The 40,661-nt window shown below is 46.1% G+C and carries 37 protein-coding genes; 7 read left to right on the top strand and 30 right to left on the bottom strand.

All coding sequences use genetic code 11. The features are described from left to right. Positions 1–148: 148 nt before the first annotated feature. Positions 149–1,021 carry a fibrobacter succinogenes major paralogous domain-containing protein gene (locus B0H50_RS09935; protein WP_109587643.1) on the top strand — a complete coding sequence of 291 codons (873 nt, stop codon included), beginning with the start codon at positions 149–151 and terminating at the stop codon, positions 1,019–1,021. 130 nt (positions 1,022–1,151) lie between these two features. On the opposite strand, the gene B0H50_RS09930 is transcribed toward B0H50_RS09935, so the two are convergent. The 9 genes from B0H50_RS09930 to B0H50_RS09890 form a co-directional block, all read right to left on the bottom strand. Further along, entirely contained in the window at positions 1,152–2,102 is a 951-nt protein-coding gene (locus B0H50_RS09930; protein ID WP_106199465.1) for a cyclic nucleotide-binding domain-containing protein, read from the bottom strand. Then, complete coding sequence (locus tag B0H50_RS09925) at positions 2,099–3,019, bottom strand: Crp/Fnr family transcriptional regulator (RefSeq protein WP_106199463.1); 921 nt, start codon at positions 3,017–3,019, stop codon at positions 2,099–2,101. Before B0H50_RS09925 ends, B0H50_RS09930 begins: the two co-directional genes overlap by 4 nt. A gap of 18 nt (positions 3,020–3,037) precedes the next feature. Then, positions 3,038–3,385 (bottom strand): 50S ribosomal protein L19, encoded by a 348-nt coding sequence (gene rplS / locus B0H50_RS09920; RefSeq protein WP_106199461.1) that lies wholly within the window; start codon positions 3,383–3,385, stop codon positions 3,038–3,040. 15 nt (positions 3,386–3,400) lie between these two features. Further along, positions 3,401–4,105 carry a tRNA (guanosine(37)-N1)-methyltransferase TrmD gene (gene trmD / locus B0H50_RS09915; RefSeq protein WP_106199459.1) on the bottom strand — a complete coding sequence of 235 codons (705 nt, stop codon included), beginning with the start codon at positions 4,103–4,105 and terminating at the stop codon, positions 3,401–3,403. Continuing rightward, on the bottom strand, positions 4,102–4,641 hold the full coding sequence (rimM, locus tag B0H50_RS09910) for a ribosome maturation factor RimM (RefSeq protein ID WP_106199457.1): 540 nt from the start codon (positions 4,639–4,641) through the stop codon (positions 4,102–4,104). The genes trmD and rimM overlap by 4 nt, the downstream gene beginning before the upstream one ends. Before the next feature lie 61 nt (positions 4,642–4,702). After that, positions 4,703–5,116 carry a 30S ribosomal protein S16 gene (rpsP, locus tag B0H50_RS09905; protein ID WP_106199455.1) on the bottom strand — a complete coding sequence of 138 codons (414 nt, stop codon included), beginning with the start codon at positions 5,114–5,116 and terminating at the stop codon, positions 4,703–4,705. Between the two features lie 94 nt (positions 5,117–5,210). Then, a complete protein-coding gene (locus B0H50_RS09900; RefSeq protein WP_106199452.1) occupies positions 5,211–6,053 on the bottom strand; it encodes a S26 family signal peptidase in 843 nt (280 codons plus the stop codon). Position 6,054: 1 nt separating this feature from the next. Next, on the bottom strand, positions 6,055–7,878 hold the full coding sequence (gene lepA / locus B0H50_RS09895) for a translation elongation factor 4 (RefSeq protein ID WP_106199449.1): 1,824 nt from the start codon (positions 7,876–7,878) through the stop codon (positions 6,055–6,057). Between the two features lie 57 nt (positions 7,879–7,935). Further along, positions 7,936–8,418 (bottom strand): hypothetical protein, encoded by a 483-nt coding sequence (locus B0H50_RS09890; protein WP_109587642.1) that lies wholly within the window; start codon positions 8,416–8,418, stop codon positions 7,936–7,938. Between the two features lie 67 nt (positions 8,419–8,485). On the opposite strand from B0H50_RS09890, the gene B0H50_RS09885 reads away from it, so the two are divergent. After that, on the top strand, positions 8,486–9,085 hold the full coding sequence (locus B0H50_RS09885) for a hypothetical protein (protein WP_109587641.1): 600 nt from the start codon (positions 8,486–8,488) through the stop codon (positions 9,083–9,085). Positions 9,086–9,167: 82 nt separating this feature from the next. Here B0H50_RS09885 and lexA read toward each other — a convergent pair whose 3' ends face one another. Further along, the gene (gene lexA / locus B0H50_RS09880; RefSeq protein WP_158256514.1) at positions 9,168–9,821 is read right to left on the bottom strand and encodes a transcriptional repressor LexA; all 654 of its coding nucleotides are present in this window, start codon (positions 9,819–9,821) and stop codon (positions 9,168–9,170) included. A gap of 317 nt (positions 9,822–10,138) precedes the next feature. Between lexA and B0H50_RS09870 the strand changes: the two genes are divergently transcribed. Then, positions 10,139–10,834, top strand: coding sequence for a hypothetical protein (locus B0H50_RS09870; protein ID WP_109587640.1), 696 nt, complete (start codon positions 10,139–10,141; stop codon positions 10,832–10,834). A 63-nt stretch (positions 10,835–10,897) separates the two neighbouring features. Here B0H50_RS09870 and B0H50_RS09865 read toward each other — a convergent pair whose 3' ends face one another. The 12 genes from B0H50_RS09865 to B0H50_RS09810 form a co-directional block, all read right to left on the bottom strand. Further along, complete coding sequence (locus B0H50_RS09865; RefSeq protein ID WP_106199434.1) at positions 10,898–11,749, bottom strand: TIGR02147 family protein; 852 nt, start codon at positions 11,747–11,749, stop codon at positions 10,898–10,900. Between the two features lie 302 nt (positions 11,750–12,051). Beyond that, the gene (locus tag B0H50_RS09860) at positions 12,052–13,617 is read right to left on the bottom strand and encodes a GNAT family N-acetyltransferase (protein WP_109587639.1); all 1,566 of its coding nucleotides are present in this window, start codon (positions 13,615–13,617) and stop codon (positions 12,052–12,054) included. A 41-nt stretch (positions 13,618–13,658) separates the two neighbouring features. Then, a complete protein-coding gene (locus B0H50_RS09855) occupies positions 13,659–15,236 on the bottom strand; it encodes a hypothetical protein (RefSeq protein ID WP_106199429.1) in 1,578 nt (525 codons plus the stop codon). Between the two features lie 79 nt (positions 15,237–15,315). Further along, complete coding sequence (locus tag B0H50_RS09850) at positions 15,316–16,908, bottom strand: peptidase associated/transthyretin-like domain-containing protein (RefSeq protein ID WP_109587638.1); 1,593 nt, start codon at positions 16,906–16,908, stop codon at positions 15,316–15,318. A gap of 9 nt (positions 16,909–16,917) precedes the next feature. Beyond that, positions 16,918–17,544, bottom strand: a complete 627-nt coding sequence (locus B0H50_RS09845; protein WP_106199423.1) for a hypothetical protein — start codon at positions 17,542–17,544, stop codon at positions 16,918–16,920. Next, positions 17,541–18,896 (bottom strand): hypothetical protein, encoded by a 1,356-nt coding sequence (locus B0H50_RS09840; protein WP_106199420.1) that lies wholly within the window; start codon positions 18,894–18,896, stop codon positions 17,541–17,543. Before B0H50_RS09840 ends, B0H50_RS09845 begins: the two co-directional genes overlap by 4 nt. Next, complete coding sequence (locus B0H50_RS09835; protein ID WP_109587637.1) at positions 18,893–20,425, bottom strand: hypothetical protein; 1,533 nt, start codon at positions 20,423–20,425, stop codon at positions 18,893–18,895. The genes B0H50_RS09840 and B0H50_RS09835 overlap by 4 nt, the downstream gene beginning before the upstream one ends. Then, positions 20,422–21,069 carry a hypothetical protein gene (locus B0H50_RS09830; protein ID WP_106199414.1) on the bottom strand — a complete coding sequence of 216 codons (648 nt, stop codon included), beginning with the start codon at positions 21,067–21,069 and terminating at the stop codon, positions 20,422–20,424. Before B0H50_RS09830 ends, B0H50_RS09835 begins: the two co-directional genes overlap by 4 nt. Positions 21,070–21,086: 17 nt before the next feature. Continuing rightward, on the bottom strand, positions 21,087–21,719 hold the full coding sequence (nth, locus tag B0H50_RS09825; RefSeq protein WP_106199411.1) for an endonuclease III: 633 nt from the start codon (positions 21,717–21,719) through the stop codon (positions 21,087–21,089). Next, positions 21,716–22,540, bottom strand: coding sequence for a serine O-acetyltransferase (gene cysE / locus B0H50_RS13810; RefSeq protein WP_109587636.1), 825 nt, complete (start codon positions 22,538–22,540; stop codon positions 21,716–21,718). The genes nth and cysE overlap by 4 nt, the downstream gene beginning before the upstream one ends. 111 nt (positions 22,541–22,651) lie before the next feature. Next, positions 22,652–23,005: a hypothetical protein gene (locus B0H50_RS09815; protein WP_106199406.1), complete on the bottom strand. Its 354-nt coding sequence runs from the start codon at positions 23,003–23,005 to the stop codon at positions 22,652–22,654. Between the two features lie 2 nt (positions 23,006–23,007). After that, positions 23,008–23,766: a nitrilase-related carbon-nitrogen hydrolase gene (locus B0H50_RS09810; protein ID WP_106199403.1), complete on the bottom strand. Its 759-nt coding sequence runs from the start codon at positions 23,764–23,766 to the stop codon at positions 23,008–23,010. A gap of 39 nt (positions 23,767–23,805) precedes the next feature. Between B0H50_RS09810 and B0H50_RS09805 the strand changes: the two genes are divergently transcribed. Both B0H50_RS09805 and B0H50_RS09800 read left to right on the top strand, forming a co-directional pair. Further along, a complete protein-coding gene (locus B0H50_RS09805; RefSeq protein ID WP_106199401.1) occupies positions 23,806–26,163 on the top strand; it encodes a peptidase associated/transthyretin-like domain-containing protein in 2,358 nt (785 codons plus the stop codon). Then, entirely contained in the window at positions 26,153–26,884 is a 732-nt protein-coding gene (locus B0H50_RS09800; protein ID WP_233244718.1) for a M15 family metallopeptidase, read from the top strand. The genes B0H50_RS09805 and B0H50_RS09800 overlap by 11 nt, the downstream gene beginning before the upstream one ends. On the opposite strand, the gene B0H50_RS09795 is transcribed toward B0H50_RS09800, so the two are convergent. Beyond that, positions 26,844–27,815, bottom strand: a complete 972-nt coding sequence (locus B0H50_RS09795) for an L-threonylcarbamoyladenylate synthase (RefSeq protein WP_106199469.1) — start codon at positions 27,813–27,815, stop codon at positions 26,844–26,846. The two genes, B0H50_RS09800 and B0H50_RS09795, sit on opposite strands and share 41 nt — an antisense overlap. A 1-nt stretch (position 27,816) precedes the next feature. Beyond that, positions 27,817–30,702: a DUF349 domain-containing protein gene (locus B0H50_RS09790; protein ID WP_109587634.1), complete on the bottom strand. Its 2,886-nt coding sequence runs from the start codon at positions 30,700–30,702 to the stop codon at positions 27,817–27,819. A 123-nt stretch (positions 30,703–30,825) separates the two neighbouring features. Between B0H50_RS09790 and priA the strand changes: the two genes are divergently transcribed. Beyond that, positions 30,826–32,844 carry a replication restart helicase PriA gene (gene priA / locus B0H50_RS09785; RefSeq protein ID WP_106199392.1) on the top strand — a complete coding sequence of 673 codons (2,019 nt, stop codon included), beginning with the start codon at positions 30,826–30,828 and terminating at the stop codon, positions 32,842–32,844. An 86-nt stretch (positions 32,845–32,930) separates the two neighbouring features. Here the strand turns inward: priA and B0H50_RS09780 are convergent, their stop codons facing one another. The 5 genes from B0H50_RS09780 to der form a co-directional block, all read right to left on the bottom strand. Further along, positions 32,931–33,686, bottom strand: a complete 756-nt coding sequence (locus B0H50_RS09780) for a transporter (protein ID WP_106199389.1) — start codon at positions 33,684–33,686, stop codon at positions 32,931–32,933. 302 nt (positions 33,687–33,988) lie between these two features. Beyond that, complete coding sequence (locus B0H50_RS09775; RefSeq protein ID WP_106199387.1) at positions 33,989–34,345, bottom strand: hypothetical protein; 357 nt, start codon at positions 34,343–34,345, stop codon at positions 33,989–33,991. A 38-nt stretch (positions 34,346–34,383) separates the two neighbouring features. Further along, complete coding sequence (locus B0H50_RS09770) at positions 34,384–35,391, bottom strand: NAD(P)H-dependent glycerol-3-phosphate dehydrogenase (RefSeq protein ID WP_106199385.1); 1,008 nt, start codon at positions 35,389–35,391, stop codon at positions 34,384–34,386. Positions 35,392–35,421: 30 nt separating this feature from the next. After that, positions 35,422–36,084: a glycerol-3-phosphate 1-O-acyltransferase PlsY gene (plsY, locus tag B0H50_RS09765; RefSeq protein ID WP_106199382.1), complete on the bottom strand. Its 663-nt coding sequence runs from the start codon at positions 36,082–36,084 to the stop codon at positions 35,422–35,424. Next, complete coding sequence (gene der / locus B0H50_RS09760; protein ID WP_106199380.1) at positions 35,999–37,432, bottom strand: ribosome biogenesis GTPase Der; 1,434 nt, start codon at positions 37,430–37,432, stop codon at positions 35,999–36,001. Before der ends, plsY begins: the two co-directional genes overlap by 86 nt. Before the next feature lie 193 nt (positions 37,433–37,625). Here der and alaS point away from each other — a divergent pair, with 193 nt between their 5' ends. After that, complete coding sequence (gene alaS, locus B0H50_RS09755) at positions 37,626–40,268, top strand: alanine--tRNA ligase (protein ID WP_233244716.1); 2,643 nt, start codon at positions 37,626–37,628, stop codon at positions 40,266–40,268. Between the two features lie 41 nt (positions 40,269–40,309). On the opposite strand, the gene B0H50_RS09750 is transcribed toward alaS, so the two are convergent. Continuing rightward, on the bottom strand, positions 40,310–40,513 hold the full coding sequence (locus B0H50_RS09750) for a hypothetical protein (RefSeq protein ID WP_109587633.1): 204 nt from the start codon (positions 40,511–40,513) through the stop codon (positions 40,310–40,312). Positions 40,514–40,661: the final 148 nt, after the last annotated feature.

Genomic DNA, 40,661 nt, shown 5'->3' with positions numbered 1-40,661 from the left:
ATGCTCCGTCTTTGCCAAAAATTGGCTTTCCTGTTTTGAACTGAGATGCTGCTTTTTTGATCATCTCTTTATATTCTTCGTGTGTCATCATAGTTCCTCAATTTACATCATTTTTCAAATGATGCTTGGTGGTGAATGACACAGTTTTATGGATAGAGTCCAAGTATCTGCTGAAAGTGATCTTGTACCTTGTTCATTTGACAATAACGGTGTTAGTGTTTATGTGATAAACAGTGATGCTGTTTACACTTGTTTAAATGGCGATTGGATAAATCAAAATACCGGACTTGTTTCCGGAGGCAATCTTATTCAAGTATCTGCTGAAAGTGATCTTGTACCTTGTTCATTTGATAATAACGGTGTTAGTGTTTATGTGATAAACAGTAATGCTGTTTACACTTGTTTAAATGGCGGTTGGATAAATCAAAATTCTGGACTTGCTTATTCGAGTTCTAGTTCAAGTGCGTTATTTGAAATTTCATCGAGCAGCTTTTTAGACACCGCTGTTGATTTAAGACTCCCAAGTGGCACTAAATGGGCGAACATAAATGTGGGTGCAAAAAAACCAGAAGATTCTGGCGATTACTTTGCTTGGGGTGAAATAGAACCAAAAGCAGAATACACCACAGAAAATTGCCAAACTTGTGGAAATAGTAATTTAGGCGACATTGCAGGCAATGCAAATTACGATGCAGCCACTGCCAACTGGGGCGTCAAATGGAAAATGCCGACATACGAACAAATGGATGAATTGGGATCAAAATGCACATGGGAATGGACAACCAAAAATGGTGTTGATGGTGCTATGGTAACAGATCCAAATGGTAACAGCATATTCCTCCCTGCAGCAGGGAACCGTGGCGATAGCTTGTTGGATGTAGGCAGTCGCGGCTACTACTGGAGCTCTACTCCGGCCACCAGCAATTACGCTTACATCTTTAACTTCCTTTCGGGTTACAGCACCATGAAGGACATACACCGCCGCATAGGTCGCTCTGTTCGCCCTGTCTTAGCAGAATAGCGTAGCGCATTCGATTTATTTGTCGCGGGCGTTACCTGCCCGCGACCGCAAAAGAAGAATGGTCAAATTGAACGAGTTCGCTTCCCCTTGCGTGCCTATACGGTGCGCCATCATCTCCTTCCTCATTAAATTACAGATTTTCAACAAGTTGTTTGTCGAGGAGCGGGTAAACGCGATTGAGTTCTACCAAATCTTTGATGGCTTCTTTGTCTGCGTAAAATTCTTCGATATTTTTGAAATCCAAATTCGGCGAAAATTCGGGAACGGTAAACAGATAACCGCATTGCACAAGATTTTCGAATGAACGATGCGTCAATTTTATGCCGGGGAAAAGTTCTTTGTATTTTACCAAAAAGTCTTTTTGCCGAATAAAAGTGCTGCCTTGTTTTTCTAAACCTTTCGTCTTTGCGACTGCGATAAATGCGGTGAGAATGGTCTGATCGTTTGCCGAAAGAAGTGAAATCGGAAGTTGCTTACTGTGCTTGCGTTTTAAAAGGGTGCGGTATAAAAGCTGCGGTAAATTCTTCCGATAAAAGTGAATTTGGATGTATTCGCCCGGGATAATTTCTGCGATACCGAGATTGCAAAGCGCACGGAGAAGTTCAAAAGTTTCATTGTAACCGAGCCCGTTGATGACATGCAAATCATCGGTCAAAGGCTCCACTTTGAATTTTCCATCTTCGCTTTTTCTCAAATATTTTGCGCAAAGAAAAAGGAGAGTGGGCAGCGCGTGAATTTTGTCAATCGTCTTGCGATTTTCTTCGAGACGATGTGTGTGCTTCGCTAAAAAATGCAAAAGCGGCGGGAACCAAGCGGGCAATTTTTCGCAGACGTTTTTTAAATCTTCGCGGGAAATTTCTTCGACTTCTACGGAATCCGTCGCGCGGAGAGTAAACGGATGCGGGGCGTTAAATAAAAGCGATTCTTCGCCGATGATGGAATTGGGTCCGAGAGTTTTAAAACTTTTAATGCGCGAACCTTCTTTCTTTTGAATTAACAGTTCGCCTTTGCGGACGATATACAATTTACCGTCTTGAGCACCTTCTTGAAAGAGAATGTCGCGGGGCAAAAGTTTTTTCATAAAAGCCCTCGGATATTGCGTTCGCCGTGAATTGCGCTCAGATATTTATCCAAGACGACGGTTTCCAAAAAGAGTTTTTGCGTATTCGGAATTTCGGAAAAAATGCCGAGCTCCAAAAATTTAATGATGACGATAATGTCGGCGTCGGGAGTCGCAATTTTCAAATACTTAAGCCATTCATCGCGGGAGCGTGTAAAGAGAGAATTTTCGAGCCCTAAAAATTCAAGGCACGCGCGTTCGCGCTTCGAAAGTCCGTAAGCGGGATACGTTTCGTTTTTGCGCTCAGCCTGCAAATATTCCACGAGAATGCGGAAAAGTTTTGGCTTGACCAAAAGCATTTTAGCGTTTTGTTCGCCGTTTTCGCCGGCTTCTAATTTCACAAATTTGCGGCGGATAAGTTCTTTTAATGCGATGGTAACTTCTTCTTTTTCGGTGCGCGTTTGCCACATGTATTCGCGGATAACCGCAGCGGTATCGAGAGGCTTGTTAACGGCACGCGTCGCTAAGAATAACGCAAAACTTTCGAGAACGCTCGCATAAATGGGCTTCGATAATGCAGCCTTTCCGTCTTTTGCTTTTTGCGAGAGAACTTTCATCGTCAAAAGCATCCACGGAGGCACTTGCTTGAGCACTTGCTCCATCGCTTTTTGCCCAATGCGGATAAGTACTGCGGGCTTTCCTGCGCGGACAGAATACACAAAAGGAGTTCCATCCATTACCGATGAAACCCCGATCAAAGATCCTTGCGGGATATTGTAAAGCATCTTTTCATCGTCAAAGGCTTCGAGTTCGCCTTCTTCGACGTAGACCATTTCAGAAGCTTTTTGGCCTTTTTTAAAAACAACAAAACCCGCTTGAACGGAAAACCGCTCAAGTGGTAAATTTGTTGCTTTCTTTTCGGGATCGCCCGGGTTCACGGGAAACCGCCGGAAAAATTAAGCTTCGCGCTTTTCGATACGGGCAGCCTTACCAGCGAGGTTGCGCATGTAGTAAATGCGAGCCTTGCGAACCTTACCCTTGCGGTTCACTTCGAAAGAAGCGATACGCGGGCTGTGCACCGGGAAAATACGTTCGATAGCAACGCCATCGGTCATCTTGCGGACGGTAACAGTTTCGCAAATGCCAGTGTTCTTCTGCTGGATGACGACACCCTTGAACGGCTGAATGCGTTCCTTGGTGCCTTCGATCACCTTCACGTTGACCGTGACGGTATCGCCGGTACGGATTTCCGGAATATCCGATTTCTTGTTTTCTTGCTGAATAGCTTCGATGTTAAGGGACATAAGATGTGACCTCTGTTATTGTGTGCCAAATTTAGTATCTATTTGCAACTTTTCGTAGATGTCGGGGCGTCTTTCTTGCGTTCTTTTTAAAGATTCCGCCCTTCTCCACTCGGAAATCCGCTGATGATGCCCCGAAAGGAGCACTTCTGGAACGGATTTTCCTTCAAAAACCTCGGGTCTGGTATAGACGGGCCAGCCGAGAGGTCCCTGAGCAAATGAATCTGTTTCGCCGGATTCTTTGTGTCCGAGAGCGCCAGGGAGGAGCCGGACAACAGCATCGGTTACAAGCATTGCAGGAAGTTCGCCGCCGCTGACCACAAAATCACCGATGGAGATTTCGAGATCGACGTAATTTTCGCGAATGCGTTCGTCAATTCCCTTGTAATGGCCGCAGACTAGCACCAAATGTTCTTCGTGAGAAAGTTCGGAGGCTAATTTGTGCGAAAACGGCACACCGTCTGCGGTAAGATAGATGACTTTGCCGCCGTCTTCTTTGACATGGGTGCTTTGAATAGCCGCAGCCAAAGGTTCTGGTCGGAGTACCATGCCCGGTTCGCCGCCGTAAGGAGAGTCGTCAACTTGACCATAATCATTCACCGCAAAATCGCGGAGGTAAACCGTATTGAATGAAAACAGTCCGTTCTTTTGCGCTCTGCCGACAATCGACTGCGAAATCGGAGCAAACATTTCGGGGAAAATGGTGATGCAATCAATTCTCATTCGACCCTCATCTCAAAAAGTTTTTGAAGAAAAACTTCTGAAATTTTAACGGTGCGTTTTTCTGAATTGATTTCACCGACGCATTCCTTAATCCACGGGGCGAGGATCTCGCTTCCTTTGTATGTAAAACGGAATGCGTTGACGCTGGGGAGAACTTCTACCGAAAGTACTTTTGCGATTTCTTGATCGGCGTCTCCGATGACGGAATAGCCTTCTAAATCAGAAAAGTAATATTTGCCTTCGGGAGCCGGAATCCGTTCGGACATGGGAACGCAAATGTCAGCGTTGACGAGCGATTTTAACGATGCTGGAGAATCGTAGCCTTGGAATTTGAGAATCCAAAGATCGCCTGCAATGCGTGCATTTTCGACTTTCAGCGGGAGCGTGTCTTTGCTGCATAACGCATAAACCGTTGTCAATTTCTGACAGCGTTTAATGTCGTGAGTTTGCGGGGCACATTTGATTTCACCCTTGAATCCGTGGGTGCGCATCAAGTGTCCGACGACGACCAAATCTTTATCGATTGCGTTTTCCATGTTTCAAAAGAAAACCCCGTGCAAAGTGCAGCACAGGGTTCTGCAGAAACCGTTTAAGAAATTAGGCCTGCGGAGCTGCTTCTTCAGCGGCAGCCGGAGCTTCCTTAGCAGCCTTTTCTGCTTCGAGACGAGCTTTCGCTTTAGGACCGAGTTTTGCCTTCTTTTCCTTGTCCGGACGCGGAGTTGCGTTCTTGCCTTCGATAGAACGGCCTGCCTTGATTTCATGGAAGAGATCGAGGATGCCGACTTTCTTCAAGAGAGACTTGACGGTGTCAGACGGTTGAGCACCAGTCTTGAGCCACTTCATCACCTTTTCTTGATCGAAAGTGATCACCGGCTGCTTCTGGTTCGGATCATAGAAGCCGACCTGTTCGATAAAGCTATCGTTACGGGCTTTGCGGTTGTCGATAACAACAGCGCGGTAAACGGAGTGGTGACGCTTGCCAAAACGAGCGAGACGAATAACTGTAGACATTGAAAATACCTCTTGTTGATTTTCGGGTGCAAATATAGAAAGAAATTTTAAAAATCCGTCATTTTCTCACAAATTAACTGAATTTTTTTTTGATTTATGGAAAATGAATCATTTTTGCGCGGATTGATTTCTGTGAAATGTAGCCGAATTGACGCGAATCTTCGCAGCGGCTGCCTTGGGTGCAAATGACGTAGTAATAATTTTCGCGAACGGGAATGGAGCTGATTTCGGTCGAATCTTCGGCGTTAAAAATTTTTCGTTCAAAGTGAACAGGAGTGGCTCCCGGATCTTCGCGGTTGATTTGGAGTCCGATTAAAAAATATTCTTGCCAATGGAATCCGTGAATTTCGCGGATGCTGACGGGACGCCCAGCAAGGCTTGTTGAGCCGACTCGAGAAAGCGATAAAGAATCTTTTCCGCGGAAGAGCGTGGCTTCGGTGTAAAATTTACGCAGCCCTTTTTTGCGCTGTAACATCGCAACGGCGTAATCGAAAGAAATATCGTTTAAATTTTTGATTTGCAAAGAATCGCCGCGGCGGGGAATTTGAAAATTTCTCGGGGAAATAATTTCGGATTCATCTTCCCACGTAAAAGAATTTTCGGCGCTTTGAATTTTTCCATCGGCAGAAATGAAAATCGAATCGCCCGGAAGTCCGAAGACTTCGCGCAAAACTTTTTCGCCGTCGGGCAATTGGATGAGAACAATATCGCCGCGGGTTAATTTATGTGTGCAAGTAGGAAGTTTGCAAACCCAAATGGAAGAGCCCGCAGGAACAATTGGGTCAAGAGAATTTCCGATGACGCGGATGGGCTCGATGACGTAAAATCGTAATGCGACGCTCACGAATAAAACCGCTGCGAGAATTATCCCGAAGAAAAAATTCCACTTGCGGGAAGATGCCCGCTGCAGTTTTTTGGCTCGTGATGCGACAGACATATTAGTCGTCGGAAGATTTTCCGGCGTCCGAAAGCGAGAGCACAGCGAGGAATGCTTTTTGCGGCACTTCGACAGAGCCGATGCTCTTCATGCGCTTCTTGCCTTCTTTTTGCTTTTCTAACAATTTGCGTTTGCGGGTAATATCGCCGCCGTAGCATTTGGCGAGAACGTCTTTGCGAACCGCTTTGACCGTGCTGCGGCTGATGATTTTTCCGCCGATGGCGCCTTGAATTGCAACATCGAATTGTTGACGCGGAATTAAATCTTTGAGACGAACGCAAATCGCATTGGCGTAAGACGCAGACTTTTCGCGGTGAATGATTACCGAGAATGCGTCCACCGGATCGCCGTTCAAAAGAATGTCGAGCTTCACCAAATTATTCGGACGATAGCCGAGCGGTGTGTAATCGAGTCCGCCGTAACCGCGACTGATGGACTTTAACCGATCGTAAAAATCGAACATAATTTCGGCGAGCGGTAAATTGTATTTGAGAATGACTTTCGTCTCGTCGATGTATTCCATATTGTCGAATTCGCCGCGTTTCTCTTCGCAGAGTTTCATAATGGCGCCGACAAAATCTTTGGGCGTAAAAATTTGTGCTTTGACGTAAGGCTCTTCGATGCGGTCGTAACGCGAAGCGTCGGGGAGCTTGGATGGGCTCGAAACTTTGAGCATTTCGCCGCCGGTCAAATAAACGTGATATTCAACGTTCGGCACGGTCGTAATAATGTTCACGCCGAATTCGCGGTCCAAACGTTCTTGCACAATTTCCATGTGCAAAAGTCCGAGGAAGCCGGTGCGGAATCCGAAGCCGAGAGCGTCCGAAGTTTCCGGTTCCCATTGGAGTGCGGAATCGTTCAATTTTAATTTTTCTAAAGCGTCGCGCAGATTTTTATAATCTTCGGGATCAATCGGATAAATTCCCGAATAAATCATCGGCTGAATGTCTTTGTATCCCGGAAGCGGTTCGCTCGCCGGATCATCGGCATCGGTAATCGTATCGCCGATTTTAACATCGCTAATCGTTTTCACATTGGCGAGGACGTAGCCGACCATGCCCGCGGTGAGTTCTTTGCGCGGATTCCGTTTCATCGTAAAGGTGCCGACTTCGGTTACGGTATAAGTCGCTCCAGTCGTCATCAGCTGAATTTCCATTCCCGGACGGAGAGTTCCGTTGAAAATGCGAATGTCGTTGATCACGCCGCGATAGGAATCGTACATCGAATCGAAAATGAGCGCTTGTAATTTGTCTTTGGAATCGCCTTTCGGGGCCGGAATTTCATCGACGATGCGATCGAGAACTTCTTCGACGTTAATGCCTGTTTTCGCCGAAATGCGGGGAATTTTTTCGGGATCGTAACCGAGCAAATCTCCGACGAGCTGCGCTACATGGTCGGGATTCGCACTGGGCAAATCCACTTTATTTAAAACCGGAATAATGGTCAAATCGTTTTCAATCGCCAAGTACAAATTGGAAAGCGTCTGCGCTTGGATGCCTTGTGTCGCATCGACGACGAGAATTGCGCCTTCGCAAGCGGCTAAGGAACGGCTGACTTCGTAGCTAAAGTCCACGTGCCCCGGCGTATCGATCATATTCAAAATGTATTGCTCATCGCCGCGGTTATACAGCAAACGAATTGCGTGTGCTTTGATGGTAATGCCCCGTTCCCGTTCTAGATCCATATCGTCTAGAAGTTGGTTTTGCATATCTTTTTCGGCGACGGTCTTTGTGAGTTCGATAAGACGGTCGGCGAGAGTGGATTTGCCGTGGTCAATGTGGGCGATGATTGAAAAATTGCGAATGTTATCTTCTATTTTGGCCATTGCCCGCAAATATAGCTAGTTAAATGGCGAAGTTTGAGACGAAAAAGGAAAGAATAACTATATTTGGGACATGAGCTCAAAAAAACAACCGTCTACAAAGAAATCGGTACCAGAAAAAAAGAATGTAAAAGCTGCTCCGGCTAAAAAAAGCGCTTCAGCGCCGAAGGCTTCTGCTGCAAAAAAAGCGGCACCAGCGAAAAAGCCTGCAGCGAAGCCCATTGCAAAAGCGGGAAAACCGGCGTCAACGCCTGCAACAAAAGCGGCTCCGGCAAAAACTGCGGCAAAGCCCGCGGTGAAAAAGTCGGCTTCTGCCGCAAAATCTGCGTCAAAAGCAGGTTCCAAAGTAGTCGCGAAAGCAACTTCTAAAACTTCTTCCGCATCGAAAGTTCCGGCGAAAGCCACAGCAAAGTCTGGAACAAAAGAAACAAAGCCTGCGGTAAAGGTAACTCCGACGAAAAATAAGACAAAGAATGGAAACGCTTCCACTCCGAAGAAAGGTTCTTCAGGAAAAGCGAATGTCAATCCATCAAAACCACCCAAACAGACTGCCCAAACGTCGGTAAATCCTGAGCCGAAGCCGCCAGTGAAGCCAGCGCCAGAGCCGCCTGTGGAAAATGTGATAGAAGATTCGCAAGAATCGGATAAGCGTGAGCTTGACTCAAAGTCGTCTGGGAAAAAAACGGAAACGACTTCTCATGCTGCAAAGAATGATGCGATTCTTTTGCGCGGCAATGTCAAATTGATGAAAACGCCGTTCTTCTCCGAAGAAGTGGATCAAGAAGATCGCACTTCGAAGAAAAAATCTTCTCCAGATGCCGTTGAAAAGCCGACCACGAGTATTCGCCATCGCGCATCTCTTGCCGAGGAAACTTCGGAAGAGCTTTATGCTCGCGTCATCGCAGAACTTCAAGAAGAAAACGATCGCTTCTTAAAAGAATGTTCGCATCAACTTTGCTCCAAATGCTGCAAAAATCCGGTTTCTCCCGATTTCCGCGTTGATAAAGATTTGGGCTACTGCGAAGAATGTGCCGAAATTTTAGGACTTGGCCGTTCGAAAGAAGCTCGCCACTTGAATTATCAAGCAAATCGCCTTGGAATGGATTCTTTGGACGAAGCGCGCGATGACGATGACTTTGGCGAAGCGCCTTCTCAAGAAGAAATTGACGAAGCGGATAAGGATTTGGACTTAGACGATTCGGATATGTAAATTAAATTGCCGAAAAAAACACTCCTTTGTTTGATGATTGACAAAAAGAGCGTCGCGAAAGCGGCGCTCTTTTGCTGTTACATTAGTTGATTTTACGGAGAACGCCGATGACGCGCCCCGCAATCGAAAATTTTTGATTGGAGTGGACTATAATCGGCTGATATTTGGGGTTGGCGGGGCGCAGTTCAATGTGATCGATCTGCGGTTGGTAGTATTTGACGGTTGCTTCGTCATCAACTTGAGCGATAATCATTTCTCCGCGTTCTGCGACCGTTTGGGAACGCGCAAAGACTAAGTCTCCATCAAAAATGCCCGCGTTAATCATCGAATCGCCTTTGACATGAAGCGCAAACACATTCGGCTGACTTGCGAGAAAATCGCGATCCACGGTAACGGTGCCTTCGATATTTTGAACGGCTAAAATGGGAGCGCCAGCAGCGACACGCCCGATAATCGGCACTTCTACGGTTGAAGATTCGGACGTTTCTTGGGTTTCTTGGAGAGAATTTTCGGATTCTTCCAAAATTTCAATGCCGCGGCTTAAACGGGGCGCGCGCCGAATGTAGCCTTTTTTAATGAGAGCGGCTAAAATGGAGCGGACGCCGTTGGTCGAAGAAATTCCGAATTTATCGCCGATTTCGCGGACGGTAGGCGGCATTTTTCCCCGCTCGGTGCAGGAACGGATGTAATCAAAAATTTCTTGTTGGCGTTCGGTTAGCGCTTTTTTTGTATCCATAAAAATACCTCGTTCTTTTTCTTTAAAAATAGTGCACATTTGTTTAATTGTCAATATATTCACTGCACATTTTTTATTTTCTTTTTTTCTAGACGAATTTGTCAAATTTTGGAATCTCTTTTAATGATAATTATCTAAATTAGGCGACGAAGTCGTTTCTTCTTTTCGCTGTTTAGCGATTTTGCCCGTTTTTGGGCCTTTTCACATAGCCGTTGAGCTCTTAGAGCGTTGGTAAATGGCTCCCGTATCACGACTTCCGCGAAAATCACGGTCCTTCCAGCCGCTTTTCGTGCCACCCTTTGATTGAGGTACATTAAATGGAATACATCACTCTCGCACTCGCCGCTCTCGCGGTGATCCTTGGATTCGTTATTCTGTCCAAGGTGAATAAGATCATTACGGATATGCATACTCCGATTGTTAAACGTGTTTCGGATACAAATCTGAAGCCGAATCGTCATCCGGTCAACGCTCAGGAAATGGCTGCGCGTAATAATGACCGCCGCGACAACAATCGCAACAATGACCGCCGTGATCGTGCCAATACGAATAACGCTCCGGCGAACCGTCAGGATCGCCCTTCTTTCAACCGTGACAGAAATGACCGCCGCGATGACCGCAATGCTCGTCGCGATGATCGTCGTGAACGCCGCCCGGGTCGCCGTGAATTTGTTCCGGCAGAAGCTCAGGCTCCGATTGCAGCTCCGGTGGAATCCGCTCCGGTTGCTCCGGCACCTGCTCCCGTGGAACCGACTCCGGCTCCTGTTGCGCCTGTTCAAGAAGCTCCGCGTACAGAAGGACGTCGTCCGCTTCCGCCGCGTGTGCAAGCAACTCTCCCAGAAGCTCCTGCAGCCGCTCCGGTTGCTCCCGCAGCTCCTGCTGCTCCTAGCGCAGAACCCGAAGCCGTCGGTGCAGAATTTGACCCGGCAAAAGTTCGCTATGGTCGCCGCAATGTGGTGAAAAAGCTCCCGGTAGAAGATTTTGATTCGGCAGAAGAAACTCCGAATGCATAAATAAAAAGAGCCCCGCGCAAGCGGGGCTTTTTGCTTTTATAATCGCGCGGCTTGGCTGCGCGATTATAATTTTCCCCCGATTGGGAAAAGTAAAAGTTGCAATTGATAAACTTTATCGGCTTCTTCGTCTTCGTCGGCGATTTGGGCAATTTCTTTTCGAAATGCGCTCATCCGTTCGACGATTTTTTCGTAGGCGGATTGCGAAATTCCTAGCGTTAAACCCGAAATATTTCGCAGTTGTGGGGGATCGCGGTCGATGGAAGCAGCACCGAGCGCTAAGCAATGTTGATGAAATCCGCGAAGGGCAATACGAGAAGTTCTGTCGCCAGTCGTAATGTCTTTATTCACCAAAACGTAAGAACCGTCTTCTTCTTCTTTGACGAGATTGCATTTTTCGAGTAATGCAACGGATTCTTTGGCTTCGTCGATGGTAATCGGCGGGTGAACGGATTTGGCGAGAGTTGCAAAATCCCCGTGAAATCCGAACATTCCGATGAGAGAGCGGACAACAAGATGCCGCCAATGAGAATAAACTTGATATTGATAAAAGGCGAGTTGATGCTGCCCCGCGGTAAAGCGGACGATTTTCAGCTCGTTCTGCATTTTTTGAAACCAGCTGTTCTTTTCTTCCATCGTTTCGGCTTGATTAAACCAAACGAGATCTTCGAAGAATGCGGCTTCGCGTTTGCCGAATTTTAGCCCGGAAATAATTTTTTGAATGCTTTGTGCCGAAAGGTTTTTGTCGCCTTGCATCACGCGGCTAATGAAATCTTTGGCTTTGAATCCGATTTTATCGGAAAAAGCACGCAGAGAAAACGCGGAATTTTCAGCCTTTTTTGACTGATAATAATCCTGCAAAAATTGCCTGTAGTCCAGGTATTCAAAAATTTTGCGCTGTTCTTTTTTCTCTGTCATACTTAGAATGTAGATAAATCAAAGCATCGACAATGAGAATGTTTGATTTTAGCGTTGTCTAGGAACAACGGAAAAAATGAGAGTTCTCAGTTCAAAAACTCGCAGCGAAGTTGCCCGTGGGCGACAGTCTCCTAGTAAAACAAAAAGAGGTTTCCGAGGTCTCTTCTAGTCTCCCAGCAAAATCAAATGAACTCTTCCGAGAGCTCTTCTAGCTTGTCTGTTTCGTGCGAATATTTTACAAATTTACCGATTAAAATTTTGCGCTTATCTCAGCGGCCTTCGGCGCACCAAACTTTAAATTCCTAACTCCTCATTCCTAATTTCTCATTTTCAACATTATTTTGAAAAAATGCGTTGATGGTTTGAATGGATTTTTCGGGGAGATTTGAAATTTTGGAGGTTTTTCCGTTTTGGAGGGAGTAAACTCCTGTGTTTTCTAGGAAAATGGAATCGTTTACGGAAATTTTTTCGGTAGAATCGGAATGCGTGGCGGCAAATTTTTGCAGAAAAGTTTGAACGTCGAGAATGCGGAAAATGCCGCGATGGATGTCTTCTTCTTCGCCGCCAAAATCAAAACCATCTTCGGTTTGAAATTGAATGGTGACGCTCGGCGGCGTAAAATCAAATTGCGTTTGCCATGCGGTAAATTGGAGATTGGCTTGAATGGCGCAAATGCAAGTGCAGCCGTTTTCTTTCGCGCGCTGCATCGCGTTGAAGATGACTTTTTTGGCAAAACCTTTTCCGCTGAATTCTGGATCGGTGGCGAGTCCGTAAATGTAGGCGACTTTTCCCCATTTGCTAGAAAAGGAAATGAGGTGAAGCATCGAGGCGAGTTTTCCGTTTTCGTAATGCGTAATTTGCGTGGACGGATTGGAATAAGGAAAAATGAAAGTCGCGAGAAATTCATCGGAATCTTCGGGGAAGGCTTTTTGCCATAATTCCCAAATGTCATTCTCTGTGGAATTTTTGCTCGTCGAAAAATATTCTGCGGAAATCGCATCGGGAAAATACGACAACTTGGATTTGCGCAAAGAGGAAAGTCCCATATCTTCTTCGCGGTTAATCCATTCAATTTCTGCGGGCAAATTTTCTGCCATGAGCTGATTGATTTTGGCGTAAGCGCCTTCGTATTGCGTGTCCGCTTTTTCGACATGAACGTAAAAAGTGTTTTGGTTAATTTGAGAACCAAAAGAAAAGGCGATTGCGTTTTCGTCAACGGATAAAAGAATGCCGAATAAATTTAATTCCGCGTAATGGGCTAGGGAATTTTCAATCATTTCTTTTTCGTGGCGAATCGTCGACGTTTCGACTTCTTGAGTTTGACACCACTTTGTGATGAGCTTGTGCAATGCTGCAGCGTGTTTTTCGGGATTTAAAATTTCAAATTTTGCGGTCGGATAACGCTTATCAAATTGCGTAATGTGATTGCGCTTGGAATGGAGTTTTCGCCCGGCGAGATGCGCTAATTTTTCGCGGCTGTAAATGTAATTGCCGAAACTGCGGTCGGTGTAAAATCGCTGCGTTTGCATTTCGGGCAGAGCTTGGTATCGGTTTACGAATTCTTGTGAAATGGAAAAAAATCGCACCGGCTGCTTCGTTTCGTTTGCGGCATCGCGAAAGATAAATTGAATCGCTGCGGTAGCGTCGCCCGTTCCGAGAGGTTCTAAGTACGCCCATTTTTCGGAGCCTGCAACGTGAAAACGGATAATCAGAAAATTTTCAAATTCGCACCAAACGGTTTGGTAATACTTGGACCACGCAAAGAGATTGGCGAAGGCGTAATCGCAGCATTGTTTATTTGCCGCACGCAGATATTTTTCAAAAATCGATTTGCTCGAAAGACTTATCGGCTGAAACATGATTTTCATTTACAAAAAAAAGCTTCCGTAAAAACGAAAGCTTTTGCAATTTACTTTTTCTTTTTCTTAGAAGTCTTTTTCTTCGGCTTTGCCTTGGATTTGGCTTTTGCTTTTGATTTAGATTTCTTGGATTTCGAAACTTTTGCCTTTGGTTGAACTTCCTCTTCTTCGGGCTCTTCGACTTGTTCCGGTTCTGGAGTGCTTTCGACGGCACTTGTCGCAGGCGCTTGCATTTCTTGGAGAGCGGCATTGGCTTCGTTCACGAAACGGCCGTCCGGGAAACGCTTCAGATAAATCTGATAATCTTTTTCGCGGTTGCTTTCTTGCACCAAGCGGAAAATGCATTCTTCGGCTTCGTCGCGGAATTGACCTTGCGGGAAGTTGGACAAGTAATCCAAATAAGATTTAAATGTATTCGCTTCTTGCGCCTTCTTGAAAATTTGGTAATCGCCGACGACTTGGAGCTTGGCTTCGATGTCTTTGCGATACGCGGAATTCGGATAGTATTGCAAGAACATTTCCATCATTTCCGGATCGTTCGATGCCATCACTTGTTTGTAACGAGCATCTTCTTGAGAAACTTGGTATTCCTTCAACTGGACTTTGTTCGAATCCAATGTGCTGTAAAGTTGTTCTTTCGTCGCGAGATCTTCCGGATGGCAGAATGCGAGATAGCTTTCGAGGACATCGTTGAACTGAGCCTTCGTATATTTTTCGCTCATGTCGGGCAACTGACCGTTTTCGAGGAAGAAACGGTAATCGCGTTCAATTGCCATGCAGTCCCAATCCGAGAGAGTGTCTTTGACTTCGGAATTGTTGCGGAGCTGCGCATCGCGGTCGCGGAGAGCAAAACGCATTCTGCGGTCGCGGCGACTTTCTCTGCCGAATTCCAAAGAAATTTCAAGGCCGATGCGTACGGGAAGCTTGGTTTCTACTTTGGTAAATTCAACTCCCGAGTAAGCGCCTGGGATAGAAAGATTTTCGGTGTTCGATTTGTATTCCGGAGTTGCTTTGATGTCTTCAATTTTATTGAAGGCTTTTTTCACATGCAAACCGATTTTGAGGTCGCCGTCGCGGAAAATTTCGGCGATGCGATATTCTAAGCCGCCTTCGACAAAGTAGCTGAGAGAAGTTTCCGAATGCGTTTTCGTCGTCGCGGTTTCTTTATTTTCGAAACGATAATATTGAAGACCGATACCGCCCAAGATGCGCAAGTCCAAATTCCCGATTAAATTGACCGAGAAACCTGCGAGGCCAGCGGGATTAAACGACATAAAGGAGAGTTCGTTGCCGCTGCCCGATTGTGCGCCGTTATAGGTATAATCCGCGCCGGAGGAAATTTCGCCGAATTGAAATTCACCGAATTGGGCACCGAGCCATAAGGTAAATGGAATGTCGGCTTTGAAAAGCGGAGTAAACAGCGGGCTGAAGAGGAAACCGAGCGACATCGGCACGGTGTAAACGTCTTCGTCGATTTTTTCGTTTAAGAGTTGCCCCTTTCCTTCGAAGGTGATCGGAGTGTAAGGTTCAACCTGAAAAAAAGTCTGAGTATGCCAGTTTGAACGTTCAAAGTCAGCACCGAACGCCAAGCTTGCAGCAAGCAATGGGAGTAAAATTTTACGCATCATCTATAATTTACTTTCTTTGAAGAAAAACGTTTCTCGCATAAGAGGAAAATAACGGGAAAAAGAGGGCGAGTTTGGCTTTTTAGAACGAGAGAACAATTCCCGCTGCTAAAAGTCCGCCGGCAAAGATCAAAAGTCCGGTGCCGACATAGCGTTCGGTCTTAGAACGGTCGGCGTAGCGATGATTTTTATCCACTAATTTTTGGAAATGTTCACCGCCTCCAGAACTTGGCATTTTGAGTTCATCGCGAATGTCGCGGGCTTTATCGCGGTCTTTTTCGGCGATGTAGAGGAGAATGCCACCGGCGACGGCGGGCGCAATTGACACGCCGAGAGAAAGATGTCCCCAAAAAATGCGCTTTTGAATTTGCTGAAAGACGGCTTGCGATTCCAATTCTTGTTTGGATTGAAGAGTGTCCAGTTGAACTTCGACGATGGTTTTACTCGTTGCGCTGACGCGGAATTGAATGACGGTATCGCGGAATCCTTCGCGCCATAGATGCAATTCGGCGGGACCCGGAGTGCGTGTGGTGAGAATTTTCGGCGTTTTTCCGATGGGACGACTGTGCGGAGTGATTTCTTCGGCTTCGTAAATTTGTGCGCCAGCGGGGACGCTGTGAATTTCAACTTCGGGCTTGACGCGTTTTAGACGCAAATTGATTTTTGCGGTGTCACCGGGAATCGGGCGAATCGTCGCTTTATTTGCCCACAAAGTATTTTCCACATCCCAAAATGCTTCGAGTTCTACTTTCCCCGTGTCTTCGATGGCGAATGCACACGGCGTTTGACAAATGACATCTTCGCCTTTGCGCGAAAGGTTTGCGCCTTCGGGATCCGTTTCAACATAGATGAAACTTTTCGTCGATTTTTCGCGGACAGGTTCTTGATAAATGCCGAGAGCTTTTTCCATCCAATGCACAAAACGGTCTGCGCTTAATAATTCGGTGGTCGCATTTTTTGCAGAAAGGGTCAGCTTTGCCGTCGTTTGCGATTTGTTCTGAATTAAAAATTGATGCAAGAAAAGATCCAAACTATCTTGGTGTTTTGCCGGTTGAATTTCTAAAGTCCAAACGGAATGTGCATTACGACTTTCGGCTTCTTGAGCGATGCATGGCGAATTTTTGCATTGCGGAAAATCGTTTGTAGAAACCGCGATGGGCGAAAGTCCTTTTTCGTGAAGAGTTTGCAGTTGTAAAATGCGAATGCGTTCGGCGAGCGCAGAATCAATCGGGCGACGTAATGCGGGGAAAACGAGCGCTTTATTGGAAAGGTTAATTTGTTCAATTTGCGGCGCAGTTGCGGAATCGTTTGCGGTAGAATCTATCGATGAAATATTTGCCGAAGAATCGGGAAGAGAATCGCTAGGAACATTTTCTTTGAGAATTGAATCGGTGTGCGCAGAATCATTTTTTGTAAAAAGAGAATCCACTTCTGCAAGTACAATCGCATTGCCACTAGAATCGCGCAAATTCGCAACGCGGGATTTTAAAATTTTTACGACGGTAAATGTATCGGCGACAAATCCGCCGAGGAAAAGTGCATCGCCTGCAGCACCGACGAGTTCGGCGTTCTGTTTTGCGCCCGAGATAAGTTCGACGGAAACGGGAAAACCGCGGCGTGTTTCGGCGTAAACGAATAATGAAAAACTGAGAAAGAAAAGGAAAATTTTTTTCATCTCAACCTTCTAAAAATAAAAGACGGCGGCAGCGCCTAAAAGAGCGGCGCTAATGCCGAGTGAAACGAATGCAGCGGTGCGAAAATTTCGGCCGCTTTTTTTATCGTCGTGAAAATCTTTTTGCAACTGCTGAAAGTGTTTGCCTTCGCGGATAAGACTGTTGTCTATTTTTTTGCGGGTGTCGTCCGCTTGGTGAAATTTCCATTCAGCGAGCCCGAAGAAAGTTCCCGAAAGCGCAAGCGGAATTGTGCCCGCGAAGAAAAGAAGTTTTCCGGTGCGACGATTTTCGCGTTTATTGAGAATCGCTTCTTGCCATTCTAATTTATCCAAATCGGATTCTTCTTGAAGTTCAATCCAAACAAAATTTTTTGTCTGCGATTTGAGATGAATATCCAAGGTTGTGTCGGCGTAGCCGGGCTTAAAAAAAGTAACGCGGACTGTGGAATCATTTGGCGATAATGAAATGGAATCGGGCGAATGCATTTCGGCATTTTGAATAAAAGATTCGGGACGATTTCCGAGATAAATTTCGGCGCCCGCAGGCCATGTAGAAATGCGCAAAGTTTTCGTCGAATCCGCAGCGAAAATGTTAGCGGTCAAGCAGAAAATAAAACAGAAAAGAATCCAAAGTTTCATAAATCCTCCGGATTAAAAGGACCCGCAAGAGTTAACGCATCTTTTTTATTTTGAAGAGTCCACAAAATCGGCGCACTTAAATTTCCCGCATAATCGCGCAGCGAAAGCGATAAAATGCAGCGGTTTTTGCAAGAAGGCAAGAAGCGAACTTCATCTTGGCGAATCGTGCGTTCAATCGCTTCGCCATCGATGAGAATGCGAACGGAATTATTTGCAATTCCCGAGCCTGCATCGAAAAGGGAAAATCGAATGGAATCGCCTTGAGCAAAGGTCATCTTATTCGGAGAAAATTGCGGCGGAACAGTATCGCGCAAAACAATTGTATCGAGAACATTATACGTCGCTTTGGGCAAATCAAATTGAGTTTCGAATGAAGAATATTCTGTTAAAAGAGAATCGGAAATCGTCAGATGAAAATTTTTTCCCGCTTTTAATTTTTTAAAACTCAGCGTGGACGGATTTTCGGAAATTTTCTGCATCGCCAAAGTGTCGCCGTTTTCATTTTGCAAAATCAATTTTCCCGAAGGCGAACGCCCCGTAGAAAGTGACCGATACCAAATCGGAATGATGAGTTCTGCCGTTTCGGTTTGCGTTAGCGCAGTATAAAAAGTTTGCACAAGAGAAGTGTCGATGTTAAAGGCGTAATTTGTTTCGGGAACATGCGCGACAACTCCCCAGAAGAAGGCGAAAGAAGTGTCCGAAAGATACGCAGGATCGCCGATAAAAAGTGGACCCGGAAAATGATATTTTCCGTTGCAAGGAATGGTGTCGTAAGGATATGTCCAAAGGAGGGATTTTTCCATCGAAAAATAAAGCAGACATTCGACGTTTTTCCAAGAATGAATGCCTTCGGTTTTGACTTCAAAAGTGATTCCGTTTGAATCGAGTGCGTCAAATTGATTGTAACCATTTGCTGGAAATTGCGGCGTCACATGAAGCGGATTTGTGACATATAAAGTTAAAGTGTCGCGAAGTGTATCGTCAAAATAGTCAACGGTTTTTAAGATGATGGGAAAAATTCCGGTGTCAGGAAATGTCTTGGCAATCGCTGATGTAATCGCAGATTCTTTTCCAAAATTCCAAATGAAATTTTTCACATAATCCGAAATGTAATCGTATGCGATGCGGTTTCCGTTGATTTGAATGTTGGCGCTGAAACGCCCCGATTCGCCTTGGAGAATTTCTATTTCGCGGTAACCAGAAAATGAACCATATGAAGTGCCGGAATAAGTGAAAGGCACAAAGGTGATGCCCGATTTGAGTGCTGGCACATCGTCAAAATGTACGTGCGAATCGTCTCCGCAATTCACGAAGAAGATTAGAAAAAATGTCAACAGAAAAATTTTTTTCATCCAGAAACTCCGTTGACATAAAGGGTGAAATGATTCTCAAAACGAGCACCGCTTTCGTATTGAATGTAAACGCGAATCGTCATCTCGGGATTTTGAAAAAGGGAACCAGAAAAAGTTTTTTCGGCGGATTGTTTTCCGTCGGCAGCGGCTTCGCCGTCCCAAGAACCGTCGCCATCAATATCCCAAAAGAAACGCTTCGGTGTTAAATGCGGACAAGCATTTTGAATGGGAATTTTTAATGTGGTATTTTTTTCTACAAGCGTATCCGAAAAAGTTTGAACGCATAAATTTTTCGGCGATAAAGAAAATTGTTCTTTGGAAAAATTCCCCGCTTGATCGGTTACCGAAATGGTAATCGGATGCGAAATGAGAGCGGGAGAAATTTCTGCGGTAAAAATTTGAAGCGTATCGTTTAAAATTTCCCAAGCGGAATAAGCTTCGCCGTCGATGACAACGCGGATTTTTTTCGGTGAAATGGCGGGGCCGTTTTCGATGATTGAAAATTTTAAAGTGTCGCGGAAAAGGAATGTATTATTTTCACAATCATTGCAGAGAATGTAAGGTTTTATCGTATCTTGAATCGAAATTGCATACGAAGAAATTTGACGACTTTTTACGGCGAAAGAAATGGTATCGCTTTGATAATCGTGGAATTTTTCATGACGGAAAAAGATGCGATAATTACCTGCGGGAAGATTTTTCATCGTGAGCAAAGAATTGTCCCAATCGATCAAAAGAGAATCTGCAGAAATGATTTCTTTTTTGGAATTCCACAGTTGAAATTCGAATTTTTCATTTTGAGAAAGAGCGGATTGAATGCGGAAAAGGGTTGCGCCGCGCGAAGAAGAATCGGCGCTTTCGGTGACGAAATTCGCTCGCAATGTGTCGAAAGAAACGCGGGCAAAATCATCTTGCGCATAAACTTCCCAAGTGCAGTTTTCTAAAGAAGGCAATGAAAATTTTGGCGAAAATTGTGGCGAAGAGAGAATAGTGTCTGCGAGAATTTTTTTGCCGCAGCGCAATGAAAAATGATAATTCGTTTCGGCAAATGGATTTGTTTCAAGCGCATTCCAAGCAAAAGAAATTTTTGCGTTTGCTGAAATTTCGCTGCCGTTTCGCGGAATAAAATTTTCTAAATCGAGAACGGGAATGGGCGCAGTCCAAAATGTCACGCTGTCCGAAAGTGTATCGGCAAAGCGATCGAGTAAAACGAATTTGGCGACGTGCATTCCCGATTGAGAAACGAGAGTGCGGTGCGAAAATTCTGAAAATTTTTTCCCGTTGTCAATTTGCCAATAAAAATTTTCCATGCGGATGGAACGCGACGGCTCAATGAGCGCAATCAAAAGAATACTATCCGTCGGTAAAATCGTATCGGCTTTGACGCGGGTATTTGTCGAATCACCGAGGCGCGAAAAATAAGCTTTGACAGAAACCGCTTCGGCATCGTTTGCGTTAAAAGAAATGCTATCGTCCGAACAAGCGATGAAAAAAATCATCCAAAGGCAGAGAAAAATTTTTGCTTTCACAATTCCTCCACCACAAAAAAGTGAATGATTTCCGAAGAATCGCGTAAGCCGTAACGGTCTTGCACATAAACGCGGAAGGTGTGATTTCCCGGCGCAAAACCCGATTGATAAATCTGCGTCAAATTCCCCGCATAAAAAAATGTAGAGTCCCATTCGAGAGTGTAAAAAAGCGAATCTTTTTTATCGGCATCGGTTGCGGAATACGAAAAGAAAAATGCGGTTGCAGAATTTCCGGCAAGAGTATCCCCGTTTTCGGGAATGATTTTTTGGGAAAGTTTTGGCGGCGAATCCAAGGTAAAATCTAAAGAAAAAGAGAGACGATTTCCTTCGTCATCGATGGCGATTAACGAATCGGGAACTTGCGATGTATCGGTTGCAAAAAATTTTCCGCGATGTAAAACTTTTTCATTTTTTATCCACGAAAATTGCAGCAAATTTTCAAATTCTGCGGGCGAAGTTTTCGCGTATACAGTAAAAGAATCGCCGGGCGAAACTTGTAAAGGAATTGTGCACGAAGAATCTTTTTCAAGGCAAACGGAAAGGCGAAATAGATTTCCGATTTTTGCGGGAGAATCGGGAGTTTCTAAGCATGCGAAGAGAAGCATGCAGCTCACGATAAAAAGAATCCGCTGAAAAATTTGCATACCCCTAAAATAAACAATCAATTCTTTTCGCGGCAGCCGACGACGTGACAAATCGGGCATTTTTGCGCATCGTGATGACGCGCTGGGCAGTGCTCACGCCCGAAATAGATGAATTGCAAATGGCGACGATTCCATTCTTCTTCGGGAAAAAGTTTTTTCAAATCCGCTTCGGTTTGCGTAACCGATTTCCCATTCGAAAGTCCCCAACGCATCGCTAAGCGGTGAATGTGCGTGTCCACAGGAAACGCGGGCATTCCAAACGCTTGACTCATGAGAACGCTCGCTGTTTTATGGCCGACACCGGGAAGACTTTCGAGTTCTTCAAATGTATGCGGAACTTCGCCGTGAAAATCGCGGAGAAGAATTTTAGAAAGTTCTGCGATGTGCGCACTTTTCATCGGAGCAAGTCCACACGGGCGGATGATTTCCAAAATTTTTTCTTGAGAAATTTTCGCCATTTTTTCGGGAGAGTCGGCGAGAGCAAAAAGCGCAGGCGTTACCGAATTGACTTTTTTATCGGTGCATTGGGCGCTCAAAACGACGGCGACTAAAAAAGTAAATGTGTTCGAAAATTGCAACGGAATCGGCGGATTCGGATAGAATTCGTCTAAGGTTTTGCCGATAAATTCTGCGCGTTCTTTTTTGTTCATTTCGAAGATTTTGAAATGGGACGACTGTCCACATCGCGGGTAAAGTCTTGTTGCATTTCCAAACTAGGAAGCGCTGTGTCGGGATGACCCACTTTGACTGCGGGGACGCCGGCGACGGTAACGTGCGGAGGCACATCTTCTAAGACGACTGCGCCCGCTCCAATCTTTGCGCCTTTTCCTATTTTGATATTGCCGAGAAGTTGTGCGTGAGCGCCGATCATTACACCGTCGCTAATTTTCGGATGGCGATCGCCGACTTCGTTTCCGGTTCCGCCGAGAGTGACGCCGTGCAAAATGGAAACGTTATTGCCGATGCGTGCCGTTTCACCGACGACTAAATTCGTCGCATGATCGAGAAGAATTCCGTGTCCGATTTTTGCCGCAGGATGAATATCGACAGAAAATTTTTGGCTGATTAAACTCTGGAGCATTTCGGCGAGGAAAATGCGATTGCTTTTCCAAAAGACATGAGCGATGCGATAAGCTTGGAGCGCTTGAAAACCTTTGAAAAATAAAAGCGGTTCAAGAGAAGAACGGCAAGCGGGATCGCGTTCCATCGTCGCAAGTAAATCCGCTGCAGAATCTTCGACGATTGTCGGATTGTCGCGGTAAGCGACTGTAAAAAGCAATTCTAATTGCGAACGGCTGAGAAAAGAACTCGCGAGTTTTCGGGAAAGAGAAACGGCGAGAACTTCGGCAAAAGACTGACGAAAAACGATGAGCTCGTCTAAAATGGATTTGAGAAGTGGCTCGGAATTAGAAAGGGCGAGCGCTTCTTTAACCAGGTTAGAAAAAATTTCTTTAGTCGTATCTTTCGCCATGAAAATTCCTCAGTTGAATGCTTTCTCTAATTTAGAAAATGCAGAAAAGGAAAATGAATTGAGGATAAATAACTTTTTTTAATTAGAGTGATAATTGAGGAAGAAAAATTTTTAGCGATGAAATGCCGAAAAATATCCTGCTTTTCCGAGTTCTTCGAGAAGTCTGCGCGCACTTTCTGCGGGCACTTGCGGAATCAGTTCTACGACTTCGTGCGGAAGCGGTTTCTTCAACTGAAAAATTTTGGGAATCGCATCGTTACGCGAAAGATTCCACGCAACGGCTAACTTTTGCAGAAAATCGCCCCACGGAAAAGGATCGTTTTCGGTGAATCGAATTTCGGCGGGAATTTTTCCGTCTTTGGCTTCGGCAATTACGGAATTTTGAAAATCCAAACCGACAAGCATCATCTGCCGCGGAATATAACACGTCGCCGGTTGCGCAGGAATTTGAAGAATTAAATCCATCATTAAAATTGGGGAAGGGGAAGTGGAAAATTTCGTCGCGCTTCTTTGACTTTTTCAAGGAAAAGCGAAACGCAAAAAACGGATTCGCTCGCATCGGCTTTGAAAATTTCTTCGCCGTTCGGATCGTAAGCAGCACTATTTGCGAAGCCTTCGCCCGCACGTCCGCAGCCAAGAACATAACATTGATTTTCGATAGCGCGGGCGCGTAAAAGAGTTTTAAAATGCAAATCGCGAGAGCGCGGCCATTCCGCTTGGACGGTGATTAAATCGGCTCCCATTTTTCGCGCTCGACGAAAATCTTCGGGGAAGCGTAAATCAAAACAGATAAATGGAAAAACAGAAAAATTTTGCCAATTAAAATTGACAATTTCTGTCCCCGCAGAAAATTCTTCGGCTTCGCTTGCAAAGGGATGTCTTTTTCGATAAATGGTTAACGGCGAACCGTTTTTGTCAAAGGCGATAGTCCAGTTGCGAAAGCGAAAATTTCCCGATGAAAAATTTTCAATGCCGCCACCGAGAACATGGCATTTTGTTTCGCTAGCAAGGTTTTGCAAAAAGCAGAAAGTGGGCGCGTCCGCAGAAATTTTTTCGGAATCGGAAAGCGTCGGGTGCGTCGTAAATCCGGTAGCAAACATTTCGGGGAAAATGAGAAGACTCTCGGGCGCAGGATTTGCCCGAAGAATCAATTCGCGGGCGTGAGTAAACGAGTCCGCTTTTCCCGTTTTGGCGGGTTGCATCTGTATCAAATATGCGTTTGCCATTTTCTCCAAAGTAGAAATTATATATTTTGAAAACTCAATATGTTAAAACGAATTTTTGCATTTCTCGCTTTCCTTTTGCCGGTCATCGCTTTTGCTGCGCCGACGACAATTATTGGAACCGTTGTTGAAACCGAAACGGATCATCCGCTGTCTTCGGTGACAATTCTTTATGAATCGGGACGTTCTCTCGGCGAAACCGATGGAAACGGACGTTTTGAACTCACGGCAGATTCCCGCAGTGCAAAACTCATCTTTGCCAAAGACGGATTTGATACGCTGCATGTTTCGTTAGAAGATTTTGCCGATTTATTTGACATCGTCGTTGTCTTGCATCCGAATGTGCGGAACTTGGGCGAAAGCACCGTGATCGGTGGCGGATCCAAAGCGGAATGGCCGGAACCTTCGCACATTACCGTGGAACAGTTAGAAGATGTTTCGGGGATGCGCTTTGATGTGGCAGAACTTTTGGGTTCCTTTGAAGGCGTCTCGGGGCAGAAAGATTTTTCGAGCGATTTATATTACGATGGATCGCGTGCAGACGAAGTCGGTTATCATTTAGGACGCTTGCGCATTCCGAATATGCGTCACTTGGACATCGGATTCCCCGGAAACCTTTCGGTGATCAATCCGCATTTGTTAAAATCCATCGACATTTACGATAACTACGGCGAAGGTCCTGTGGGTCAAGGTCTTGCGACTTCTGTGGATTACATTCCAGAAACTCTTTCGGGCGATGATTTTGAAATCGGCATTTCGGCGGGAACGACGATGCGCGAAGTAACCGTCGGCGGGCCATTCCTTTTCTGGGATTCTTTCCGTTTCAGCTTCCGCTGGCTCGATGGCGAAATGCTCAAAAATATGGGCGAAAAATTCTTCACCGAATTCCGTAAACGCGATGCGAATTGCGACGATTGTTCTACGGAAGATGCGGATTCGTTTGATTTAACTTCTTACGATATTTTTGCGCAATTAGCGGGACACGATTCTCTTGATAATCGCTGGATGGTAAACGGTATTTATAGCCGCGATGAATACGTTGTGCGTCAAGATACGACGACCACTTTAGAAACATCGAATAGCGTTGACATTATCCGCGGCCAAAGAACTTATGGCGTCATCGGTTTAGAATATCAGTCGCGTTTTGGAACGAGCTTCCACGCTGGTATTGTCCGCGAAGAAGCTTCGGATACTCTCCGCGATACGACGGGTTACCGCAAAGATGCGCTTCCTGAAAATGCGACTTTCATCGATGGCTACGAACAAGACAAAACGACATTTACTTTGGGCATGGATAAACCGTTCCCGGGTCATCTTTTTGGAGCAAATCTTTCGGGCGCTCTTCTTTATGAACATCACATCGTTACACGGAAATGGCCGGATTTTTCGGAATCGCAAAAAACAGAAGTGAATGCTAATGTGATTTCGGGAACGAGTCGGATGACGTGGACGACGAATGCGCAGAAAACGATTTTTGCTTTTGGCGCACTCGCCGATTTTGACGGTCACGGTTCTCCGATGGTTTCTCTTGACTTCGATCGCAATCTTTCAGCGGGAACTCCGGGACTTGCTTTGGGAGAAGGCTTCCGCATTTTTGGAAATGCAGCGTGGCGCGGCGACTGGCATGAAAAATGGGATGACGGTGAACTCGTTAGCGATGTGATTACAGGAGCTTCGGGAAAATTGGGCGCAGGCTTTGCGATGAAACGCGTAAGCATTAGCGCTCACGGATTCGGACGTTACTATTTGAATCCAGAACTTCCGGTGCCGTTAGCGTATGCGCATTACCGTGAACTTTCGGACGCGGATTATGCGTGGGTCTTTGGTGCTGCGGCAAAGTTAGAAGCGCGGACGTTGCATCACTTTGCTCTCGGCATCAATGCGACGACGGTTTACGGCGAATATTCTTTAGACGATGGACGTTCTCTTCCGTGGGAAGCAAATTCGCGGCTCGATATGGCGACTTCCGTCCGCTATTATCCGCGCAAAGATTCTCTCATCTCGGTAATTTTAACGCATCATGCGGGCTGGCATCGTCCGATGTATTATTACAAGATTAAGCCATCGAACTCGGCGACGCAAACGCCGGGCACAAGACAAATCCGCGATTACAATGAATTTACCGATCTTTTCCGCACCGATGTTCGCGTGAATTTGGATTTGCCGGGACACGTTTTCTTCTTCCGCAAAGTGCGTTTCTATGTCGAAGCGGACAATGTCTTCTCGGCTCTCGATTCCGAATCGTTAAAATTCTTAGGCTCGGATAATCCGCGTGAACGTTCTCAAGTTTCTCGCGATGCCGACGGGCGTTCTGCCAATGGCTACGAAATGGTGCCGTTTATGGCGAAGGGCATGGGACTTTATCTGCAATTCGGTGTTGAGGCAAATTTTGCGATTTAAGCGGTTTGCGTTTGCCGTTTTATTGCTGATTACTTTGTGCGCAAATTTTTCTTTTGCCGAAGAAATTTTTGAACCGCGTCATCCTGCAAAGCCGTTACGTTTTTGCAAAGCTTATTCTCAATGGGAAAATTTTGTGCGCAGCGATTCTTCTTACCAAGAAATTTCGCATTTTCCTTTTGTGAAATTGGATTTGCGCTATGCGACATTTGAAAATGTCACCGGACACGATTTGTATTGCGGCGCAAAACGCGCTTACTTAAAAACGATGGCGGCGAAAAAATTTCGCCAAGCGATTCGACTTTTGCAAAAAGAACATCCTGGATTTTCTTTCGTTATATTTGATGCGTCGCGGCCGGTTTATGCGCAAGCGAAATTGCGGGAAACCGTTGCGGGAACGCCGTTTTCGGATTTCGTTTCGAATCCCAAGCGCGGGAGCGTGCACAATTTTGGTTATGCGTTGGATTTGACAATCGCCGATTCGGCGGGCGTTCCGTTGGATATGGGAACGGATTTTGATTCCTTTGAAAATCGAGCGGGCGAAAAGGGTGAAGCGGAAGCGCTTCAAGCGGGAACCCTCACCACAGAACAAATTGAAAATCGAAAAATTTTACGGCAAGTGATGAAAAAAGCGGGTTTTATCCCGCTTCCTTCAGAATGGTGGCATTTTAATGCGATTTCGTCTAAAACGATTCGGGCAACTGGCGAATTGCCGCCCTTCTAAGACGATCGTTGCAAGCGATTCCAAGACCTTCGTTCGGGATGGGATCCACTAAAATCAACTGATTTTCGGGCTTGTCTAATTGACGCATAAAGGCGTACAAATTAGCGGTTGCTTCTTGCAAATTTCCCGAGGGCGAAAGATTGAGAGTCGCAGGAATTGCCGATGCGGTATTTCCAAAAGCGATGCGCACCGTTCCTGCGGGAAGTTTTGCGTTTTCGGGAACTGGTCCGTAAAAAAGCGGAACTTGCGGGCGGTAATGGCGATCGATCATTCCGGGGGCGAGCATCGGGCCTTTCGGATTTGATTTGGATTCGTGAATTTCGACGCTTCCGGCGATGGCTTTGACCATTTCGGGAGTAATTCCACCAGGGCGTAAAATCGTCGGTTTTCCATCGGGGAAAGCGATGATTGTGCTTTCTACGCCGACTCCGCAATTTCCACCGTCCACGATGCCGTCGATGATATTTCCCAACTGTTCAGCGACATGCTGCGCCGTTGTCGGGCTTACATGTTGGAACAAGTTTGCGCTCGGCGCTGCCAAAGGAATTCCCGCTAAGCGGATAATTTTTTGGGCTATCGGATGATTCGGAAAGCGCACGGCAACGGTCGAAAGTCCGCTTGTTGCTAAATCCGGAATGCGTTCTGTTTTCGGGAGAACGAGAGTCATCGGGCCTGGCCAATAAGCTTCGGCGAGTTTCCTTGCGACTTCGGGCACTTCGGCGGCGACATTTTTTAATTCGTCCATCGCAGCGATGTGCACGATGAGCGGATCAAAATGCGGCCGTTTTTTTGCTTCGAAAATTTTGGCGAGAGCCGTTGGATCATAAGCGTTCCCCGCGAGACCGTAAACGGTTTCCGTGGGAATGGCAACGATACCGCCACGTTGTAAAATTTCTGCGGCGGCTTCGGGAGAAGTCCATGGAGGAAACATTTTACGCTTCCGGTTGAGCGGATTCTTCGGCGGGCTTTTCGTTTCGGACATTGCCGAAGACGGCATCGCACGCTGTGTTGAAACGTTTCCAAATTTTGTCGGAATCTTTGCGAGGAACAGCTCCGATTTCGCGCCAATGACGGCGAAGTTGCTTCACCACATTTTGCGATTCGCGGCGATTTTCGTCCGAAAGATTTTCGACTAAACGTTCTGCTTCTTCGCATAAACGAAGTTTATTCTGCAGATTGTTTTCGCGGGCTTGTTCTTGAATATCCAACTGGTCGCGGCGACGGGTAAAGAAATCGTCGCAAGCGGTGCGGAATTTTTGATACAATTCTTGTTCAGTAGAACCGCAGCGGGGGAGAGCGCTCCAATCATTTTGCAGAGTTTTCACCGTGTCAGCGCTTTGATTCGAACCAGCCGATTCTACGAGTTCGGTAATCGTAACGATCATCGCTTCTTTTTTCACGCGGGCTTCTTCTGCTGCCTTTTTGTATTCGGGATCCGATTCGGCGCGCTTTTCAGCAAAGCGATTCAAAATTGCGTTGTAGCGGTTGCGAATTTCGTCGGCTTTGTCTTTGGGAACCATGCCGATATTTTTCCATTCTTCCGCAGCGTCTTCGAATGCTTTTAAAGTTTCCGGAGTCGCGGTTAAATCAAGTGCTTCGAGCTTTGTGCAAATCGCTTCTTTTGCTTCGAGGTTCTTGACTTTTTCTGCATCCATTTCTTCGAAATGCAAACGTTTGCGGGTGAAGAAATCATCACACGCTTTGCGGAAACGATTCCAAATTTCTTCGGACTTGTTGCGCGGAACAGAACCCGAAGTTTTCCATTCTTCTTGCAAGGTGCGGAATTCTTTGGAGGCGGCATTCCAATCCGACGAAGCGGAAAGCGCTTCGGCCTTTTCGCAAAGTGCGACTTTCTTTTGATAATTTTCTTCGCGGACGACATCTTCTTGCTTCACAAATTCTTTGTGCTTTGCAAAGAAGGCATTTTCTGCGGCGCGGAAACGTTCCCACATCGGTTGCACGCTTTCTTTCGGAATCATGCCGATGGCTTTCCACTTTTCTTGCAGTTCTTGCATCGTCTTGTATTTATCGCGCCAGTTGACTTCGCTTTCGTTCGAGAGCGCTTCTACTTGTGCGCAAAGTTCTTCTTTGAGAACGAGATTTTTCTTTTTTTCTTCTTCTTGTTCTTGAATAATCGGAGCGCACTTTGTCATAATCGCTTCGAAAAGCGTGCGGAAGCGTTCGCGGAAATCGTTGACGTGAGCAGGGGAAACGAGCCCGATGGATTTCCATTGATTTGCAAAATTCCGCAATTTGAGAAGCATTTCTTTGCTCGGTTCTTCTTGAGCCAAAGCGGAAATTTCTTCGAGAAGAGCTTCGCGGTCGTGTTCGTTGTGCCAGACTTCCCATTCTTGCATTTCTTTGAATCGCGATGTTGCGGCTTGATATTCTTGCCAAATTTCTTTGTAGCGGAATTTATCGTCGCCGACAATTTCTTTCCAACGTTTATACGAATCGCGGAGAGTTGCTGAAATTTCTTTGAAGTCTCCGTTTTCGTCAATTTTTTTGACGTCTTCAATAATTGCGCGGAGTTTCGTCGCATTTTCGTTGAAGATTTTTTCGTCGGCTTCGCGCTTGGCATTGAACTTTTCAGAAAGTTTGCTACGGAGAGAATTGTAAGTCTGCAAATCGGGATCTTCGCCTTCCATTAGCGGCAATTCTTCCCACGCGCGGGCGAGCGCTTTGACTTTGTGCTCTGCCGATTTTGAAATGTCATCCGATTCGGCGAGAAGTTTTAACTGCGCCAAAATTTCTTCGCGGTTTGCGCGCAATTCCACTTTTTCGGCTTCTTGTTCGGTCAAACGATTGAAGCGGGCGACGGACATTTTGAAAAGTCCGCTAATCGCATTGTCTGCGTCGCCATTTAATTCTTTGAACTTCGCGATGAGTTCTTCGATTTTTTCTTTGTTTTCGCGGGCATTCGTCTCGAGCAATTTATCGATTTCTGCAATCGTCGCTTCGAGAGATTTCTGCTTTTCGCTTTTTTCTTCTTGTTCTTTTCGAATTTTATCCAAGCGGGCTTGTTCTGCGGCGCGGCGAGCTTGATAGCTTTCGATAACGCGGTTCAAGTCGGCTTCGGCAGGACCCATTCCCAAGTCTTTGGCAATTTGCAAAAGCTTTTCAAATTCCGCTTGATTCGTCATGTAATCTTTGGAATCGGCGAGGCGTTGCGCTTGCTGAATAATCGCATCGCGTTTCTGGAAAAGCAAAATCGTTTCGTCTTTTTCGGCTTCTTTCTTTTTGCCGTCGTTTTGTCTTTTGCGGAGAAGTTCTCCCGCTTTTTGACGGACAGAAGTGTGGCGAGAATTTTGGAAAATATTTTGCAGCATGTTGATGCGTTCAATGCTATCGAGTGCTGCCATCGCGACATCGGTCTTCGGATCTTTGAGCGCGACATATTCCAAGGCGCTTTGACGCGTCGTCGCTTGGGTGAGCGCTAAACGCAATTCCGAATTGGGCATCGACTTGAGCAAGTCGTCGGCAAAACGAGAATTTGCCACTTTGGCAACGGCGTCTAATTCTAACTGGGTCGCGGCTTCGCGGAAATTTTTCAAATGTTCTGCAGCGCGTTCAAGAAGGCGGTTTTCTGCATCGCGTTTGTTTGACGGATCGGTTTCGGAGGCGACGACTTTCTTTAGAATTTCAAGACTGTTTAATTTTCGAATCGCAATGCCTCGAATTTCTGAATCGGTTTCGTTCATTGCAACGGTTTCGATAGGCCCTTGATCCGCACTCGGTCGAAGTTTCATCACAGCTTCTTTGCGGACGTTTACATTGGAATGTTGCCATTCGGGCTTAAAGAAATTAAAAAATCCCATAGAAAGTTCTCCAAAATCAATGCGTTAAAAACGCGGTTGAGCTAGCTGCATTTAATCTAAATAAATGCGCCGAAAAAAGGAAATGGAAACTGAAAAAAGCCGCTTATTTCTAATTTCTTGACGATGCGAATTCCCCGAACACTTCCTCCCGAAGAAATTTCTAAGCCGCTTTCTTGTAAAGCGTTTTCTCGCTTTTGCGAAGTTTATGTGCCGCTTGCTCCGATGCTTTTTACTTATGCGATTCCTGCGGACTTTAATATTCAACGGGGAAGCGTTGTCTGGGTGCAGTTAGGACATCGTAAACCCGAAATCGCTGTCGTTTCAAAAGTCAGCGAAGAAGTGCCCGCATTCGAAAAAATCAAGCAAGCGTTTCCGCATGCATCGGGTTATGTTTTTGACGAACGCTTTATGCAAAAACTCGAATGGACGTCGAAGTATTATTTGGCGACGCCGATGCAATCGTTAAATGCATTTTTGCCCAAAGATTTTGAAAAATATTTGGATGCGCTCATTGTCGAAAAAGAAGAAATTGTCAGCGCAAAACCGCAGAAAGAAAATCCGCCGTTAACGGTAGAACAAAATGCAGCGTTAGAAGAATTGAAAGAGTTGCTTTTTCAGCAAAACGGTTTCCGCGGAGCTTTGCTTCACGGAGTCACGGGCAGCGGAAAAACGCGGGTTTATATGGAGCTCGCTTCGAGCGCATTGGCAGCGGGGAAAAATGTTCTCATCCTCGTTCCCGAAATCGGACTTGCGCCGCAGACGGCTTCTCGCTTTTCGGAATTTTTAGGTTTCTCAGTTCCCGTGATACATTCTGCGCTTTCGGCTCCGAAAAAACGCAGCGCTTGGTTAAAAATTCTTTCGGGAAAAGCGCACATTGTCATCGGGACGCGGAGCGCAATTCTTTCGCCGTTTCATTTTGATTTGGTGATTCTCGATGAAGAGCACGATTCATCTTATAAGCAAGAAGATTCGACGCCGAATTATCACGCGCGGACATTAGCGCTTTACGAAGCGAAAAAATGGGGCGCGCTCGTTCTTCTCGGCAGCGCAACGCCTTCGCTTGAAACATTTTCCGCTGCGAAATCGGGCAAGTTAAAATATATCGTTCTCACGCATCGTGCGACCGAAGTCGAAATGCCGCAGGTTACGATTGTCGATATGAAGAAAAAAATGCGCACGCAAGATTCATCGCTTTTGCTTTCGACAGAATTGCGTGAAGCGATTTCGAAAACAGTGGACGAAGGAAATCAAGCGATCATTTTAATGAATCGCCGCGGCTATTCGAAATCGCGGATTTGCGTGGAATGTGGAAACACATTTAATTGTCCCGTTTGCAAAGTGCCGCTCGTTTATCATCGGCAGCACAGCGGACTTCTTTGCCATTACTGCGGACGCCTTTTCCCGCTTTACGCCAAATGCCCCGAATGCGGTTCTTCGGAATTTGAACTCGCGGGCGGAGCGATTGAAAAATTAGAAGAAGAAATTGCGGAATGGATTCCGCAGGCAAAAGTGGTTCGAATGGATCGCGATACAACGGCAAATGTCGGAGCTGCAGAACAGATTCTTTCGGATTTTCGAGAACGGAAATTTTCGGTGCTGCTCGGCACGCAAATCGTGGCCAAAGGCCACGATTTCCCCGGCGTCCAACTCGTTGGCGTCGTGGGCGCCGAAATCGGCGCGGGCGTGCCCGACTTTCGGGCGGGAGAACGTCTCTTCGAACTTTTAAGTCAAACGTCGGGGCGCGCGGGGCGCGCAAACGGAAATGGCCGCGTCATTTTGCAAACGAATAATCCGGACGATCCGATTATTCAATTTGCGACGGCGCACGATTATTTGGGATTTGCCGAAAGAGAACTCGCTGCCCGATTTGAAGCGCATTATCCGCCTTACGCAAAAGTTGCCGAAATTCGCATCGGACATCGCGACGCCGAATTTTTACATCAACATGCCGAAATTTTTGCTAATGATTTAGCGACAAAAAATCCAACTGTCGAAGTTTTAGGTCCCGTGGACGCTTACATCCCGCAAGTTGGAAAAATTTTTTGGATGAATTTACTGCTCAAAGCAAATTCCGCTGCCGAAATTCGCAATGCATTAAAAGAATTGCCGAGTGATTTGGAAATAAGATGCAACTTGAATTAGGACGGCGCTGAAACGCACGAACTTATCAATTGTTCATAAAAAAAGAGCCTCGTTTCCGAGACTCTTTTTTGCAAAATGAAAATCGCTTAGAAATTGTAGCTGAAGTTCACATCAAAGTGAGTGGCATCGCCATCAATGTCGCCCGAGCGCATCTTGATTTTGCCATCAACAGTCATCTGTTGGTTGATAGCATAAGCTACGCCAATCCACATATTGAATTGATCGTCACCGTCATCGTTTTGACCATGACCATCCCTTTCCGTTTCGGTCAAGCGATACTTGAATTCAAAGCCTGCAAACGGGGTCAAACCGACTTCTTGAATCGTGTAGCCGAGTTCTGCTGCGAGATTCAAACGAAGACCCGGATCAATGTCTTTGTGTTCAAAGCCCCAATAAATACCGGCTTCGGTACCGAGAGCTAAGTTCGGGATGATTTCTTGAGTAAATTGACCACCGATGTCAAATCCCCATTCATCGTTTCCGACGTAGTCACCTTCATCTTCATCGCCAAACGGAATGTGCAAATCCAAGAACACATTGACAATCGGCATTACGGCATAACGAGCGCCGAAGATGAAGTCGGTGAGACCGCTACCGTCTGCATCGGTATCATCGATTTCCCAAGAAGCGTAGCCGAAGGATTGTAAAGACAATTCCAAGTTCGGCATCACAATGTAGCGACCGCTCACATTGATGCCCCAACCGGACCACGGATCATCGGTATCATATTTAAACTGACCCTTGACGGTTCCCTTTCCGGCTTCTGGGATTGCGTAATAATCCCAAGTTGCAAAACTCGAAGCGGCAACTAAAGCCACAGCCATTGCAATTTTCTTAAACATCTCTGTCTCCTATGTTCAAAATTGAACTGCGTAAAGATAGTAATCGAGTTGGATTTTGTTAAGGGAGATTTTTTCGGTGTGAGGAATATTACAAACAAAGGAAGCAAGAATTTACAGCGCAACGGCTATTTTTCTTTTTCATTTTTTGGCTTGCGCAATTGATTTTTGCGCTCGTCAAAGGGAAAATAAAATTTGCCTTCGAGGACGCAGCCACGGTCACCCGGATCGCATTCTTTGTTGCGCCGATTGCAATGAGTTCCATCTAAAAAATGACATTCCCAGCTCATACAATTTCTCGCTTTTTATCGGAAATCTCTTCCGCGGAAGTGCCTTGGAGGCGGACGCCTGTGCGGTGGCGGCGGAGGAGGTGGATACGGATAAGTGTTGACATACATGTGCCATTCGACGGACTGCGGATAAATTTCGCAGATGACGAGAGAATCTGCATCGAGATAGCAAACGCGGTCTGCGTAACGATCGCGTGCGCAAGCGGTGCCGTAGCACATTTTGCAGTGGTAAACGCCTTCGGGAGTGTAATAGCATTGCCTTTCCGAATAAATTTCTCCGGGAGGATCGCTTTGTACCATCACACAGCCCGAGAATAAAAGGGCGGAAAAAAGAAAAACGAGGCCTGTGATGAAAAGGGAAAATTGCTTCATTTTACCTCGCACACATTGCCTCGTTTTGCTCGTAAAAATTATTCTTCTTCCGAGCGCAAATCGCGGGTCATTAACATTTCAATAATGTCCGCGGGCTTTTTATTGTTGAAAAGAACTTCGTAAACGGCGTTCACAATCGGAAGTTCCACGTGGACTTCTTCGGCGAGAGCTTTCGCACTTTTGCAAGTCGGCACGCCTTCGGCGATCATTTTCATGTGGCTCATGATTTGATCCAAAGCTTCGCCTTTACCGATGCATTCGCCCACGTAACGGTTGCGGCTATGTTGCGAAAGGCAAGTGACGATTAAGTCGCCCATGCCAGCGAGGCCGGCAAATGTCCGCGGATTGGCTCCGAGAGCGCGTCCTAAGCGGCAAATTTCTGCTTGTCCGCGGGTAATGAGCGCTGCGCGCGTATTGTCGCCCGCACCGATTCCGTAAAGCACACCGCTTGCGATAGCGATGACGTTTTTAATTGCTCCGCAAAGTTCTACGCCGATTTGATCGGTCGAAGTGTAAACGCGCAGATAATTATTGCTCATAATTTTCTGCACTTCTTTTGCGGAATGTTCATTCGGACAAGCGGCGACGATTGTCGTATAAACGCGGCGAGAAACTTCTTCGGCATGAGTCGGACCGCTGAGAGTTACCATGTGATCGCTATCGAGCCAAGGCACATTTTCCAAGATGACTTCGCTCATCCGCTGATCGGTTCCTTCGAGAATTCCTTTCGTTGCGCAGACGACCAGAGGAATTTTTCCTTCGGGTTTGCATTTGGCAAATTCGCGGGAAACATTTCCCATTACCTGAGACGGCACGACGAAGAGCACCATTTCGGCGCCTTCGAGGGATTTCTTCATATCGGTTGTATAAGTAAACGATTCCGGGAAAATGACTCCGGGAAGTTTGTCTTTATATTGATGTTCCGTCGAAAGTAAATCCACTTCTTTTTGCGAAAAAGTCCAAAAAGAAACATGATGACCATTGTCATTTAATACTTGACCGAGAGTAAGTCCCCAGCCACCAGTGCCGATAATTGTAACGTTCATTTTTAACCTTTTTGTTAATCCTTTAATAAACTATGCTTTTTTTCGTTTTTTGCCAAATCCATTTTCGGTTCCATTCATCAAACGCTTAATGTTTCCGCGGTGTTTGATGATGACGAAGATGGCGACGATCCAAGCGATTGCTAAAATGCCTTCGTTAATTTGATCGTGCGGATAAATATCCGGAGCAAGATAACCGAAAAGCGAAAGCCCAGCGAGAGCAACGCAAGCAGAAATACTTCCGACGGAAACGTATTTCGTGACGACGGTGAGCGTCACCCAAACCGCAAAAGAAAGAAGTGCCGTCACCGGCGCAAGCGCTAAGAAAACGCCGAAAGCGGTGAGCACTCCTTTTCCGCCGCGGAATCCTGCAAAGCAAGTAAAGCTATGACCGAGAATCGCGAGAAGTCCGCAGACGAGCGGGAGCCAAAAATAATCCGGACCGCCCGAAGCTTTGGACGCTTCATTTAACCAAATCGCAATCGTCGGTGCAAAAAATCCTTTGAGCAAATCGACGAAGACAACGGGAAGTGCGGGCTTTACACCGAGCACGCGGAATGTATTCGTTAATCCGGAATTTTTAGAACCGTAATTGCGGATATCGTAATCTTTACCGTTTACGATTTTGGCGACCCAAATTGCGGTCGGTATGGACCCGAGTAGATACGCTATCGGAAGCGAGAGTAAACTGTTCAAGGTCTTCGTCCTTTCTTAAGATGAGTTTGCGGTCAAAATTCAAACGGAGCGGTGCGCCGTTCAAGTGGAACGCTTCAAAGAATGTTTTGAGAAGGTAACGCTTATACGATTCGTCGACGCCTTCGGGATTCCGCGTTTCGATATCGATGACGGGAGGTTCCACCATAATTTGGCAGGCGCGGGTGAGTTTGACTAAGCGGCCAGCGTGTGCGGGATGCGGATTTTTGGCAATTGCATCGGCGAAAACTTCGGCGACGCGATCGCGCCCGATGACGCGGCGACAGTTCGCGTAAACCGAACGGATTTCTTGTAAAATGCGATGGACGCGCTGACCTTCTTTGGCGCTAATGGAAAGAGTCGGAATGTATTCGAACTGCGGTTCGCGTTCGCGCATTTCTTTGACGATATGATCAAACGATTTTTCGGTCTTGTTCGGGAGAATGTCCCACTTATTTAAAATGATAATCAGACCTTTTCCCGCTTGACGAATGTCTTGAATAATGCGGAAATCTTGTTCCGAAATGCCGAGAGTTGCATCGATGACGAGAAGCGAAAGATCTGAACGGCGAATGCTTTCTTGCGAACGCATATTGCTGAAAATTTCCACTTCATCGTCGACTTTTGCTTTTTTGCGGAGACCGGCGGTATCGGTTACGACAAACTTTTCACCGTCGGCGGTAAACGTGCAATCGATGGAATCGCGAGTGGTTCCCGGAATATCCGAGACGACAACGCGTTCTTCGCCGAGAAGACGATTGAGCAGCGTTGATTTGCCCGCATTCGGTCGCCCGAGAATGGCGAATCGAATCGGACGCTTTTCTTCTTCTTTGCTAGAAACTCCTTTATTCGGGAGAAGCGAAATGACTTCGTCTAAAAGCGAAAGACAAGCGTAGCCAGTGAGCGCGCTAATCGTGCGAGGCTGTCCCATTCCGAGAGAAAAAAATTCCCAACTTTCACTACGGTCTTCGGGTAATTCACTTTTATTTGCGACGAGAAGTACTTGCTTATCGAGTTTGCGAATCATCTTCGCAAATTGATCGTCGAGCTTTGTAATGCCCACGCGAGAATCGACCATGAAAAGAATCAAATCCGCTTCTTGAATCGCTGCGAAAATTTGATCGCGGACATTCGCTGCAAGCACGTCGACCGTATCATCGGGCAAAAATCCGCCGGTATCGACGACGGTAAATTCGCGTCCGTGATAGGATGCGGTTTGGTAATGCCTATCGCGGGTGACGCCTTCGCGGTCCGAAACCACAGCAGCACGCCGTCCGAGAATGCGATTAAACAGAGAGGACTTTCCCACGTTGGGGCGTCCGACTATACAAACAACTGGTAATTTAGCCACGGGGAAAAATTTAGTAAATTGAGCGAAAAAGGTTATTGAAAATAGTAAGAATTTGCGCTGCGCTTTTTGGGCTCAAATGAACACTATTTACATTCTCTTTTCTCCGCATAAAATTCCGCTAGTTTTTTTTGAACCCTTTTCTCTGAATTTCCTTTTTCTATTTTTACGCCCGAAAAAACAAAAGGGATAAATTATGCCTACGATGACTTCTGCGCAAGTGCGCGAATCTTTCATTAAGTTCTTTGAATCCAAAGGCCACTTATTTGTGCGCTCTTCGCCAGTGGTTCCTCATGATGACCCGACGCTCATGTTTACAAACGCGGGCATGAACCAGTTCAAGGCAATCTTTTTGGGCGATAATCCCAAAGGTTGGAAGCGCGTATGCAATAGCCAAAAGTGCCTCCGCGTCTCGGGCAAGCATAACGACTTAGACGTTGTCGGCCGCGATAATTATCACCACACATTTTTTGAAATGCTCGGTAACTGGAGCTTTGGCGATTACTATAAAAAAGAAGCGATTGCTTGGGCTTGGGAACTTTTGACCGAAGTTTGGAAACTCCCGAAAGAACGTTTATTTGCCACCGTTTACAAAGACGATGACGAAGCGTGGCAAATTTGGAAAGATGTCTCGGGACTTCCGGACGATCGCATTATGCGTTTTGACGCCCACAGCAACTTCTGGGAAATGGGCGACACAGGTCCTTGCGGCCCTTGCTCCGAAATTCACTACGACCGCGGCGACCTCGCGACTCAAGCCGAAACTTTCAAAGACCCGATTAAGGGCGTGAACGGCGAAAACGATCGCTACATTGAAATTTGGAACAACGTGTTCATGCAATATGAACGTTTGTCTAATGGTGAACTTGTTCCGCTGAAGGCAAAAAACGTCGACACCGGTATGGGCTTCGAACGCATTTGCGCCATTTTACAAGGCAAGACTTCGAACTACGATACCGATGTCTTTACCCCGATTATTAGTAAAGTCGCAGAACTTTCTGGCGTTCCTTACAAAGATAACGAAGATGGCACACCGCACCGCGTGATTGCAGACCATTTGCGCGCACTCTCTTTTGCGATTGCCGATGGTGCGCTCCCGTCGAACGAAGGCCGCGGTTATGTGCTCCGCCGTATTTTACGCCGCGCGAGCCGCTTTGCCCGTTTGCTCGGACAAAAGAAACCTTTCATTTGCAAGCTCGTCCAAGTTTTAGCCGATACGATGGGCGATGCCTTCCCCGAAATCCGCGAAAGAAAAGACTTTGTCGCTTCTGTGATTAAGAGCGAAGAAGAAAGCTTTATCCGCACTCTCGACGCTGGCCTCGAACGCTTTGCGGTAATTTCTTCGGATCTTAAAAAGGGCGAAAAAATTCCGGGCGATAAAGTATTCTTGCTTTATGATACTTATGGATTCCCGCCGGATTTGACAGGCATTTTGGCCGAAGAAAAAGGCCTGCTTATCGATGAAGAAGGCTACGAAAAATGCATGGAAGAACAAAAGGCTCGCGCCCGCGCGAACATGAAGCAAGGCATCAACACGATGGGCACCGAAGGCTGGACGCAGTATAGCGAAGCTTCGACCAATTTTGTGGGCTACGATATTTCGGTATGTGAAACCAAAGTCGTGCGTTTCCGCGAAGACAAAGGCATTTTGTCAATCGTTCTTGAAACGTCTCCGTTCTACGCCGAAATGGGCGGACAAGTGGGCGACAAGGGAACACTCGTTTCTGGCGATTTAGAAATCGATGTGTTCGATACTGTTAAGGTTAACGATACTGCGATTTGCCGCGGTAAAGTGAAGAAAGGCGTCGCCAATGAAAAGACGATGTCGGGAGAATTTTGTGCAACCGTCGACGACGCCCGCCGCGCAGACATTCGTAAAAATCACTCGGCAACTCACTTGATTCAAGCCGCTTTGCGCAGCGTTTTAGGCACTCACGTGCAACAGCAAGGAAGCTTTGTTTCGAACGAACTTTTGCGTTTTGACTTTAGCCACTTTAATGCGATGACCGAAGAGGAAATTCAAAAAGTCGAAGACATTGTGAACGAAAAAGTCATGGCTTGCTTGCCGGTGAATACCGATGTCATGGACGTCGATGAAGCGAAGGCTTCGGGTGCTATGGCATTGTTCGGCGAAAAGTATGGCGAAAAAGTCCGCGTGGTGAAAATGGGCGAATCGGGCGCCGAATTTTCGAAAGAACTTTGCGGTGGCTTGCATGTGAAAAATACAGGCAACATCGGCATGGTGAAAATCATTTCGGAATCGAGCGTTTCGTCGGGAGTTCGCCGTATCGAAGCGGTGACTGGCCGCGGTGCGCTTACGCTCCTTCGTGCGGGTACCCAGATTTTGAGCGCAATTCGCGAACAGCTCCGCTGCAAAGACGCTGAAGTTTTGAATCGCTTGCAACAGACTTTTGCGAAAACGCAAAATTTGGAAAAGAGTTTGCAATCTGTTCAATTAGAACTAGCGACTCTTGCCGCAGCCGATTTGTTACAAGGTGCCGTCAATGTTCTTGGCGTCAATCTTTATGTGCGTGAAATGTCTATCGAAGACGCAAAATTCAAGACTTTGATGGACGGCGTTCAAAACAAACTCGATGTCGATTCTGTCGCAGTCATTGCGAATAAAGGAAACGGCAACGGAAGCATCGTCGTCATGGTCGGGAAAAACGCTCAAGCCAAAGGCATTAAAGCGGGCGATATGGTGCGTGACCTTGCGAAAGTTTGTAACGGTAAAGGCGGTGGCCGCCCAGACCGCGCTCAAGCAGGAACGCGCGAACCCGAAAAAATCTCGGCAGCCATTTCGAATGCAAACAATTGGATTCGAGAAAAGCTCGGATAAGAAAAACAAAAACGCTCGGCTTTGCCGAGCGTTTTTTGATTTTACATTTCTAAAGAATCAATGACCTCATTCACTGCGGCTGTTTTTGTTTTTCTTTTGGTAAGAACATTCATTTTATATTGCATAATATGTGTGTTCGCGAAATTGACGAAATTTTCATACGCCGCAGTGCCTTCGAGCATAATTTTTGCATTGATCTGATTTACTAAATCTCGATAAGCATTGTCGCAAGCGACTCTATCCATAAAACTGTGTCATTCACCATCAAGCATCATTTGAAAAATGATGTAAATTGAGGAACTATGATGACACACGAAGAATATAAAGAGATGATCAAAAAAGCAGCATCTCAGTTCAAAACAGGAAAGCCAATTTTTGGCAAAGACGGAGCAT

Source organism: Hallerella porci (assembly GCF_003148885.1).
Classification (GTDB): Bacteria; Fibrobacterota; Fibrobacteria; order Fibrobacterales; family Fibrobacteraceae; genus Hallerella; species Hallerella porci.
This window is presented reverse-complemented; position numbering and strand designations above follow the sequence as displayed.

What these genes read in the sequence shown, in the direction of transcription:
- B0H50_RS09935 (WP_109587643.1), top strand. Translation starts at nt 149, where the DNA reads ATGGATAGAGTCCAAGTATCTGCTGAAAGTGATCTTGTACCTTGTTCA.
- B0H50_RS09930 (WP_106199465.1), bottom strand. Translation starts at nt 2,102, where the DNA reads ATGAAAAAACTTTTGCCCCGCGACATTCTCTTTCAAGAAGGTGCTCAA.
- rplS (WP_106199461.1), bottom strand. Translation starts at nt 3,385, where the DNA reads ATGTCCCTTAACATCGAAGCTATTCAGCAAGAAAACAAGAAATCGGAT.
- trmD (WP_106199459.1), bottom strand. Translation starts at nt 4,105, where the DNA reads ATGAGAATTGATTGCATCACCATTTTCCCCGAAATGTTTGCTCCGATT.
- rimM (WP_106199457.1), bottom strand. Translation starts at nt 4,641, where the DNA reads ATGGAAAACGCAATCGATAAAGATTTGGTCGTCGTCGGACACTTGATG.
- rpsP (WP_106199455.1), bottom strand. Translation starts at nt 5,116, where the DNA reads ATGTCTACAGTTATTCGTCTCGCTCGTTTTGGCAAGCGTCACCACTCC.
- B0H50_RS09900 (WP_106199452.1), bottom strand. Translation starts at nt 6,053, where the DNA reads ATGTCTGTCGCATCACGAGCCAAAAAACTGCAGCGGGCATCTTCCCGC.
- lepA (WP_106199449.1), bottom strand. Translation starts at nt 7,878, where the DNA reads ATGGCCAAAATAGAAGATAACATTCGCAATTTTTCAATCATCGCCCAC.
- lexA (WP_158256514.1), bottom strand. Translation starts at nt 9,821, where the DNA reads ATGGATACAAAAAAAGCGCTAACCGAACGCCAACAAGAAATTTTTGAT.
- B0H50_RS09870 (WP_109587640.1), top strand. Translation starts at nt 10,139, where the DNA reads ATGGAATACATCACTCTCGCACTCGCCGCTCTCGCGGTGATCCTTGGA.
- B0H50_RS09865 (WP_106199434.1), bottom strand. Translation starts at nt 11,749, where the DNA reads ATGACAGAGAAAAAAGAACAGCGCAAAATTTTTGAATACCTGGACTAC.
- B0H50_RS09860 (WP_109587639.1), bottom strand. Translation starts at nt 13,617, where the DNA reads ATGAAAATCATGTTTCAGCCGATAAGTCTTTCGAGCAAATCGATTTTT.
- B0H50_RS09855 (WP_106199429.1), bottom strand. Translation starts at nt 15,236, where the DNA reads ATGATGCGTAAAATTTTACTCCCATTGCTTGCTGCAAGCTTGGCGTTC.
- B0H50_RS09850 (WP_109587638.1), bottom strand. Translation starts at nt 16,908, where the DNA reads ATGAAAAAAATTTTCCTTTTCTTTCTCAGTTTTTCATTATTCGTTTAC.
- B0H50_RS09845 (WP_106199423.1), bottom strand. Translation starts at nt 17,544, where the DNA reads ATGAAACTTTGGATTCTTTTCTGTTTTATTTTCTGCTTGACCGCTAAC.
- B0H50_RS09840 (WP_106199420.1), bottom strand. Translation starts at nt 18,896, where the DNA reads ATGAAAAAAATTTTTCTGTTGACATTTTTTCTAATCTTCTTCGTGAAT.
- B0H50_RS09830 (WP_106199414.1), bottom strand. Translation starts at nt 21,069, where the DNA reads ATGCAAATTTTTCAGCGGATTCTTTTTATCGTGAGCTGCATGCTTCTC.
- nth (WP_106199411.1), bottom strand. Translation starts at nt 21,719, where the DNA reads ATGAACAAAAAAGAACGCGCAGAATTTATCGGCAAAACCTTAGACGAA.
- cysE (WP_109587636.1), bottom strand. Translation starts at nt 22,540, where the DNA reads ATGGCGAAAGATACGACTAAAGAAATTTTTTCTAACCTGGTTAAAGAA.
- B0H50_RS09815 (WP_106199406.1), bottom strand. Translation starts at nt 23,005, where the DNA reads ATGGATTTAATTCTTCAAATTCCTGCGCAACCGGCGACGTGTTATATT.
- B0H50_RS09810 (WP_106199403.1), bottom strand. Translation starts at nt 23,766, where the DNA reads ATGGCAAACGCATATTTGATACAGATGCAACCCGCCAAAACGGGAAAA.
- B0H50_RS09805 (WP_106199401.1), top strand. Translation starts at nt 23,806, where the DNA reads ATGTTAAAACGAATTTTTGCATTTCTCGCTTTCCTTTTGCCGGTCATC.
- B0H50_RS09795 (WP_106199469.1), bottom strand. Translation starts at nt 27,815, where the DNA reads ATGTTTCCTCCATGGACTTCTCCCGAAGCCGCCGCAGAAATTTTACAA.
- B0H50_RS09790 (WP_109587634.1), bottom strand. Translation starts at nt 30,702, where the DNA reads ATGGGATTTTTTAATTTCTTTAAGCCCGAATGGCAACATTCCAATGTA.
- priA (WP_106199392.1), top strand. Translation starts at nt 30,826, where the DNA reads ATGCGAATTCCCCGAACACTTCCTCCCGAAGAAATTTCTAAGCCGCTT.
- B0H50_RS09780 (WP_106199389.1), bottom strand. Translation starts at nt 33,686, where the DNA reads ATGTTTAAGAAAATTGCAATGGCTGTGGCTTTAGTTGCCGCTTCGAGT.
- B0H50_RS09775 (WP_106199387.1), bottom strand. Translation starts at nt 34,345, where the DNA reads ATGAAGCAATTTTCCCTTTTCATCACAGGCCTCGTTTTTCTTTTTTCC.
- B0H50_RS09770 (WP_106199385.1), bottom strand. Translation starts at nt 35,391, where the DNA reads ATGAACGTTACAATTATCGGCACTGGTGGCTGGGGACTTACTCTCGGT.
- alaS (WP_233244716.1), top strand. Translation starts at nt 37,626, where the DNA reads ATGCCTACGATGACTTCTGCGCAAGTGCGCGAATCTTTCATTAAGTTC.
- B0H50_RS09750 (WP_109587633.1), bottom strand. Translation starts at nt 40,513, where the DNA reads ATGGATAGAGTCGCTTGCGACAATGCTTATCGAGATTTAGTAAATCAG.